Genomic DNA, 53,500 nt, shown 5'->3' on the forward strand with positions numbered 1-53,500 from the left:
GCACCGGGCTCGGCCGGGCCATCGCGCTCGCCTTCGCCGCCGAGGGCGCGAAGGTCGTGGGGGGGGGGCGCCGCACCGCGGCCCCCCCCGACAAGGGGGGCCCGGTAGGGGGCGCCCGCGGCCCCCCCGCCCCCCCCCGGGGCCGGGGCGGCCCCACGGCAGCCCTGCGCGGGCACCGGTCCATTCGCTCGCGCAGGGTCGGCATCCCCTTGGCCCGAATCTCCGAGTCAGCGGGTGTCGCCCTCCCAGTCCCAGTGCACGGCGTCGCCCTCGCGCGGCCCGTAGCGGGCGTGGCCGCCCGGGCCGTAGGAGCCGATCTCCGTGGCCAGGGCGGCCCCCTCCTCGAGCTGTCGCGTGGTCCATCCGGTGACGTCGAGCAGGAGGCCGTCCAGGGGGCCCGCCACCAGCTCGCGGTAGACGTGCCCGGGTCGGGGGCCGGGATCGGGATCGTCATGGTCGGCGCCGTAGACACGGCCTCTCATCAGCTCGTCCATACCCGGCAGCATCGCACCCGGCACTGACACTCGCCCGGTCACGCGGGTGCGGTCAGGCCGCAGGGGCGATGTTCTGGTTGGAGCGGAAGACGTTGCCGGGGTCGTACTCCGTCTTGAGGAGGCGCAGCCGGCGGAGCTTGTCGGCCCCGTACGCCTGCTCGACGCGCGCCTCTCCCTCATCCATGAGGAAGTTGACGTAGACACCGGCGTGGTACGGCTCCAGAGCCGACCACCATGAGCGCGCCCAGGCGCGCTCCACGTCGAAGCCCTCGGCATCGACGCAGTTGCCGTTGACGTTGAAGGTGTGGCCCACGCTCCGCCCGCTGCACGCGGTCTCGTCCTCACCCACGCGTGCGACCGCACCACCCAGGTGGAAGATGTTGCACGTCGAGAGCGGGGACGTGATCTGCAGGGCGTGGGCCGCGCTGATGCCGATGACCTCGTCGTCGAGCCGCTCGATGTCGCACGAGCGGACGTAGTACCACCAGCCGGGGCGGAACGACGGGTCGAACATGGACTGGTGCTGCAGGAAGGGCTTGGGCGCGCACAGGTCGAGCAGCGGCGTCCCGAACTTCCGCAGTGGACGAAGAACCTTCTCGCCCGTCTCGATGTCCCCGGCGTAGCAGCTGATCACCGCGATGACGGGTCTGCCGTGCAGTTCGGGCGGGATCGAGGGGAGGGGCGGGGCCTTGCGGTGGACGACGATGGTGGTCAGCTCGTCGGGGACGTCGGTGATCCAGTCGCGGTAGAAGGCGAGCACGTGCGGTGCCTCTTCCAGCGGCCACAGGATCGGTCCGGCGAGGACCGTGGGGCCCACGGGGTTGAGCCGGAACTCGAACTCGGTGACGACTCCGAAGTTGGTGCCCGCGCCGCGCAGGCCCCAGAAGAGTTCGGGCTCGTGGCTCTCACTCGCCGTGACGAAGCTGCCGTCGGCGGTGACCATGTCGGCGGAGAGCAGCTGGTCGACGGTGAGCCCGTACTTGCGCATCAGCCAGCCGATCCCGCCACCGAGGGTGAGCCCGGCGAGTCCGGTGTGCGTCACGATCCCGGCGGGGACGGCCATCCCGAAGTGCTGTGTCTCGCGGTCCAGGGCCCCGAGCAGGACTCCGGCCTGGGCCCTGACCGTGCGGTTCACCGGATCGACGCGGATGCCGTTCATGGCCGACAGATCGATGACGATTCCGCCGTCGCACAGCGACTGGCCGGGGAAGCTGTGGCCCCCGCTCCTTACCGCGACCGGCAGACCGCTGCGCGTCGCGCTCGCCAGCGCGGCGGCGACGTCGGCGACACCCGTGCAGTACGCGATGAGGGCGGGGAACTTGCTGATGGACCCGTTCCAGATGCGCCGGGCCTCGTCGTACACGGGCTCGTCGGAGCGGACGAGCCTGCCGGAGAAGGATCGCTCCAGCTCCTGGAAGGCTGCCTCGTCCACGCGCGCCGCTGCGGGGGCTGCGCCCATCGTCACTCCTCGGCCGATCGGCCCCTACTGTCAGGCTCCCACCGGCTGGGACCCGGTGCCAGCCCGGGCCGGACGCTCCCGCAGGAGCAGGACGCCCGTCAGCGCGACCAGGGCGGTGGTGAGCCCGTGGATGCCGTAGGCGGTCGACGCCGGGCCACCGTGGTGCGGCGGCGATCGCCGCGCCGGCGTCGCTCGAGCTCCGGACGTTCCGTCGACGGCGCCTTGGAGCCGTTCAGGCGCCGACGGTTCCGTCGACGCCCTCGCGCAGGAAGTCCGCGTGCCCGTTGTGGCGGCCGTACTCGAGCAGGACGTGCACCATCACCATCCGCAGGGACACGTCCTCGCCCCAGCGCGGCTGGTGTCCGGTGAGGTCCAGGGACGCGGCCTCGAGCTCGATCCGGCGGGAGTTCTCGACCTCGGTCTCCCAGGCGGCGAAGGCCTCGGCGCGGGTCGACCGGCTCGCGTCGTAGGCAGCCTGGAAGTCGATCGTGTCCGACCAGACCATCGGCGCCTCGCCGTCCTCGAAGACCCGGCGGAACCAGGCGCGTTCCACCTCGGCCATGTGCCGGACGAGGCCGAGCAGCGACAGCGTGGACGGCGGCATCGACTTCTCCCGCAGCTGCTCGTCGCCGAGCCCCTCGCACTTCATGGCGAGCGTCGCGCGCTGGTGGTCGAGGAAGGCGCGGAGGGTTTCGCGTTCGCTGCCGGCGTGCGGCGGTCCGATGCGGTGGTCGGTGGTCACTGGCGTTGCTCCTCGTCACGATCCGGTGCGGGTACCGAACCTAGTGACGCGTGGCCCGCGCCTCCACCGACTTACGCCCGGGCCGGCGCTCACTCGTCGGGCGGGCGCCGCTCCGCCGTCAGGGAGGCGACGAGAATCCCGGCCAGGACCGCCCACACCGCGACCTCGGCGCCCCCGACGGTCGCCCAGCCCACGGCGCCGAGCGCCAGCGCCGCCCCCAGCCCGGCGCCCAGCGCCCGCCGGTCGGTGGCGAAGGCAAAGGCGCGACGGCCCGCACCGGGCGTACGCATCTCCAGCACCGCGGCGCGGCAGACCAGCGCCGCGGCGGCGACCACCGCGGTCAGCACGGACGGCTCCATGGCACCTGCCTCTCGCCGTCCATGCTCGCGCAACCCGGTCGGGCGCGCACCGGGCGCGACGTCGAGTCGTGCGGCTCAGCCGGCGAGGAAGTCCTCGATCGCCGCGGCCAGCGCCTGCGGGGTCTCCTCCGGGGCGTAGTGCCCCGCCTCCGCGAGGACCTCCAGGCGGGCGTTCGGGTACCACCGGAGCCAGCCGGCCGCCATCGCCTCGGCGCCCAGCGCCGGATCGTGGGCGCCGACGACCAGCAGGACCGGGGCCGGGTTGTCCTTGACGCGGTGGTGGAAGTCGGTGCGGGACCAGGAGTCGAGATAGGCGCGGAACGCTCTGGCCGAGGAACGTTCCACCGAACGCTTCACGAGCGGGTCCAGCCAGGCGGCGTCGTACCGGCCACCTGTGGTGGTGTCGATGATGACCCGTCGGTGGGCGGCGTCCTCCGCGGCCCCGGCGAACAGGTCCCAGCTCTCCCCGTCGAGCGGGAAACCGGCGGCGGACACCGGCGAGATGCCGATGAGGGAGCGGACCCGCGTGGGCGCGTCGAGCAGCATCAACTGGGCCGCCTTGCCACCCATCGAGTGGCCGATCACGCTGAAGGAGTCCCAGCCCAGGTCGTCGGCGACGGCCAGCGCGTCCGCGGCGACCTCGTCCATGGTGAACGCGCCCTCGATGTCGATCGCCTCGCCGTAGCCGCGGCAGTCGAGGAACGCGTACGTTCCGGTGTCGCCGTTCAGATGGCCGCGCAGCGCGTCGAAGCTGGTGCGGTCGCCGAACCAGTTGTGCAGCACGAGGGCCCGCCGGGGCCCGCTTCCCTCGATGTCGTACGGAAGAACCTGGCCCGTCATCACGCCCCCTGGTCACGAGGTGGTGCCGTCGCGTCGTCGCGATCGCGCCGGTGCCGACGATCGAGTGTCGCGACCCGCGGCGGCCGGGTCAACGGTCCCGACCGGGGCGCACCGCGGCACACGGGGTTGACCGGGTGTGTCCGGGCCGGTGCGTGGCGCAACCGCTCCGAGATGCGATCCGCCAGGGCCCGGGAGCATGCTGACTGTGTGACGTCGCACGGCGTGGCCGGCCCTGCCCCGTCGGCCGGGACCGGGTACGTTCCCCGGAGCGCGGACGACGGGCAGCTGCTCGACGCCCTGCCTCTGGTCCTGGCCGAGGGCGCGCTCCGGACGATCGAGGCGGTCGGCGGTTACGCGGGCGGGGTCTATCTGCGGTCCGGAACACCGGACCTGCTCCGCATGGCGGTCCTCGCCGGGCTCCCCGGCCCGCTGTTCCGGCCCTGGTGGCGGATGCATGTGAACCGTCCTTTCCCGGTGGCGGAGGCCCACCGCTCCGGCCAGCCGGTCCACCTCGCCGACGTCGAGGAGGCCATGCGGCAGTTTCCCCAACTCGTGGCGAGCCTTCCCTTCCCCTTCGGATCCTTGTACGCGCCGGTTGTCAGCGGCCGGGAACGCTTCGGGGTGCTCGTGGTCCTGCGTGCGCCGAGCCCGGGCGTCCCGGTGAACACCCGGGACCGGATGCGGCTGGCGCGGGAGGCGCGCCGGCTCGGGGATGCCCTCGCGGATCTCTCCGACACCGGCGTCCTCGTCGAATGGCCCGGTGAGCCGGTGTGCGTCCAACTTCCCTCGGGCGGCACGAAGCCGGTCCGGATCGGCTATTTCGACTGGGATCTGACCACCGGAACCGTCACCGCCGACGCCGGGCTGCGGGCCATCATCGGCGAGGACGACAGCGACGCGTTCCCCGGGACCATGGAGGCGCTGACCGCGCGCCTCGCACCGGAGGACAGCGCCGCGCTGTGGACCATGGCCCGCCGCGCGGCCGAGTCGGGTGCCCAGGTGGCGCGCCGGATACGGCTCAAGGGCCCCGACGGCGGGCTCCATCTCCTGGAGATCTCAGCCCGCGCGGCGGGCGACCGCCCGGGGCGGCTCAAGGGCTCCCTGGTCGACCTCGGCACCGGCCTCGTCGGCTCCGACGCCACCGACCGGCTGCCACGGGCCATTCTCGCGATCGACCGCCTCGGCCGGATCACGTACGTGAACCACCTCACCGAGGCTCTTCTCGGCATCCCGCGTGCCTCACTCGCCGGGCTGACCTTGTGGGAGGCGCTGCCCTGGTTCGGGAATCCCGCGTACGAGGAACATCTGCGCGCCGCGCTGCTCTCCGAGGAGCCGGTGCACTTCCTGGCCCATACCCCCGAAGGGGAGTGGCTGTCGGTCTCGCTGTACCCCGGCCACGACGGCGTCACCATGGTGCTGCTCCCCGAGAGCGACCCCGCCTACACGCCCGGCTCCGTCGCCCACCCGGACACCGGTCTCGGCTCGCCGGCGGACCGGGCGTCGGCTCTGTACCGACCGGTGGCACTCGCCATCGCCCTGACCGAGGCGGTGACGGCGCGCCAGGTGTCGGCCGTCGTCACCGACGAGCTGCTGCCGGCGTTCGGCGGCCGACAGCTGGCGATCTACCTGCTGAGCGACCGTCATCTCTATCTGGCGTGGGAGACCGGGTTTCCGCCGGGGTTCCTGGAGCCGTTCGACGGTGTCGGGCTCGACGCCCATCTGCCGGGTGTCGAGTCGCTCACGACCGGCCGGCCGCTGTTCTTCGAGTCGATCGAGCAGATGAGCCGGGCCTATCCGGATCTCCCTCTGGACGCGCTCTCGGGTGCCCGGGCCTTTCTGCCGCTGATCGCGTCGGGCCGGCCCGTCGGTTCGTGCATCCTCGGCTTCGACCGGCCGCGCGGCTTCAGCCCGGAGGAGCGCACGGTGCTCACCGCCCTCGCCGGGCTGATCGCGCAGGCGTTGGAGCGGGCCCGGCGGTACGACAGCGAATCCGCCCTCGCCCGCGGGTTGCAGGACGCGCTGCTTCCCGCCCGGCTGCCGGTTCGCGAGCAGGTCGACACGGTGGCGCGTTATCTGCCCGGTACGCAGGGCATGGAGGTGGGCGGCGACTGGTACGACGTGCTCGAGACGGGGGAGGGGCTGCTGGCGCTGGTGGTCGGCGACGTCCAGGGCCACGGCGTCGCCGCCGCGGCCACGATGGGGCAACTGCGCAGCGCGGTCCGGGCCTTCGCGCTCGGCGGTCATCCGCCGCAGCAGGTGATGCAGGGCACCAACCGGCTGCTGATCGACCTCGATCCGGGACAGTTCGCGAGCTGTTGCTATGTCGTCCTCGATCCGGCGACCGGCGCCACGCAGGCCGTCCGGGCCGGGCATCCGCAGCCGCTGCTGCGGCGGCCCGACGGCACGGCGGAGGTGCTGGAGCTGCCGGGCGGGCTGGTCCTGGGAATCGACGGCGACGCCACCTACCCGGTCACCGAGCTGCAGCTGGAGCGCGGGGCGGTCCTCGCGCTGTACACGGACGGCCTGGTGGAGCGTCCGGGCACCGATATCGACGAAGGGGTCGAGTGGCTGCGCCGCACGTTCTCCGTGACCGGGTCGATTCCGCTCACGGAGACCGCGGACCGGCTGATCCGCGACGCCCGTCAGGCCACCGACCGGCCCGACGACATCGCCCTGCTCCTCGCCGCCCGCTGGGCCCATCCCCACCCCTAGGAAGCGCCTAGCGGCGGCGGTAGCTGTCTGTCTGCGTCGGCGGCGCGTTGTGCGCCGAGAAGGACGAGAACGACGTGCGGTCGTCGCGCGCCTGGTGGCGCCGCGCCTGCTCGATGAGAAGGCCGTCGGCGTTCTCGGTGCGGCCGCTGCCCCGGCGCATCAGCTTCACGATGAGCAGCACGGCGACCGCGCCCAGCACACCGAAGAAAACAAGAACCGTGGTCATGACGGGCTCCCCCCACGTCGTCGAGCCGTCGTCCACCCGGGCGCCGGCGTCCCCAACAGGGTAGCCCGGAAATGATCACGGCGGAACGGCTGGGAAGCGGACCCGTGTCCTCACCCGGTCGGCCCCGCGGCGCTGGTCGGCCGGGCCGGTCCCGGCGAGGCTGGGCCCATCAGCAGGCAGCCCGAGGAGGAACAGTGCAGCAGGACAAGCAGCCGGAGTACGGCCCGGTGGTCTTCCGCGACCGCTCCGCCGGGTTCGCCTTCCTGACCCGGTCCACGGCGACCAGCGAGGAGACCATCGAGTGGGACGACGGCCACACCTACCCGGTGGTCGACGTCGAGATCTCCTCCGAGAGCCACCCGTTCTACACGGGCAAGGCGCGCACGGTGGACTCGGAGGGCCGTATCGCGAAGTTCGAGCGCCGCTTCGGCGAGGGCGGCGAGGAGTCCTGATCCGGCGGTGTCCGTGCCGCCCCGTAGGGTGACGGCGTCGGTTCGAGGCAGGACGGTACGGGGGTCGGCCATGCGGGAGTTGTTCCTGACGGACGTGCGGGCGCACATCAGGTGGATCGAGTTGCCCGGGGAGGGGCCCCTGCGGGTCTTCCTGCACGGCCTCGGGTGCACGGGCGCGTCCGACTTCGCCCACATCGCGACGCATCCGGCGCTGGGCGGCGGCCCCGCGCTCCTCGTCGACCTGCTCGGCTTCGGACTGAGCGACCGTCCCCGGGACTTCGGATACGGCATGCCGGCGCAGGCCGCCGCCGTGGCGCGGATCCTGGAGCACCGCGGGGCGGCGGGCGTGGAGTTGATCGGACACTCGATGGGCGGGGCGGTCGCCGTCCGGCTGACGGCCGCCCGGCCCGATCTGATCGCCCGGCTCGTGGTGGCGGAGCCGAACCTGTACCCCGGCGGCGGCGCGTTCAGCACACCGGTCGCCGCCCAGGACGAGGAGTCCTTCGTCCGGGACGGCTTCGGGCGGATGCTGGCCTCCGTCGACCGGCCCGACTACGCGGCGCGGCTGCGGCTCGCCGATCCGCTCGCGGTGCACCGGAGCGCCGTCGCGCTGGTGGAGGGGGCCTCGCCCTCGGAGGGCGAGCTGTTGGCCGGGCTCGACCGGCCGCGCGCGTTCCTGGTCGGCGAGTACAGCCTCCCGGACGCCGACACCGAGCGGATGCGCGCGGTCGGTGTCCCGGTGTTCGAGGTCCCGAAGGCCGGGCACAATTTGATGCTCGACAACGCGGACGGGTTCGCGGAGGCGCTGGCGCGGGCCCTGGTGGTCGAGCGCCGCTGACCCTCCGCGAACCCGGCTCTCACCTCAACGGACCGAAGAAGGCGCGCAGTTCGGCGGCGACCTGCTCGGGTTCCTCATGGGCCATGAAGTGGCCGCCACGGCGCGGGGTGCTCCAGTGCCGCAGATCGTGGAAGGTGCGCTCGGCGAGGCTCCGGGGGAAGTCCGCGTAGGCCGGTTCATGGCTGAGGGTGACCGCGGCGGGAACCTCGACCGGCGGGACCGCCCGGTTGTGGTGGTAGTCGTAGTACTGCCGGAACGACGAACCGATGGTGCCGGTGGCCCAGTAGAGGGTGGCGACCGTCAGCAGGGTGTCCCTGTCCCAGCGGGACTCGAGGTCGCCTGCGCAGTCGCTCCAGTCGCGGTACTTGTCGGCGATCCAGGCGAGGAGTCCTGCCGGTGAGTCCCGTAGGGCGGCGGCGATGGTGTCGGGCCGGCTGCACATGATCTCGCTGTAGCCCTGGTCTCCTTCGTCGTAGGCGGCGAGGGCGTCGAGGTAGGTGCGTTCCTCGGGCGTGGGCGGTTGCGCCTCGAAGTCGCCGGTGACGACGGCCGAGGTGATGTGGACTCCGGTGACCTCGGCGGGGTACAGGGCGCCGAGCCACTGCGTCACGCCTCCGCCGATGTCCCCGCCGAAGGCGCCGAAGCGCGCGTACCCGAGGTTCCGGGTCATCAGCGTGTGCCAGGTCTCGGCGACTCCGCGGCGGGTGAACGGACCGGCCGGCAGGGCCGACCAGAGGAAGCCGGGCAGCGAGGGGACGACGACGTCGAAGGCGTCGGCGGGGTCGCCGCCGTGGGCGGCCGGATCGGCGAGCAGGTCGGCCACACGCAGCATCTCCACGAAGCTGCTCGGCCAGCCGTGGGAGAGGATCAGCGGCAGCGGCTCCGGGCCGCCCTCGGTGCGGCGGGCGCGCAGATGGACGTAGTGCACCGGTTGCCCCGCCACCTGGGCGAGATGGTGCGGATAGGTGTTGAGAACCGTCTCCGCCTTCGCCCAGTCGAAGCCGTCCGCCCAGTAGGAGACGAGTTCGCGCAGATGTCCGGGATCGGCGCCGGCCGCCCAGTACGTGGAGTCGGACGGTTCGGTGAAGAGGGTGCGGTTCAGACGGTGCCGCAGGTCGTGCAGGACGTCGTCGGACACGGAGATCCGGAAAGGTGTGACGCTCATGGTTCCTTCGCTCAGGAGTGCTCGGCCGGCGGGCGCTCCCGGTGCGGGTCAGACAGACGCGACGAGGAGGGCCCGTTCACAGTGCGGGGTGTCGTACATGCGGGCTCACCTCCTGGTTCGGCGTGTCCTCCGACCGTAGCGGCAGCGCCGGAGCGGCGCATCCCGATAAACGACGTCCGGCCGTCCCCGCGAGATGGTGCGCGGTGACGGCCGGACGAAAGGTCCCCTCACGGGGGTGGTACATGAACCGGTACTGGTCAGGCCTCGACGACGCCGGACGCGGCGACGGCGATCTTGGCGCTGGTCGCGCCGGAGCGGGAGCCGAGGGACTCGATCTTCCGGACCAGGTCCTGACCCTCGACGACCTCGCCGAAGACGACGTGCTTGCCGTCGAGCCAGTCGGTCACGATGGTGGTGATGAAGAACTGGGAGCCGTTGGTGTTGCGGCCCGCGTTCGCCATCGACAGCAGGAACGGCCGGTCGTGCTTCAGGGTGAAGTTCTCGTCCGCGAACTTCTCGCCGTAGATGCTCTTGCCACCGGTGCCGTTGCCGTTGGTGAAGTCGCCGCCCTGGAGCATGAAGTCCGGGATGACGCGGTGGAACGGCGAGCCGGCGTAACCGAAGCCGTGCTCGCCGGTGGCGAGCTCACGGAAGTTCTTGGCCGTCTTCGGGACGACGTCGTCGAACAGCGTGAAGACGATCCGGCCCGCGGGCTCGTCGTTGATCGTGATGTCGAAGTAAACGTTGTTGCTCATGGGGACATCCTGTCATTCCCGCTCACGCTACGCGCGCACGGGCTGCCCATCGGAGGGTCACGGCTGTCCCCCGGCGCCGGAGGGCAGGTGAACGCCGTCGTCCACGAGCGGGGTGGCGTCCTCCAGGAGAGGGGCGACCGGACTGTCGGTCTGCAGGAGACCGGTGACACCGGTCGCGCCGTGGTCGGCCGCGGAGGCGTGCGGCGGCGGGGTGACCAGGGCCGTGACGACACCGGCGGCGAGGGAGGCGATGGCGAGCATGCTGCGCTTCTTCATGCCCGGGTCAACTGTCGAGCGGCCCAGGGGTTACGGCCTGCGTCCCAGGCGGAACAGAACGCGACGTTCAATTCACCCTGATTCCCCATAAAACATCTGCAACCGTATGGTTGTGGTGGATGTCTTTCCCAGTGACACCACTGTCCCCGTAGCAGCAGGAATTGGGGGACGTCATGCTTAACCGTCAGAGCCTCGCGGCCGTCGCCGCCGGCATTCTTCTGGCCGCCGGGATCGGTGCCACGATCCCCGCCGGCGCCTCCACGGATCGGTCCCGGGCGACGACACCGCCCTCGACCTCCCTGGTGGTCAACGCCCGCTGGGGCGGGCACCCCTCCTTCGACCGGCTCGTCTTCGACGTCCGGGGCGCGATGCCCCCGGTCACCGTGACCCCGGTCGGCGCATTGCACTACGACGGCTCGGGCGAGCGGGTTCCGCTCAAGGGGAAGTACTTCCTGGAGATCCGGTTCTCCCCCGCCGCCGCGCACGACGAGTCCGGCCGGTCCGTCTACCAGGGCCCCCGGCTCCTGAAGATCTCCTTGCCCATGCTCAAGGGCGTCGCCCTGACCGGCGACTTCGAGGGTGTGGTGACCATCGGGGCGGCCTTCGACACCAAGCCCACCTACAAGACCTTCACGCTCCACTCCCCCGAGCGCTTCGTGCTCGACATCAACCACCCGGTCGGCTGCCGGGCCTGAAGGAAGGCGCGTGGCGGGGCCGTCATATGACGTGCCCCGCCGCGCTGCTCAGAGGTCGGCGCACGTCTCCACGTACACGGTCCTGCCGGAACGGCGGGCGCGATCGATCTCGACGAGCCGGGCGAAGCTCGCGGACGTCATCTCCCGCCGCCACTCGGCCAGGGTGCCCAGGCGGAACTCGCTGTGCTCGTCGGGGTCGAGGACGACGCCGGCCAGCTGCTCGTCCGTCAGGACGCCTCCGTCGAAGATGAATCCGATGTGGTTGGCCGGCCACTCCTCGCCGCGGTCCGACACGAAGTGGGTGCCGAGGAGCCGCGGCTCGCCCTCGAAGACGATTCCGGTCTCCTCGTGGCACTCGCGTACGGCGGTCTCCCACGGGGTCTCGCCCGGGTCCATGTTGCCGCCCGGCCACTGCCACAGCTCGGTGCGGTAGGTGGCGCGCAACTGGAACGGCCGGCCGCCGGTGTCGGTGAAGTACAGGCAGGCGTACGCCGTCGCCCTCGGCAGCGTCGCGACGTACTCGGCGGGCGGCAGCCAGGTGTTCGCCATGGGGCAGCTCTCTTTCGACGGGCGGATGGATCATGTCCATCCAACCGGCCGCGAGCGCCCGATTCCGGTGAGCCGCGAGTGCGTCACCGGATGGTGTGATCACGGAGTCACGAGGCCTGCCTCGTACGCGATGATGACGAGCTGGACCCGGTCGCGGGCGTCGAGTTTGGCGAGCAGTCGGGTCACGTAGGTCTTGGCGGTGGCGATGCTGATGACGAGCTGTTCGGCGATCTCGCTGTTGGACAGTCCGCCGCCGATGAGGGTCAGGACCTCTCGTTCCCGCTCGGTGATGGAGTCCAGTGCGCGCCGTCGCGGCGGCCCGGACGCGGGGCGGCCCGCGAACTCCTCGATGAGACGGCGGGTCACGCTCGGCGCTATGAGGGCATCCCCGGCGGCGACGACGCGGATCGCGGCGAGGATGTCGTCCAGGCCCATGTCCTTCACGAGGAAGCCGCTCGCCCCGGCGCGCAGCGCACCGTGGACGTAGTCGTCGTCGTCGAACGTCGTGAGGACGAGGACGCGCGTGGATGCCTGGTCCGCCATGATCCTGCGGGTGGCCTCGACGCCGTCCATCCCGGGCATACGGAGGTCCATCACGATCACGTCGGGGCGGAGGGTCTCGGCGAGCTCGACCGCCTCCGCTCCGTCGCTGGCCTCCCCCACGACGTCGAGGTCGGGCGCCTCGGCGATGACCATCCGCAGAGCGGTGCGGACGAGGGGCTGGTCGTCGGTGAGGACGACACGAACGACGCCTTCGGCGGGGGCGGTCATCGGACTCCTGTCGGTACGGGGAGACGGGCGGTGACCCGGAAGCCGCCTTCCGGGCGTGGTGCGGCGGAGAACTCGCCGTGGAGCAGGGCGACGCGCTCGCGCATGCCGACGAGACCGAACCCCGGCCCTGCGCCGGGGTCCTCGCCCCGTCCGTCGTCGACGACCTCGATGAGCAGCTCGTCCTCCTGGGAGTCGACGGTCACCCGGCAGCGGTCGGCGGCCGCGTGGCGCACCACGTTGGTGACGGACTCCTGGATGATGCGGAACGCCGAGAGGTCGATGTCCGGGGGCAGCGGGCGCCGTTCGCCGCGCCACCGCACGTCCACCCGGACGCCGGCGGCCGTGGTGGTGGCGGCGAGCGCCTCGACGTCGGCGAGTCCGGCGGTGGGCTTCAGCCCGGAACCATCGGGCTGTTCGTGCTCGCGCAGGGCCCCGAGCATCCGCCGGAGGCCGGACAGTGTCTCCCGTCCGGCGTTCTCCACGGCGATCATCGCCTCCCGTGCCGCGGCCGGCTGGGTGTCCACGACCCGCGCCGCGGCGCCGGCCTGGAGGGCGATGACGCCTATGGAGTGGGCGACCATGTCGTGCATCTCGCGGGCGATCCGCAGCCGCTCGTCGGTGACCGCCTTCACGGCGGCCTGTGCGGCCGCGTCGTCGCGCGCGGCGCGGGCCTGGTACGCCGAGCGCCCGAGAAGCCAGGCGACGAAGGCCGTGAGGGCCACCGCGATCTCCGCCGATGTGCCGACGCTCCAGCCCTTCGCCAGGCGGAAGCCGAGGAACGCGGCGAGCACGCCGAGCGCGAGGACGAGCGCGATGATCCCGGTACGGCGTGGCCGGCCGGCGGCGACGACGTACAACGCCACCTCGACGGCGAGGAACTGGGCGAGGGGGATCTCTCCGACGCTCAGCGGGATCGTCGCCATCACCGAGGCGAGGAGCAGCAGTCCGAGCGCGGCCAGCGGACGGCCTCGCAGCAGTCGGGCACCGGTGAGCACCAGGGCGGTGGCGACCGCCAGGAACAGGAGGCCGTCCCAGCGGAGATACAGGACGCCGGCGCGTACGGCGGGTTCGTCCTCCCCGGGCAGTTCCCAGCGGATGAGGAAGGTGAAGACCGCGCCCGCGCACCAGGCGACGACCGTCCAGACGGCGGGTGGTACGCGTTTGACCAGGGGCAGGGGCGCGGTGGCGGGCATGATCACGATCCTAGGCGCGGGGCGCGCCGAGGGCATCGGACCTGGGGTGTACATCCCAGGTCGACAGGTGTCGGCGCACACTGTCGGCTCCGGTCCGACGACGCGCGAGGGCCGTCACCGGCACCGTGGGCACCGTGATCGAAGTCAACGAACTCACCAAGCGCTACGGCGCCACGGCCGCCGTGAACGGGCTGACGTTCACCGTCCGCCCCGGTCGCGTCACCGGCTTCCTGGGCCCCAACGGCGCGGGCAAGAGCACCACGTTGCGGATGGTCCTGGGCCTGCACGCGCCGACGAGCGGCTCCGTCACCGTCGACGGACGGCCGTTCAGCGACCTGCCGCGCGGACTGCGGCACGTCGGTGCGCTGCTCGACGCCGGTGACGTGCACGGCGGCCGGACCGCGCGGGCCCATCTGTCCCTGCTCGCCCGGAGCAACCGCATCTCACTCTTCCGGGTCGACGAGGTCCTGGAGGAGGTGGGCCTCACCGGCGCGGCCGGGCGCCGGATCGGCGGGTTCTCCCTCGGAATGCGCCAACGGCTCGGCATCGCGTCCGCACTGCTCGGCGATCCGCCGGTGCTCCTGTTCGACGAGCCGCTCAACGGGCTCGATCCGGAGGGCGTGAAGTGGGTGCGTGGGCTGTTCCGGCGGCTGGCCGGCGAGGGCCGCACGGTCTTCGTCTCGAGCCATCTGATGTCGGAGATGGAGAACACGGCCGACGATCTGGTGGTCGTGGGCCGGGGTGAGCTGATCGCGGCGGAGAGCCTGGCCGCGTTCTCGACCCGTGGTGCGCGCCTGAGCGTGACGGTCGTGAGCCCGGACTCCGCCGCGCTGAGGGACGTGCTGCTCGCCGAGGGCGTGCAGGTCGAGGCTCAGGGCGGCGACCTGCTGACCGTGACCGGGCTGCCGGCGGCCCGGATCGGGGAACTGGCCCTCCGGCACCGCCTCCTGCTGCACGAGCTGACCACCCGTACCGCCTCATTGGAGGAGGCGTTCATGGAACTCACCGCCGACAGCGTCGAATACCTCGCAGGAGACTCCCGATGACCGCGCTCGCCTCCGTCCGTACGTCCGCCGAGCGCGCGCTCGTGGCACCGCCGGCTCGCTTCCGGGATCTGCTCGCCGCCGAGTGGATCAAGCTGTGGTCACTGCGGTCGACGCCGTGGTCCCTGCTCGGGGCCGAGCTGGTCGTCATCGCGTTCAACGTGGGCTACGCGTGGGACCACTACCGCTACTGGCCGACGTTCGACCGGGAGCACCAGGCGCAGTTCGTCGAGCAGAAGATGGCGCTGTGGGACGCGTTCACCACGAACGCCGGCATGGTCCTGATGCTCTGCTTCAGCGCCATCGGTGCCCTTACGGTCGTCGGCGAGTACAGCACCGGAATGATCCGTACGACGTTCGCGGCCGTCCCGGCCCGCAGGTCGGTGATGGCGGCCAAGGTGCTCGTCGTCGCGGCAGTGACGACGGTCTGCGGCGCGATCGTCTCGGCTGCCTCCTTCGCGCTGACCCAGGCGATCCTGGGCGCGCGGGGGGCCGGTGTCTCGATCGGTGAGCCGGGCGCGGTGCGGCTCGTGGTGGCGTCCGCGCTGCTCGCGCCGGTGTCGGCGCTCGTGGGCATGGCGATCGGCACACTGCTGCGGCACAGTGCGTCGACGATCGTGGCGAGCGTGGTGGTGCTGCTGGTGCTTCCCATGGTCGTCAGTGACCAGCGGCACTGGACGGCCGTCCTCGCCCACACGTTGCCGTTCAAGGCGTGGATGCGCCTGGTGCAGGCCGGTCAGTACGAGACCCTCTACCCCTGGTCGATCGGTGGGGCGTGGTTCGTCTACGGGGCGTGGGCGCTGGTCGCCGCCGTGATCACGGTGACGGCGGTGCACCGACGGGACCAGTGAGGGCACCGGCGTCACCGAGGCTCGTCCTCCGGCAGCTCGCCCGGCAAGTGGTCGATCCGGCGCAGGACCAGGTGCTCGTGGATCAGGCGCCCGACGAGGGCGGCGCCGTAGACGACGAAGCCCACGCCGACCAGCCAGGACTGCAGCACGAGGACCGTACCGAACTGACCGTAGGTCACCGCGTTGGAGGCGATCAGCGGGGAGAACACGAACTGGGAAAAGATCCGCAGCCCGAACAGCCCCAGAGCCGTGCACACGGCTCCTGGGGCGAGCGCGCGCCAGCGGATGCGGCCGCACAGCAGGAAGCGCTGGGACCACCAGAAGAAGAGGAAGGCGCCGATGATGTCGCCGACGGCGACGAAGACGGTGACGGTCCTGGAGTTCTGCTCGGGGGCCTCGACGAAGAGCAGGAGGGCGGCGATGAGGACGGCCAGCCAGACGACGTGGCGCCACATGGTGTGCCAGCGGGCGGTGGGCAGGTCCCAGACCCGTTCGTAACCGGTCTGCACCGCGGATCCGAAGGTCACACCGAACGCGGCGAGTGCGGCGAGACCGAAGGCCGTGGTGCGCTGCAGTGCCGCTCCCGGCTTGCCGAACAGCTGCTCGACCTCCTCCTGCGACACCTCGGAGACGCCGAGGCCCTGGACGAGCCAGCGGGCGAAGCCCTGGCCGCTGGCGAGGTCGGCGGCGGCGACGACGATGAGCAGGGGGACGAGGGTGAGGAGGCTGAGCGCCGCGAAGCCCATCGCGCGGTGCATGAGCTCCACGTCGCGCCCACGGTTCCAGGCGAGCCCGACGACCGAGGTCATGACGGACCTATGGAGCCGGTGGAACCAGTGACCGTGCTCGGTGGGGGCACCGTCGTGGGGCGCACCGGGAGAGGGGGGCATGTCACGGGGAGTACCCGCCGGGCGCCGTGACCCCTCCGTCATGCCGCCGAACGGGGGGTACGCGAGGGTGGGCGGTTCAGCGGGTGAGCGGCCGGGCGCCCGGGCCGGGGCGGACGGAGACGTCGCGCGGGCCGAGGGTGACGTGCTCCTCGCCCTGGCACTCGACGACGACGCGGACGGGCGCGCCGCAGCCGGCGTGCCGGATGTCGAGGGAGGGTCCTTCCGGGTCGGCGGCGTGGGTGTCGCCCCACTGCTTGAGTGCGAGCAGGACGGGCCACAGATCGCGCCCCTTGGGTGTGAGCCGGTACTCGGAGCGGGTGCGGGTCCCCGGCTCCCGGTAGGGCTCGGCGCGTAGGATGCCGGCGGCGGTCAGCTTGCGCAGCCGGTCGGCGAGGACGGCCTCGGACAGGCCTATGTGGCGGCGGAACTCCTCGTAACGGCGTACGCCGTTGAAGGCGTCCCGGACGATGAGCAGGGACCACTTCTCGCCGACGACGTCGAGCGTACGGCCGACCGAGCAGTTCGCGGTGTCCGTCTCCAGCCACTTCATCGCCACACTCTAACCAGCTGGCTTCGTCGTTGACAGTCAGCCGACGGCAGGTCTAGCTTCGATCTTCGCAGCCAGGTGGTGCGGTCGGACGACGGAATGGAACGGAACGGGCATGAAGCGGTCACGCACGGTCGAGTGGGAGGACGCCGCGGCCACCGCGAGCGCGGCGGGGACGATGGCGGGCCTGGACTTCCTGCGGGAGATCGCGGCCGGCCGGCTCCCGGGCGCTCCCCTCGGGGCCCTGTTGGGCTTCTCCCTGGAGGAGGTGGAGCACGGCCGAGCGGTGTTCGGCTTCGAGCCGGCCGAGGAGCACTACAACCCGATCGGCAGTGTGCACGGGGGCGTGTACGCGACGCTCCTGGACTCGGCCGCGGGGTGCGCCGTGCACTCGACGCTCCCCCAGGGCATGGCGTACACCTCGCTGGACCTGTCGACCCGGTTCCTGCGCCCGATCACCATGGACACGGGGAAGATCCGCGCGATCGGCACGGTGATGAGCCAGGGCCGCCGCACGGCGCTCGCGGAGGCAGGTCTCTACGACTCCGCCGACCGCCTCCTCGGCCATGCCACGAGCACGTGCATGCTGTTCCCGACGGGGTGACGCGGGCGACCCTCCCGGAGGCGGTGCGGTCAGCGCGGCCCTGAGGTGAGGCAGGTGCGGGTACGGGTGCAGCCGTCGGGTGCGCTGTCCGGGACCCGGGTGGAGGCCTGCAGCGCGGCGCTCACCAGCGTCGTCAGCAGGTCGATGTCGGAGCCCATGTCCAGACGGACCGTCACCCAGCCCGATCCGGCGCGCAGTCGGACGGCGCTGGAGCCCAGCAGGGCGGGGCGGAGTTTCGCGATCATGGCTCGGGTGAGATGGACGTCGGCCTCGTGCTCGCCGTGGAAGTGCACGATGTCCTGTGTCGGGGTGCGCAGACCGAGTTCGGCGCCGCACTGGGCGCGACCGGGGACCAGCGAGGGCCAGCTCATCAGACGTTCACCGGCGTGCCGGGCTGTGTTCATACCCAGGAGCGTGCCGGGGCGAAGGGTCCTGCACAAGCGTCCGGCGGAAAGAATCCCGCCGAGGCGTGAAACCGATACATCCCTGGTGACGCAGGGCGCGCAGGGGCTCACAAAGCGCCTCGTACCGAGGGCTGTTCGGGAGCCCCGCGCGGTCCGCGACGGAGATCGGGCGGAGGACGTCGTGGCGCGATTCGGACGCCGGCCGTGACGCGCGCCGGGTGGCCGTGACGGGGGCCGGACGGCGGCCTTGTCGGGTCCGGACGGCGGCCGTGACGCGGTCGGGTGGCCCTGACGCGGTCCGGACGGCGGCCCGAGGGGCCCGAGGGACCCAAGGGGGCGGCGTGGGCCCGCGGGGGCGCGGTCATGGGAGCGACCCGAGCGGCCGCATCCGCGGTCAGGACGGCGGGGTGACGCCGGCGAAGACCACCTCGAACTCCTCGATGCTCCGCGTGATCACGCGCGCCTGCGCGCCGGCCTCGCCCCGGAGCGCCGCGACGCCGGCACGGGAGGCCGCCAGCGCGTCGCGGTCGCTCCAGACGACGCCCACGCTCGCCCGGCCCTTGGCACGGTCGACGAGCAGGGATCCACCGACGAAGCCGGGCAGGGCGTCGAGTCGGGGCAGTGCCACCTCCCGGAAGAAGTTCGCGAGGAGGTCCGTGTCAGCGGGGTCGAACTCCAGCCGTGCCAGCCGGAACCACGCTCCGGGTCCGACCGACCGCGGGGGCTTGGCGACCACAGCCTCCCAGTTGTCGACGGCCGCGGTCTGTGCGAACGGCGCGAGCTCCGTCGCCCGTCGCTCGCGCAGCTGCTCGTCGCTGTCCTGCCGGGACTTCTCGTCGTCCCACCAGGTGGCCGTCAGAAGCTTTCCGAGCTCTCGGTCGACGAAGAGCCCCATCCCCCGGAATCCCGGTAGCTCCGACACCAGGGCGCGGCCTTCGGAGGCGGTCGCGTCGACCGCGGCGTCGAGCTTGGCCGGATCTCCTGTCGCATACAGCGTGCGCACGTACACAGCGGTCCCTTCGTCCTGCCCGGCGCGGCGCCCGCGAGGGCTCGCCGGCCATGGGCGAGCCCGGGTGGACCCGCCTCCCTGCTCCATGCGACGACGTGGACCGCCGGGGCGCATCCGGGCCGGGGCGTCCGGGTGATCGGCGCCGCAGCGACCTGTCGGCGTCGCGGCCCCGGCGGTGCCCGCCGGACCCCTACGACGCGTGGCGTTCGCGGAGGCGGGCCGCGAGGACGGCGACGTCGTCCTCGGCGTGGCGGGCGTCGAGCCGCTGGAGGACCTCCTCCACGAGCTCCTCGGGCCCGGAACCGGGGCGCAGCCGGAGGGAGGACAGCCGGGCGAGCGAGACGTCGATGTCCTCGCCGCGCCGCTCGACCAGGCCGTCGGTGAAGAGGACGAGCGTGTCGGAGGGGGCGAGGGCGCGAGTGACGGGTTCGTAGCCACCGACGCCTGTGCCCAGCGGCGGTCCGACGGGGAGCTCGACGAGGTCGGCGGAGCCGTCGGCGGCGAAGATCACGGGTGGCAGGTGCCCGGCGCTCGCGAAGGTCGCCGCGCCGCGCGCCGGGTCGACCTGGACCATCAGGCAGGTCGCGGGCCGCAGCCCGCCGTCGTCCGCGACGACGGAGTCGAGCTGGCGCAGCACCCGATGGGGCGGGAGGTCCGTGGAGGCCACGTCCCGCAGCGCCGAGCGGTACGCGTTCATGTCGACGGCCGCGTCGAGACCGTGCCCCATCACGTCGCCGACGACGAGGAGGCTGCGGCCGAAGTGGAGCCGTACGGTCTCGAACCAGTCGCCGCCCACCAGCGTCCTGGCGCCGACCGGCAGATAGCGCCCGGCGACCTCCAGATTGGGGTGGGGCCGGCCCGGCTCCGCGACGAGCGCCTGCTGGAGGTGGAAGGCGGTCCGCTCGGTGGCGCCGAGCCGCCGGGCGTGGCCGAGATGGACGGCGGCGAGCCGTGCCGCGTCGTGGACGGTGGCCGTCTCGTGCTCGGTCGGAGCGGCGGCCCGCGCGCTGACGGCGCTCACGCACCCGATGACTCTGCCCTGCCACTCCAGGGGGGCCGACACGACCTGTACGGCGACGCCGCCGGGAGCCACGACTTCGAACGTACGAGGCGTCCTCTCGTCGTGCCGCGGCTCCACGCGGTCGACCAGCTTCGGGTCCCCGGCCACGGCGGCGCGCGCCCAGCCGGGCCCTTCCTCGGGCCGGACGTCCACGGCCGCCGCCTCGTACCCGTGCCGGCAGAGGAACGCGGCCAACTCCTCACAGACACCCTGCTCGTCGGGGCGCGAGCCGATCGCTCCGATCGCGTCCGTCGTGGCCCTCAGCCGGACCAGGACCGCCGCGTGTTCCTCGACCAGGGAGGCCTGTTCCCCCGCTCGTTCCGACAAGACACCTCCACCGTCGGCACGGCCCCGAGCAGCGCACACATCCATTGGACCAGCGGGGCGTCGTGCCCGCGCGCCGCACCGGCCGGACCAGGAGTCCATCACATTCCGTGACCCCACAACCAGAGCTTCCCGCGGCCACGGTACGCCGTGCCGGCGATCTCGTCCGACCATCACCACATTCTCCCCAGCACGCACCGCCGTCGCCTTGCGCGGCACCCTTCCCGTAACACCCGTAACCCCCGTATCACCCGTAACGTCGGTGACCTTGGCCGCACTTGCGGTCCGCGCGGTTGTGGAGTCCGGCGGAAGCTGATCGAGTGGGTTCCTGGCTACCGGCCAGTACAAGACGTCCGCGGCTCCGGGGAGAACCACCGATGACGACCGGGTACTTCACCTCCGTCGACGATGTCGCCGAGCGGCTCGCCGCCACCGGCTATCTGGCCTCGCCCGCCGTCGCCACCACCGTCTTCCTCGCCGACCGGCTCGGCAAGCCGCTCCTCGTCGAGGGCCCGGCGGGGGTCGGCAAGACCGAGCTGGCCAAGGCGGTCGCCCGGATCGCGGACGCCCGCCTCGTCCGGCTCCAGTGCTACGAAGGCGTCGACGAGTCCCGCGCCCTCTACGAGTGGAACCACGCGAAGCAGCTGCTGCGCATCACGGCCGGCCGCGAAGAGTCCTGGGACGAGACCCGTACGGACATCTTCAGCGAGGAGTTCCTGCTCCCCCGCCCCCTCCTAACCGCCATCCGCTCCGCCGATCCGACGGTGCTCCTCATCGACGAGACCGACAAGGCCGACATCGAGGTCGAGGGGCTGCTCCTCGAGGTGCTCAGCGACTTCCAGATCACCGTCCCCGAACTCGGCACGATCACCGCCACCCGGCGCCCCTTCGTCGTCCTCACCTCCAACGCGGGCCGCGAGCTCTCCGAGGCGCTGCGCCGCCGCTGTCTCTTCCTCCACATCGGCTTCCCCGAGGAGGAGCTGGAACGCCGGATCGTCACGACGAAGGTGCCGGGGCTCGACCAGGCGCTGGCCACCTCCGTGGTGCGGGTCGTCGGCGCGCTGCGCGCGATGGACCTGCGGAAGGCGCCGTCGGTCGCCGAGACGATCGACTGGGCCCGCACCCTGCTCGCCCTGGGCGCCGACACGCTCGACGAGACGGTGGTCCGCGACAGCCTGGGCGTGATCCTCAAGCATCAGGACGACATCCAGAAGGCGGCGGCCAAGCTCGACCTGGACGCGGTGTGAGCACCCCGCCGACGGCCGTGCCGGAGCGGCTCACCGGTCTGGTGCACGCTCTGCGGGCCCACGGCCTCTCCATCGGTACGGGCGAGAGTGTGGACGCGGGCCGTGCCCTGGAGGTGATCGGCTTCACCGACCGGGACCGGATGCGGGAGGCGCTCGCCGCCACCCTGCTCCACAAGGAGACGCACCGCACTCTCTTCGACCGCGTCTTCGACCTGTACTTCCCCCTGACCGCCGGCCCGGACGAGAAGGGCGCCGCAGAGGCGTTCGACACGGCCGCGCTACGGGAGCGCCTGGCGGCCGCGCTGGCCGCCGACGACCGGCCGGCCCTGACGCAGCTCGCGGGCGAGGCGGTGGGCGGCCTCGGCGGGTTCGGTTCCGCACCGGACTCCGACGGCTGGTCCTCGTACCAGACCCTCGCCCGACTCCGCCCCGAGACGCTGCTCGCGCGCGTGCGGGCCATGCTCCGGGAAGCCGCGGCGGACGGCCCCGACTTCACCGACCGGCTGACGGACGACGAGATCCGGCGGCGCATCGAGGCCTTCCGTGAACGGGTGCGGACCGAGGCCCGGCGGCGGGTCGCCGAGCGCCAGGGCCGGGACCGGGTCGCGCGGCGGGCCGTCGCCGGCACGGCGGACAGTGTCGACTTCCTGCTCGCGGGCCGCGCCCAGCTGGACGAACTGCGCACGACCGTACGGCCCTTGGCGCGGAAGCTGGCCACCCGTCTCGCGGCCCGGCGGCGCCGCGCCGCCCGGGGACAGATCGATCTGCGGCGTACGCTGCGCGGCTCGCTGTCGACGGGGGGCGTTCCGATGCGGCCGGTGCTGCGGCGCCGCCGTCCCGGGCGGCCGGAGCTCGTCCTGCTCTGCGATGTGTCCGGATCCGTCGCCGGGTTCGCGAACTTCACGATGTTGCTGGTCCAGGCCCTGCACGACCAGTTCAGCAGGGTCCGGGTCTTCGCCTTCGTCAACCGGGTCGACGAGGTGACCGATCTGATCGCGCGGGGCGCGGCGGATCCGGCGGGTCTCGGCGCGCGCATCCTCGAAGAGGCCGAACTGACGGGCTGGCACGGTCAGAGCGACTACGGCACGGCGCTGGGCGAGTTCACCGAGCGGTACGCCGACGCCATCGGCCCGCGCACCGCCGTGTTCGTCCTCGGGGACGCCCGGACGAACATGAGCGACCCGAACCTGCCGGCGCTGAAGTTGATCGCGGACCGGGCCCGCCGGATCCACTGGCTCAACCCCGAGCAGCCCTCGCTCTGGTCGACGGGCGACTCCGTTGCACTCACCTACGCCGAGCTGGTGGAGATGCACCCGTGCCGCAACGCGCGGCAGCTGGGCGAACTGATCGGGCGGCTGCTGCCGATCTGACGGCCGTCGTGGCACCATCGCGGCATGACGAAGCCGAACGAGTCACCGGGCACGGATCTTCCGCGCGGCATCGGAGCACCCGCCACACGAGCCTTCACCGCTGCCGGTTACACCATGCTCGAGCAGTTCGCCGGAGTATCCAGGGCCGAACTCCTGGCACTGCACGGCGTGGGCCCCAAGGCGCTTCGTGTGATCCAGGAGCGCCTGGAGGAGCGCGGACTGTCGCTCGGCTGATCCTCAACCGCCGCGCTTCCGCTCCTCTTCGTCGTCGACGATCTCGGCGTCCACCACCTCGTCGTCGACCGTGGCCTCGCCCTGCGGGGCGTCGCCGCCGGCGGCCTGGCCTGCCTGCGCGCCGGCGTACATCGCCTGGCCGAGCTTCTGTGAGACGGCTGCGAGCTTCTCCGTGGCGGTACGGATCTCCTCCGCGCTGTCGCCCTCTCCGGACGCGCCCTTGAGCTTCTCCTTCAGCTCGGCGACGGCGGCCTCGACCTCGGTCCTGACTTCACCGGGGACCTTGTCCTCGTTGTCCTTGAGGAACCTCTCCGTCTGGTAGACGAGCTGCTCGCCCTGGTTACGGGACTCGGCGGCCTCGCGACGACGGTGATCCTCGTCCGCGTACTTCTCGGCCTCCTGGCGCATCCGGTCGACCTCGTCCTTCGGCAGCGAGGAGCCACCGGTGACGGTCATCTTCTGCTCCTTGCCCGTGCCCAGGTCCTTCGCGGTCACGTGCATGATGCCGTTGGCGTCGATGTCGAACGCGACCTCGATCTGCGGGACACCACGCGGGGCCGGCGGCAGACCGGTCAGCTCGAACATCCCGAGCTTCTTGTTGTACGCCGCGATCTCGCGCTCACCCTGGAACACCTGGATCTGCACCGACGGCTGGTTGTCCTCCGCCGTCGTGAAGACCTCCGAACGCTTGGTCGGGATCGTGGTGTTGCGCTCGATGAGCTTGGTCATGATGCCGCCCTTGGTCTCGATACCGAGCGACAGCGGGGTCACATCCAGGAGCAGGACGTCCTTGACCTCACCCTTGAGCACACCGGCCTGCAGGGCGGCGCCGATGGCGACGACCTCGTCCGGGTTCACACCCTTGTGCGGGTCCTTGCCCGTCAACTCCCGCACCAGCTCGGTCACCGCGGGCATCCGGGTCGAACCGCCCACGAGGATCACATGGTCGACGTCGGACACCTCGACCCTGGCGTCCTCGACCGCCTGATGGAACGGGGTCTTGCACCGCTCGAGCAGATCGGCGGTCAGCTGCTCGAACTCGGCCCGGGTGAGCTTCTCCTCCAGGTGCAGCGGACCGTCGGCCGAAGCGCTCACGTACGGCAGGTTGATCGACGTCTCCGTCGCCGCCGACAGCTCGATCTTCGCCTTCTCGGCAGCCTCCCGAAGACGCTGCAGCGCCATCTTGTCCTTGGCCAGGTCCACCCCGTACGCGTTCTTGAACCGCTTCACCAGATGGTCGACGACCCGCTGGTCCCAGTCGTCGCCGCCCAGGTGCGTGTCACCGTTGGTCGCCTTCACCTCGACCAGGCCCTCGCCGATCTCCAGGAGCGACACGTCGAAGGTGCCGCCACCGAGGTCGAAGACGAGGATCGTCTGGTCGCTCTCCTTGTCGAGGCCGTAGGCCAGCGCCGCGGACGTCGGCTCGTTGATGATCCGCAGGACGTTGAGGCCCGCGATCTCACCGGCCTCCTTCGTCGCGGTGCGCTGGCTGTCGTTGAAGTACGCCGGCACGGTGACGACGGCGTCCGTCACGTCCTCGCCCAGATACGCCTCGGCGTCCCGCTTCAGCTTCTGCAGCACGCGCGCCGAGATCTCCTGCGCCGTGTAGCGCCTGCCGTCGATCTCACCGCTCTCCGGGAAGCGCCACTTCGCTTCTCCGACGTGCCGTTTGATCGACCGGGCGGTGCGCTCCACGTTGGTCACGGCCTGCCGTTTGGCGACCTCACCGACCAGCACCTCGCCGTTCTTCGCGAAGGCGACCACGGACGGCGTGGTCCGCGCGCCCTCGGTGTTCGTGACGACCGCGGGCTCGCCGCCCTCCAGGACGGACACGACGGAGTTCGTCGTTCCGAGGTCGATACCGACTGCGCGTGACATCGCCCTCTCCTCCGCCCGGCCCCGTCTGGCAGCTACCCACAAGCGGCCCGATCATGGAAGGAAGATGTGTGGTGACGGGCGGCGGTGAGGCGTGATGGCTCGGGTGACGGTCGAAGGCACCGACATCGTCGTCCGGCTGTCCCTGCGCGAGACCCTGGCCGCGCGCCGCAGGCAGGTCCGGGTGCCGCTGACCGCTCTGCGTGAGGTGCGCGTCGAGCCGGACTGGTGGCGGGCCCTGCGCGGGCTGCGCGGCCCAGGGCTGTGGATCCCCGACCGTCTGTGCGTGGGGACCCGCGTCCTGCCCGACGGCAAGGACTTCGCCGTGGTCGTACCGGGCAGGCCGGTGCTCTGCCTCGAACTGCGCCGCGGTGCCCCGTACGGTCGCCTTGCCGTCTCCGACCCCGATCCGGAGCGAGCCGTACGAGAGCTGCGGCCGTACGTCCCCACGGACCGGCTGGGCTGACGACGGACCGGCCGCCCGACGACGGAGCCGCCCGGAGCCGGGCGCGGGCCACGCGGTTTGGCGTCGGGGACGACGGGCACCCGCGAGGTGCGGGGCGGCGGCAGGGAGAGTTCGCTTCGCCATCACGCTCCGCATCCGGGCGGACACGCCGGGCCCACGGCCGCGCGCCCGTCGCATCCACGCGTCTGGGGGACGTCATGGAACTCGCCTTCCTCAAACCGCTCTTCGCCCGCCCGGGCCCCTGGGCCTCGGTCTACATCGAGACCACCCGCGCCACGGAGGACGCGGCGAAGATCCAGCAGCTGCGTGAGCGCGCCATCGCGGGACAGCTCATCGACGCGGGCGCCGACGGATACACGACGAGGGCGGTGATGGAGCGGCTGGCGCACGAGCCCGTCGCCGGGACACCACCCGGCCGGGCGCTGTTCGCCTCCGGCGCCGAGGTCGTCCTCGACGTGCCGCTCACCCTCCCCCCGCCCGCCGGCGAGGCGACCTGGTCCCTGCTGCCCCATGTGTCACCGCTGGCCGCCCTGCGCGGCGACGCGCCGGCCTGCCTGGTGGCGTACATCGACCGCATGGGCGCCGATCTGGAGCTGCGTGAAGGCCACGACCGTACGACCGTGGGCGAGGCCCGAGGAACGGAGTGGCAGGGCCGTGGACACCGCGGCGTCCCCACCGACCGGTACGAATGGCACTACCGCAACAAGGTCGAGAACAGCTGGAACGAGACCGCCGACATCATCGTGGCCGAGATCGTCCGGCAATGGCCGGTGAGCGGAGCCGAGCTGCTGGTTCTGGCCGGTGAAGCCCGGGAGCGCCGGGCCGTGCACAACCGGCTGCCGGAGCGGGTGCGGGAGGCCACCGTCGAGGCGGAGAGCGGCGGCCGGTCCCCCGGCTCCGCCATGACGGCGCTCGACCGTGAGATCGAGCGGGCCTGCGAGACGTATGCCCGGGACCGGCTCCACCGGACGCTCGAACGCTTCCACCGGGGCCGGGGCAAGCCCGGCGAGCATCGCGAAGCCTCGGTGGACACCGGCCCCGGGGAGGCGGCGGAGGGGATCCCGGCGGTCGTGGACGCCGCCCGCAACCATCAGGTGGCCACCCTGCTGCTCACCCCGGAGGCCGCCGACGCGGGCCGCCAGGTCTGGATCGGCCCGGGCGTCGACGAGGTGGCCGTGCAGCGCGGCGAGGCCCGTGCGATGGGGGTTCCCCGGCCCGAGCAGGCGCGGGCGGACGACGCGGTGCTGCGAGCGGCCGCGGCCGCCGACTGCGACGTGCTCGTGGTCCCCGAGGGGATGCGTGGCCCGGCGGGCGGGCTGGGGGCGGTACTGCGCTGGAGTATGTGACTCCGCTTCGTCGGGCCGGAGCGCGATGCTTCGGCGCGGCGGGGTGCTTCAGTACCGCTGCATCAGTGCCGGTACATCACCGCCACTGCTTCACTGCCGGGGCTTCAGCCTGCGGTGACGTTCTCCGCCTGGGGTCCCTTCGGTCCCTGGACGACGTCGAACTCGACCTTCTGTCCCTCCTGGAGTTCGCGGTATCCGGTGCTGGCGATGGCCGAGTAGTGGACGAAGACGTCCGGGCCACCACCGTCCTGGGCTATGAAGCCGAAGCCCTTCTCCGCGTTGAACCACTTCACTGTTCCGGTTGCCATGGTGATCTCCTTGGCGAATGCGGACACCTCCATCGTCCCTCGGCGCGGCCGGGAAGTCCCGGCGGGTAGCGTGGGCGCATGGAACTCATCGGAGAGATCACGGCCGACCGGCCCCTGCTCGTCCTGGCAGTCAAGGAGGAGGCGCAGTTCCTCGACACCGATCTGCCGATCCTCCTGACCGGTATGGGCAAGGTGAACGCGGCGACCGCGCTGGCGACCGCGCTGGGCCGGGGCACCCGCCCGTCGGGGGTCGTCAATCTGGGGACCGCGGGGGCGCTGCGTCCGGGATGGGCCGGCACGCACGTCGTCGGCACGGTGATCCAGCACGATCTCGACGGCGAGCTGCTCGCGACGCTGACCGGGGAGACCTTCGGGGAGCCGCTGGCCCTCCCGGACGGCGGTGATGTGGTCCTGGCGACCGGCGACGCCTTCATCTCCGACGAGGCCGCCCGTGCCCGGCTGGCCGAGCGGGCGCCGCTGGTCGACATGGAGGGCTACGCCCTGGCGGTCGCGGCGGGCCTGGCCGGGGTACCGATCCGGATCGTCAAGCACGTGAGCGACGAGGCGGGCGACGGCGCGGCCAGGACCTGGCGGGAGTCGGTCGCGGACTGTGCACGGGCGCTCGCGGAGTGGGCCGAGGCCCACACCCCGTACCGCTCCTGAGGTTCCCGGTCAGCCGGCTGCCGGGCCGAAGCGTCGGCGGTACGCGGACGGGGAGAGCCCTGTCTCGCGGTTCATCAGGGCCCGGAGATTGGCTGCCGTACCCAGGCCGCTGGCGCGGGCGACGACGTCGAAGCGGGACTCGCCCCGCTCGATCAGGCGGCAGGCCAGCGCCACCCGCTCGCCGGTGAGCCAGGCCAGCGGGGTCGTACCGAGCTGGGCCCGGAACCGGCGGTGCAGCGTCGCGGGGCTGACGGCCGCGCGGGTGGCGAGACCGGCGACGGTCAGCGGGGAGCCGAGGCGTTCCTGGGCCCACGCGAGCAGTGGGGCGAGGGACTCGTCGGGCAGGTCGGGGACCGGTCGCTCCACGAACTGCCGCTGTCCGCCGTCACGGTGGGCCGCGAAGACAAGGCGGCGACTGACCGAGTTGGCGACCTCCGCGCCGTGGTCGCGGCGGACCACGTGGAGTCCGAGATCGAGGGCGGCGGCGCTGCCCGCGGCCGTGAGGATGTCGCCGTCGTCCACGAACAGGACGTCCGGTTCGAGGTGTACGGAGGGGAATCGGGCGCGGAAGGAGTCCGCCCACTGCCAGTGGGCGGTGGCGCGTCGGCCGTCGAGGACTCCGGCCTCGGCGAGGGTGAAGGCACCGCTGCAGAAGCCGACGAGGCGTGCGCCGCGCGCGTGGGCGCGCCGGATCGCGTCGAGCACGGCCGGCCGACGGGGCACCTCGACGTCGGGGCGGTTGGGGACGATCAGGGTGTCGGCGGTGTCGGCCGCCTCGAGCCCGGCGACGCCCGTGAGGGTGAAGAAGCCGTCCCTCATGAGGGTGCGGGGCTCGGGCGAGCAGAGCCGGAAGTCGTAGAGCTCGCGGCCGAGTTCGGGGCGGCGCAGACCGAAGACCTCGGTGGCGCAACCCAGCTCGAAGGGGTTGGAGTTGGCGTCGACGATCACGACGACGCGGTGCGGCGACGCGTGCGAGGATCCTTGCGGCATATGCTCTTTCTAGCACTCACGCCGGGCGGCGGTCAGGGCGCAGGATGGCCGTATGAGCCAGAAGACCTCTGTGAACAGTGACCCCATCGCCCTCTCGGCGGCGCTCGCCTCCTTCGACGACCTGTGGAGTCCGCGCATCGTGACGCAGGTGAACGACTACGACGTGCGCGTCGCGAAGGTGGCGGGCGAGCATGTGTGGCACGCGCACGACGACACCGACGAGTTCTTCCTCGTGATCGAGGGAGAGCTGCACATCTCGCTGCGCGAGGAGGGCGTGGAGCGCACGGTGACGCTGCCGCGCGGCTCGGTCTTCACCGTCCCCCGGGGCGTCGAGCACCGCCCGTACGCCCCGTCCGGCGCGTCGATCCTGCTCTTCGAACCGACGGGCACGCTGTCGGTCGGTGACCGCCACGACGAGATCCCGGACCATGTCGACGCGACGACGGGCCACGCGCTCGGCGGCTGAGCCACGCATCGAGAGCACCCGGCTCGACGGGTTCACACCGGGAACGCCGCCTGGAAGGCGAGTCGCTGATCCGCGCCGTCGCCGATCCGACCCAGCAGATCGTCCAGCGCGAGGTACTCCTCCCAGGCCTGCCCGCCGGTCGCCTCGGCCAGCCGGGCGACGACGAGGTCCTCCAGCTCCGGGACGCGCTTGTTCTTCCACACCTTGTCGGCCGTGCTCACCAGCAGGTCCTCGAACGCGACCGCGGGATCCGTCCAGGAGGCGTGGGTGGCGGCGAAGCGGGCGAGATCCGGCGGGAAGCCGTGAGCCTCCAGCAGCGCACGGCCCGACTCCTCGTGCGAGGAGCCGGGCCCGGACAGCTCGTCGGTGTGGACCGTCTTGCCGATGTCGTGGGTGGCGGCGCCGAAGAGGACCGCGTCGCGGTCGACGGCGAGGTCCGGGCAGCGCCGCTCCACCCAGTCGACGAGTTCGGCGGCCACGTCGTGGACGGCACGCAGGTGGGCGGCGAGGCGGGGCGGGGCTTCGAGTGCCTCGAGGAGAGCGGCGACGGACGGTGGGAGCGGGCGGAGCGGCGGGTCGGCGGGGGTGTGCAGGGCTCGCAGCAGGGTGTCGGAGGAGGGCACCCGGTCAGCCTAACGAGCCGTCCCCGCGGCGTATTTCGCACCCCACCGCACCGGACGACGAACGTTCTTGACAGCCCGGAAGGTCGCCTGCCTAAGCTGAAGCGTTCCCTTCCGGATCTGTGGAGGCAGCTGTGCGGACACCGACTGCGACGCCCCGTGGTGGCGCGCGGGCCGGTGCACGGCTGTGCTGCCGTCGGCATGTCGACTTCTGCCGTACGTCCTCCGCCATCTGTCCTTCCACGCACGTCTGATCACCTCCTCTCCCCGGTCGCGTCCTCGACGCGTCCGCGGTTTCACGTGTGCCCTCGGAAGGACTCCCATGCCCCATCCAGCCCTGCATCTCGCCGTGGAGATCGACGGCGACGGCGCCCATCCGGCCGCTTGGCGCCGGGCCGCCCACACCCCCGGCGAGTTGCTGACGCCGCGGCGCCTCGCGCGGGTCGCGGCCTTCGCCGAGAACGCCGGCTTCACCTTCGTCACCCTGGACGACAGCCTCCTCCCGCCCGGATCGGGTGCCGATACCGTGGGACGCGTCGGCGCGGTGGAGCGCGCCGCGTTCATCGCCGCCTCGACCGAAACGCTCGGCATCGCCCCGGCCGTCGCCACCACCTATGCCGAGCCGTTCCACGTCTCCTCGCAGCTCGCCACCCTCGATCACGTCTCCACCGGACGCGCCGCCTGGCTGGTGACCACCGAGGAGAGCGCCGAGGCCGCCCGCGCCTGGGGGCGGCCTCGGGTGGAGGGCGCCGAAGCCCTCGCGCGGGAGGCCCATGACGCGGTCCGCGTGGTGCGCGACCTGTGGGATTCCTGGGAGGACGACGCGGTCGTCCGCTCCGTCGCCACGAGCCGCTACCTCGACCGGGACCGGCTGCATTCCATCGACTTCGCGGGCGAGACGTACACGGTCAAGGGCCCCGCGATCGTGCCGCGACCGCCCCAGGGCCGGCCTGTGGTGATCGCCCGTACCGGGCTCGTACCACCCGAGCTCATCGACATCGCCCTGGTCGACGGCGCCACCCCGGCCGAAGCGGGCGAGGCCGCGGCCGGTGCCGGCGCGCCGCTCGCTTTCGCCGAGGTCGAGGTCGCCCTGGACACCGCGCGGGAGTCGGCCCGGGAGCGGATCGCGGATCTGGAGCGCCACTCACCGTGGGAGCCGCCCTCTCCACGCGACCGGGACCGGCTGCGCTACACCGGATCCGCGTCCGGACTCGTCGTGTTCCTCGAGGAGTTGGGCCGTCACGTCGACGGTGTACGGCTGCATCCGCTCGTCCTGGACGAGGATCTGGCCGTGCTTTCCCGCCTGGTCCTGCCGGAACTCTTCGCCCGGAGGATCGGCGCCCGCCCGCTGCCGGGCGCCACGCTCCGCACCGCGCTGGGCCTCCCCCGCCCCGCGAGCCGTTTCGCCGAGGAGGCCGCACGATGACCCGCACCGACCTCGCCGATGTACCCCGTCCGGACGCCCGGTTGCACTTCGGTGTGTTCTTCCAGGGGGTCAACCACTGGACGATCTGGTCCGATCCGGCAAGCGGCTCGCAGATCGCCCCGGCCTCCTTCCGGCGGGTCGCGCAGACAGCCGAACGGGGCCTCTTCGACGCCTTCTTCCTCGGCGACGGCCTACGCCTGCGTGAGGTGGACGGCCGCATCCACGAACTCGACGTCGCCGGACGCCCCGACTCGATCACCCAGTTGTCCGCGCTCGCCGCGGTGACGGACCGGATCGGTCTGGTCAGCACCTCGAACACCACCTTCAACGAGCCGGGCGACCTCGCGCGGCGCCTCTCGGGGCTCGATCTCCTCTCGCGGGGCCGGGCCGGCTGGAACGTCGTCACCACCGACAACGCCTGGACCGGCGCCAACTTCCGGCGGGGCGGCTTCCTCGACCACGCCGACCGCTACCGGCGCGCCGAGGAGTTCCTGACCACCGCCCGGGCGATCTGGGACGGCTGGGCGGACGGCGCGGTCGCCGGCACGGCCGACGTCCGGTCCTGGTCGGTGCCCGGCGCGGTGAGCCGTGTGCGGCACAGCGGGGCGCAGTTCGATCTCGACCTCGTCCCCACGCTGCCGCGCAGCGCGCAGGGCCATCCGGTGATCTTCCAGGCGGGCGACTCCGCGGACGGCCGCGCCTTCGCCGCCCGGCACGCGGACGTCATCTTCTCCGCCCACGGTACGGAGTTCGACGACGCACTCGCCTTCGCCGAGGACATCCGGCGTCGCCTGCGGGCGGCGGGGCGGCCGGAGGACGATCTGCGGATCCTGCCCGGTACGGAGATCATCATCGGAGCCACCGAGAAGGAGGCGGAGGAGAAGGCGCGCTGGGTGCGGCTCGAACAGGTCACGCCCGCCACCGCGTTGGGCATCGCCGGGCTGCTGTGGGGCATCGACCTGTCGGAGCGCGACGCCGAAGGACCACTCCCCGCCGAGGACCCCGTGGTCGTGGAGAACACGGGCGCGTTCGGCGCGCGCAGGATCGCCGATCCGCGGGCCGTGGTGGCCGAGTGGCGTGCCAAGGCGGAGGCGAACGGCTGGTCCCTGCGCGAGACGGTCATCGAGCTGGGGCCGCAGCGCGGGCATGTGGGCACGCCCGCCGGTCTCGCCGAGAAGTTCATCCGGTTCGCGCGGCACGGTGCGATCGACGGCTTCAACATCTCGCCGTATCTGATTCCCGACGGGCTCGACGACATCGTGGACCTGCTCGTGCCGGAGCTCCAGGAACGAGGGGCGTACCGGAGCGCCTACACCGGTACGACGCTGAGGGAGCATCTCGGCCTGCGCGAGGCCCGACGGCCGCAGGCACGGGAGAGCTAGCGGGTGCGGGGCGGGGTCCGCGGACCCCGCCCCGCCGTGCGCCACGACAGCGGCAGGTCGAGGAAGGACAGGGCGCCCTCGGGTGAGCCGCTCACGGTCTGTGTCCGGGAGACGGACGCTGCCGGCCGGCACCACGACGAGTGGGTGGGAGCCGGGAGCGAGCCGGACCGTTCGCCGATCGTCCGCTGAGCGGACGGCCCGGCCGAACGCATGACGGACAGAGGCGTCGGAGAGCGCATGAACAGCGCGCGAGGCACTGAGGCCGGGCACGAGCGACACCGAATGCCCGGAACTCCGCGTTTGGGACGGATGCGGCCCGGAGCGCCCGCGCGTGCCGGATCGTCTCCCTCGTGCGGTCGGCCGAAGGCGAGACCATCCTGGAGGGGTGGGCCCCGCCCGGGAGCCGCCCCACGGTACGGGTGGAGTTCTTCTGCGCCCCCGATGCGGACGTGAGCGCAGGGCCGCGTTCCGAGCAGGATGCCCACCGGATGCGGTGCCTGTGGCGCGAGGCGCGTACGGGGCGGGTGCCGCCGGTTCGAGGGAGGCGGGACGGATGAGCGGGTCCGGATCTGGTGCGGGCGGCAAGGCGCGGTTCGAGGACATCTACGACCAGCCCGACCCACGGGCGTACTTCCGGCGCCTCGCGCCGCTGGAGTACGAGATACCGCAACAGGCCCAGGGCGCGTTCCGGCGCGCGGCGGCCCAGCGGGGCGGCGGGACGGTGCTCGACCTGTGCTGCTCGTACGGGATCAACGCCGCGCTCCTGAACCACGACGTCACCCTGGCCGAGCTGTACGCGCGCTACACCGATCCGGCGGTCGGCGGGCTGACCTCCGCCGAACTCGCCGTACAGGACAAGGAGTTCTACGCCGCCCGACGCCGCTCGGACACCGCGCCGGTCATCGGGCTCGACGTCGCAGGACACGCGCTGCGGTACGCCCGCGAGGTCGGGCTCCTCGACGACTCCTTCGCGGAGAACCTGGAGGAGGGCGCGCCACCGAGCCCCCGGCTGCGGGCCGCGATGTCCGACGTCGGTCTGATCACGCTGACGGGCGGTGGCAGCTATCTCACCCGGCGTACCTTCGCCGCCCTCCTCGAATGGGCCGGGCGACCGGTGCGGGTGAGCGCGTTCGTCCTGCGTACGGTCTCGTACCGGCCGATCGCCGAGTGCCTGGCGGCATACGGTCTGCGGACGGTCGCCGATCCGTCGCGAACGTATCCGCAGCGCCTGTTCACCGACGCCGGTGAGCAGCGCTTCGCCGTGGAGGCGGTCCGTGCGCTGGGTGCGGACCCGGCGGGGCGCGAGTCGGAGGGCCGCTTCCACACGGTGCTGTACGAGTCGGTGCCGACGGACACTGCTCAGGAGGCGGGGGCCGGATCCCTGCAGGCCGGGCCCGCCCTCTAGGGGCGTCGTTCGACGAGGACTGCGGCCACGTCGTCGTCGAGGGCGCCCGAGCCGTAGTCGGCCAGGTCCTCGTGGAGCAGGGAGGGGAGGCGCTCGCCCGGCTCCGCCACCCACCGGGACATCCGCTCCTCCAGGGGGTAGAAGGTGCCGACGCGGTCGCGGGTCTCGCTGACCCCGTCGGTGAACAGCAGCAGCCGGTCCCCCGGCACGAAGGGAACCTCCTCCACCCGGTGGTGGGCGGGGAGCAGTACGGCCAGGTTGACCGGCAGGGACGGGTCGGCGAACTCGACGGGCCGTACGCGGTCGCCGTGCTGGAGCAGGGGGGCGGGATGGCCGCAGCTGAGGAGGCGCGCGACGTCGCCGTCGTCGGGGATCTCGAGGAGGACGACGGTGGCGAAGCGTTCGGCCGCGTCGGAGTCGGGGTCCCAGGCGCCGTAGCGGTCGAGGCCCTCCTCCAGCCGGGCGGCGAGGGCGGACAGGTCCGGGGCGTCGTAGACCGCCGCGCGGAAGGAGCCGAGCAGCACGGACGCGGTCTCGACCGCGCCGAGCCCTTTGCCCTGGACGTCGCCGAGCATCAGCCGTACAGCGCCGGGCACCTGGACGGCTTCGTAGAAGTCGCCGCCGATCCGGGCCTTGGCGGCGGCGGCGACGTACAGCAGATGGAGGTCGACGGTGCCGAGCCTGGGTGGAAGCGGGCGGAGCACCACCCGTTGGACGACATCGGCGATGGCGGTGACCTCACGCAGGGTCCGCTCGTAGCGCACCCTGGCCCGGCTCACCCAGACGGCGACCGCGGTCACCGCTGCCAGAGCCAGTTCGCTGGCCAGGATGACGGGGTAGAACGGCTCACCGCTGTCCGCCGCGAGCACCCAGCCGACCACCATGGCGACCAGACCGATGAGGGCGGTACCCCGGACGCTCCAGGTGACGGCGGCGAGGGCGGGCGCGGCGGCGAGGAGCCGGTCGTAGCGTTCCGCGTCGGCGGTGAGGGAGTCGGCCAGCACCGTCAGGATCATGACCAGGACGGGGAGCGCCCGGCCGATGTTGATCTGCGTACGCGACCGGGAGAGGGAGCGGCCGCGGTGATCACCTGAGGGCATTTCGTGATCGTACGCAGTGAGGGCGGCGGGGGCCGGGCTCCGGGACCGGGCGTGTCCGCAGCGCACCCGGCGCGCGCACGCGGCGTGTCCGCGCCGGGCAGGGAGCGGGCACGCGGCGTGTCCGCGCCGGGCAGGGAGCGTGGCCGGTCAGGACGGGGACACGGGTCCGGCCACCTCCGGCGCCTTCGCGGGTGCGGCGCGACCGGGCAGCCCGAGTGCGGCCGCCGCGCCGAGCGTCGCGACGGCGGCCAGGGCCAGGAACGTGGTCTGCATCGCGGGCACGAAGCCGGCGCGCGCGTCGAGCGTCATCAGCAGGGTCGCGGTGGCGACGCCGAGCGCCGGACCGATGTTCATGGCGGTCTGCTGGAGTCCGCCGGCGACTCCGGCCTCGGCCACCGGCGCCCGGTGTACGACGACGGCGGTCGCGGTGGCCATGACCGTGCCGAACCCGGCGCCCAGCAGGGCGAAGCAGGTACCGGTCGGCAACGCCGTCGCCGATGCGTCGAGCCGGGAGAGGAGCAGCACGCCGAGGGCGAGCAGCGCTCCCCCGCCGACCGTCGTACGGCGGGCGCCGAACCGGCGTTGCAGCACGGCCGCGGTCGGTGCGCCGACCACCATCATGACGGCGAGGGGCAGCACCCACAGCGAGCTCGACAGCGGGTCGAGTCCGCGGACGTCCTGAAGGAAGTACGTCGCCACGAAGAGCGAGCCGAAGAGGGTGGCCGACACGGCCAGGAGAGTGACGAGCCCCGCGACGACGGGCCGGGACCGCAGGAGGGCCGACGGCACGAGCGGACGGGCGGTGCGCCGTTCGTGTCGGGCGAAGGCCGCTCCGGCCGCGACGGCGGCGCCGAGCGTGAGCGTGGTCATCGCGGTCCAGCCGGACTCCGGCGCCGCCACGAGCACCTGCACCAGACAGCCCAGGGTGACGGCCAGCAGCACGGCGCCGGGCAGGTCGAGCGAGCCGGGGGAGCCGCCGCTCGGACGCTGCGCGGGTTGAACCGACGCGGGGGCCGCGGCCGGGGCGGGGACCGCGAGGGCCAGGACTCCGATCACGACGGCCGGGATCGCGGTGAGTACGAACACGGACCGCCAGCCGTGACCGGTGACCAGCGCACCGCCGATGAGCGGCCCCGCCGCCGCGGCGAGACCGATCGCGCTGGTGCGCAGGGCGATCGGCATGGCCAGCCGGTCGGGAGGGAAGGCGGCGCGCAGCATTCCCAGCGTGGCAGGTTGCAGGAGCGCCCCGCACACCCCCTGGAGCACGCGAAGGCCGATCACCCAGCCGATCCCCGGGGCGAGGGCGATGCCCGCGGACGCGGCGGCGAAGCCGAGCGTCCCGAGAGCGAAGAGCCGTCGGTGGCCGTAGCGGTCGCCGAGCCGGCCCGCGAAGACGAGCAGGCTCGCGACGGCGACGAGATAGCCGGTGCTGGTCCACTGGACCTGGGCGAAGCTCGCGCCGAGGTCGTGCTGGAGGGCCGGCTGCGCGAGGGTGAGCACGGTGCCGTCGAGGGCGACGACGGCGGCGCCGACGACGCTGCAGGCGAGGGTCAGCTGCCGTTGTCCTATCACCGCGCACCTCCCTCGGGGCCGAGGTGGGCGTCGAGTACGGCCCGGAGCAGCGGCTCAACGTCGTCCGTACGGGCGGCCAGCTGGAGGCTGCCCCAGCCCCAGAGCTGGGCGATGCCGTGCAGGTTCGCCCAGAGCGCGGCGGCCACCACGGCGGGTTCGAGGGCCGGGCCGGGCTCCGGGCGGGCGCGGGCGACGAGCCGGGCGAGAAGGTCGAAGAGCGGCAGGCTGGTCTCGCGCAGCCCGAGCCGCCCGCTTTCCAGCAGGTCGTGGCGGAACATCAGCTCGTACATGCCGCGGCGGCCCAGCGCGAAGTCGAGGTAGACGCGGGCGAGGACGTCCAGTTCGGCACGGGGGCCCTCAGGCGCATCGGGTCCTGCCGCGAGCGCGGCGGTGACGCGGTCCGCGAGCTCGACGAAGCCCTCATGGGCGATGGCCGACAGCAGGTCGAGGTGGGTCGGGAAGTACCGGCGGGGCGCCCCGTGGGAGACGCCGGCGCGACGGGCGATCTCCCGGAGGGACAGCGCCTGCGCCCCTTCCGCGTGCACCAGCTCGACGCCGGCGTCGATCAGTCGGCCGCGCAGCCCGGCCTCGGTCTCTTCAGTCATAGACACTGTCTACCAGGCTGCGTAGACAGTGTCTACCAAGATCGACTGCAATGCGACGGCCGACCGTCGATCAAGCGCGAGGGGGGCCTCCGCTACACTGTTCAACAGCGAAGGGGAGTAGCCCTGCGAACCGGTCGTCGACACACTGGAACCCTCGGGTTCCCGGTGACCGGGTCCATGCGGAAGCGCGGACGGGCGAGACCTTCGGCCAGGCATTCACCATGTCCGCATCCTGTGGGCGTGGTCCGTCATGCCGGGCCGAGTGGTTCTTCCCGTCGCCCACCGTGGTGCCGTGCGAATCCCGGGCCCGGATCGAGCAGAGAGCCCCCGGTATGCACCTCGACCCCTTGGCGATCCTCACCGCCTTCGGGCTGATCTTCCTCGCCGAGCTTCCCGACAAGACGATGTTCGCGTCCCTCGCCATGGGCACGCGGATGCGTCCGTTGTACGTCTGGTTCGGCACCTCGACCGCGTTCATCGTGCACGTCGCCATCGCCGTGGGCGCCGGCAGCCTCATCGGCCTGCTGCCCGACTGGATCGTCAAGCTCATCTCGGCCCTGTTGTTCGGCTTCGGCGCGTTCATGCTGCTGCGCAGCGGGGGCGACGACGAGGAGGGCGACGCGGGCGGCAGGACGGTGACCGGCTTCTGGCCCGTCTACTCCACCGCGTTCATGGCCGTCTTCATCAGCGAGTGGGGCGACCTGACGCAGATCACCACGGCCAACCTCGCCGCCACGAACGGCACCTGGTCGACGGCGATCGGCTCCGCCGCCGCCCTGATGAGCGTCTCGGCCCTCGCCCTGGTCGCGGGCCGCTTCATCGCGAAGCGCGTGCCGTTGAAGACGGTTCAGCGCATCGGCGGTGTGTGCATGGCGGGCCTGGCGATCTGGTCGCTGACCGAGATCTTCGTCGGCTGACCCGGTGACGGGCCGTCCCGCTCACCCACTCATCCGCTGACGCGCGCCCCGGCCGGCCGACCGCCGACCGGGGCGTGTGACTCACTCGAAGCTCCGGAAGACCCTCTCCGGATCGTGGTGCGCCTCTGCGGCGAACTCCTCGAAGCCCATGTTGCCGATGGACAGGTTGGCGTGGATGGAGTGGACTCCCGCCGGAACCGTACGGAACCGGCTGCCGAACTCGGTCAGCCAGGCGTACTCCTCGTCGTCCTCGCACTCCTCCCGGGTGACCATGGTCACCGCGAGCAGGCCGCGGTGGGCGGACGTCATCGTCGTCGCGTCGGCGAGGAAGACCACGCTCAGGTCCTTGTCGCCCGCCACTGCCGCCACGACCTCGTCCGCGTCCGCCCCGGACCACGCCGGATCGTCGACCACGAGTGCGGTGAGTTCGACGTCGTCGGTCAGGGCCGCCCGCACCTCCTGCCACGCGCTCTCGTCCTCGTAGTCGGTACGGACGACGAGTGCGTCGAACTCCCCACGGCCGGTCACGGCGGGGCGGGCCCGTGGTGCAAGGACGCGGGGGCGGGCGAAGTCCGTGTTGTCGATGAGGACGTCCATCCTCGGCAGCGGGTCGACCTCGGCGAGGTAGATGCGCTCCGCCACCAGATAGCGGTCCCGGTGAATCGCCTCCGCGTCCGAACCCGCCCAGTTCTGGTCCCGCACCGCACCGCGCCGTACCGAGAGTTCGGGGTCCACGTCGAGCCAGACGCGGTAGTCCCAGTAGTCGTCGATCTCGGGCCGGAAGGCGAAGACCCCGTCCACGACGAGCACGGCGTCCGGGGCGAGCGGGGTGCGGTGCGCGGAGTGGTCGACCTGGGTGAGCGGGTCGATGCCGCACAGGGCGCAGGAGTCCGCCTCGGGTGACCGGGCGGGGTCCAGGAGCAGACTCCTGACCCGCTCGTAGTCGTACGCGTTGCGGTAGTAGCCCTCGCCGGACTCCCGGTCGTAGAGGTGCCGGTCCTTCCAAGGCTTCTTGAAGTCGTCGAGCGTCGCCCGGAGCACCGGCCGTCCCGCGCCCGCGATCCAATCGGCCAGCTCGTGCCCGAAGCTCGTCTTGCCGGCCGCGGTGAGCCCGTCGATCCCGACGAGCAGGCGTCCGTGCCCACGCGCCAGGATCGCCGTCGCCATCTCCTCGACCAGCGCGGCCCGTTCGGCCGAGGCCGGCGCGGGGACCGGCTGCTGCCAGGTCGATGGTGAGTGGTGGACGTCGGCTCGCTGCGCAGTCATGGGCCGAACCTATCGACCGGGTCCGCACGGCGGACATCCGGGTGGCGCCGTCGTCGTAACTCCCCGGTGAGGCACCGAACCACAGTGACGCCGACCGCAGAACGGCATGCGCGGGCCAGGGCATCGCCCCGGTCGACGACCGGCGCCGCATGCGGACGGACCCCACACCACGCCGTCACCACTCCCGGGCGGCCACCAGCTCCTCCGTGTCTGCATCGGCGAATCCATAGGCCGTGGCGACGAACCAGAAGTTCTCGGCGATCTCCTCACGGGCGACGGTCTCGATCTCGCTCCCGGCCTCCAGGAAGTCCGCCTCCAGGGCGTTGAACTCCTCGGTGGCCACCTCCGTGAGCGCGTACAGCGCCGTCAGATCGGCCGGCTGCTCGGCCTCGATCCGCTCGCAGAGCCGTTGCAGGATCGCCTTCCCCTTGTCGACGACGCTGTCCGGGTAGTACCCGTCCTCGTACAGCGCGCGCAGAAACGCGTACTCCGCCACCTGCTGGTTCGTGATGGACATGCGATCCCCTTCACCTCTCGATCACCGACGGGTCCATCGTTCCCCACACCACTGACAACGGCCTCCGCTCAGAGTTCCTTCGGTCCGTAGAGGGCGGCGGACGCGCCCGTCGCGAGGGCCCAGTAGCGGTCACCGTACGACCAGTGCCACCACTCGGTGGGGTAGTTGACGAGCCCGGCACCGGCGAGCGCGGTGCCGAGGATCTCCCGGTTCCGCCGGGCCTCGGCGGTGATCCCGGGGGCGTCCGTGTAGCACGCCCCGGCGCTCTCCTCCGGGCTCGCGTTCATCCGGGTGCCCAGGTCCAGTTCCCGCCCGTCGTGATCGGCGAGGGTCAGATCGACGGCCGATCCCGCGCTGTGCGGCGCGAGCTCGGGCGGGGAGACATAGCGGCTGGCCGCGGTGTGGACGTCCTGTGCGGGCCAGTCGGGGTGGGCGGCGCGCAGTTCGTCGCCGTACTCCGTGAAGTACCGCCGCTGCAGGGACAGCGGGCGGTAGCCCTCCACGTACAGCAGTCGCAGTCCGTCGGGCAGCCGTGTCTGGGCCTGGAGCAGCCGGTCGAGGACACCCGCCCGCAGATGGGCGAAGGCGCCCGCGTCGTCCCGCTTGCGCGGGTCGACGAGCAGGGAGCCCTCCTCGCGTACGTCCACGAGCCGTTCGCCGCACTCCTCGACGGGGACGGCGGCGACCTTGGGGTCCGACATCAGGGTGATCTCACTCATGGACCCGATCATGCCCCCACCCGCCGGGGTCCGATGACGACGGGTCAGTCCGGTCGCTTGCGCAGGGCTCCCAGGTAGACCCCGATGAGGATGAGCGGGGTGCCGATGAGCAGCGAGGCCGTGAGGGGTTCGTCGTCCAGCCAGGCCGACACCAGGATGGTGACGACGGGGATGACGACGAAGACGTACGCGGCCCGTGACGCGTCCCAGCGGTGGACCACGAACAGGAAGAGGACGAAGGTCAGCACGGAACCGGCGACGACCAGATAGGCCAGTGCCCACCAGGTAGCCGCGCGGTCGGGGAGCCGCCAGGTGTCGCCGGCGGCGAGCGAGGCGGCGAACAGCAGGACGGAAGCAGCGGTCATGCCCACCGCGTTCATCGTGACCGCGTGGACCTTCGGCAGCCGTCGTACGAGCACGGTGGCCTGCGCGAACGCCAGCATGCTGCCCAGGATCGCGAGGAGGGACAGCACGGGCACGCCGCCCTCCAGGGATCCGTGCGAGATGACCGCGACTCCGGCGGTGGCGAAGACGGTGCCGACGGCCGCCATGAGGCGGAAGCGTTCGAGGCGCTGTGCCACGGCGAGCAGCAGGGTCGCGAGCGGGACCAGGGACAGGATGGTCTGGCCGAGTCCGGCGTGGATGCGGACCAGCGCGTAGTACGCGAGCGCGAAGGTCACACCGAAGTTGAGGACGCCGAAGAGGATCGCCCCGGCGAGTGCTCGGCCGCGCGGGAACTCCAGTCGGCGTACGGCCATCACGGCCAGAAGGAGCAGCGAGGCGGCGCCGAACCGCACGGCCGCGCCCCACAGCGGATCGAGTTCACGGTTGCTGAATCGGACGCCGACCGCGTTTCCGCCCGCGAGGACCGCCACGGCCAGGAACACGGCGAGCGTCACGCGGTCTGAGGCACGCTGCACCGGCCCACCGTAGCGGCGGCGCTTCCCCCGCCCCGCACGGGACACACCGCCCCTCGGGCCTCCTTCAACCCTGTGCGGCGACCGTCTCGACGAAAGCTCTGATCAGCGCGTTCTCGGCGGCCGTCGGCCAGACGAGGCCGTACTCGATGGGCGGCGCGTCGCGCAGGGGTACGTAGGACACGCCCGGGCGCGGGTGGTAGCGGGCGCCCCGGGCCGAGCCCGGGGAGACTCCGCGGCCGGCGCTCACATAGGAGAGGACCTCCTGCCAGGAGGCGGCCACCGGACCGCGGGGGATGACCGCCCCGGAGGGGGTGCGGGCGGGGTAGTGGGCCTCCAGCCAGGAGCGGGAGTTGGCGCCCGCCGGGGTGATCAGTGGCACGCCGGCGAGGTCGTCGAGCGAGACGGATTCCCGGCGGGCGAGAGGATGGGCGGCCGGGACGAGGAGGACCCGGGGCTCGCTGGAGAGGACGGGGCCGGTCGTGAGCCCGGGTTCACGGGCCGGGAAGGCGGTGAGCAGGACGTCGAGTTCGGCGTCCTGGAGCGGCCGGACCCCGCCGTCGAGCGGCACCTCCCTGATCTGGATCTCGCAGCCGGGGTGGCTCGCGAGGAAGGCGTCGGCGGCCGTGGCGAGCAGTTCGCCGCTCCAGGGAGCGCCGAAGCCGGCCCGGAGCGTGCCGTGGACACCGCGGCCGGCGGCCGTGGCGCGTTCCAGGGCGGCGAGGATCTGCCGATGGGCGGGGCGCAGGTCGTCGTCGAGGCGGCGGCCGACCGGGGTGAGGCGGACGCTGCGGCTGGTGCGCTCGAACAGCGGCGTGCCCACCCGGCGCTCCAGTTTCTTGACGGTCTGGCTGATCCTGCCGGTGGAGACGCCCAGGCGTTCCGCCGTGCGGCCGAAGTGCAGCTCTTCGGCGAGCGTCAGGAACGCCTCCAGTTCGTGCCGTTCGAGCATCGCCCCGACCCCCATCGTTGAGTTTCACTAAACGCCGCTTGCATTGTTGCACCTTGATCGGCCCGGTCGGCGGACCGCAGCCTGGGGTCATGAATCCGCTGACCGACGCGGCGCCTAGGGCCACCGCCGCCCGCCCCGTCAACCGCCCCGTCACCCGGCCGAACGTCCTGGTGATGGCGGTGGCGGGGGCGGTCACCGTCGCCAACATCTACTTCCCCCAACCGCTGCTCGACGCCATCGCCCGGGGTCTGGGCGTCTCCCAGCACACCGCGGGCCTGGTCTCCTCCGCCGCCCAGCTCGGGTACGCGCTCGGTCTGCTGCTCATCGTCCCTCTCGCCGACACCGCCCGGCTCCGCCGCCTCACCACCGTGCTGCTCGCGCTGACGAGCGGCGGGCTCCTGGTGGCCGCGGCGGCGCCGAACGCACTGACCCTCACGGTCGCGACGCTCGCCGTCTCCACCACCACCGTCCTGCCGCAGGTCCTCACCCCGGTCGCCGCCTCCCTCGCCGAACCCGGCGACCGCGGGCGGGTCGTGGGGCTCATCGGCCTGGGGCTCACGCTGGGATCGACCCTCTCCCGTACCGTCTCGGGCGCGGCCTCGGACGCCGGCGACAGCTGGCGTACCGCCTACCTGTTGGCCGCTGCGGCGACGGCGGCCCTGCTCTTCGTCGTGCCCCGCGCCCTCCCCGAACGCGCCGGGCCCACGACGGACCGACTGCCGTACCCGCGACTTCTTGCGAGCCTGCCCCGGCTCTTCGTCGAGCACCGGGCGGTGCGGGCCTCGGCACTGACCGGCGCCGCGGTCTTCGCCGCGTTCAGCGTCTTCTGGGCGACGCTCGCCTTCCATCTGGCGGCCCCGCCGCTGGGACTCGGCCCGGGGGTGGCGGGGCTCTTCGGGCTCCTGAGCCTGCCCGGGGCGTTGCTCTCGGCGTACGCGGGACGGCTCACCGACCGCCACGGAACGGGGGTGGTGAACGCATGGTCGCTGCTCTGTGTGGCGGTCTCCTTCCTCGTCGTCGGGATCGGGGCGTTCTCCCTCGCGGCACTGGTGATCGGGGCGAATCTGCTGATCCTGGGAACCAGCGCCTGTCAGGTGGCCAATCAGGCGCGGATCTTCGGCCTCGGCACCGAGGTCGCGGCCCGAGTGAACACCGTCTTCATGCTGTCCACGTTCACCGGCGGCGCGATCGGCTCGTTCACCGCGGTGTGGCTGTACGGGGCGTACGGCTGGACGGTGACGATCATTGCCGCGGCCGGGTTCACGGCCCTGGCCGCCGTCGCGGTCGCCGCGACACGCCGTGCCGCCCCGAGTTGCGCACCGGGCAACACGCGCGAGGCTGGGAATCACGACCCGCGCACCCTCGCAGGGAGAGACGATGCATGATCTCGCGGCCCTCGCCGACGAACACCTGGCCAACGCGCGCACCGCCGCGCACGGCCGGAGCGCCCATGTGGTGGTGCACGACGGGGTGCTCCGGCAGAGCGTGATCGCGCTGGTGTCGGGCACGGCGCTCGACGAGCACAACGCACCACCGGCGGCGAGTCTGCAGGTGCTGCGGGGGCGGGTGCGGCTGACGGCGGCCGGATGGTCCGAGGAGCTGTCGGCGGGCGCGCTCCAGATGATCCCGAAGGAGCGACACGGGCTCACCGCCCTGGAGGACGCCGTGGTGCTGCTGACCGCCGTCAACGACTAGCGAGGCCTGTCGGATCAGGCCGGATCAGCTGCGGGCCCCCTCGGCTCAGCCGGCCACCCGAGCGCCGGTCGATTCCGCGACGCGGGCGGCGGTGTCCTCCGGCAGTACGGGCGGTTCGCCCGTGGTCCAGACGGCCCGCACGGACATCCGGCTGACGCGCCAGCCCTTGTCGGTACGTCGGACCTCCCCCTCGTAGACGCCTCCGACCGTGAAGAGGGGATCGGCGCCCTCGCCGCGTGCCTGAAGGGTGGCGTCCAGATGGACATGGGTCATATGGGCGTTCCAGCGGACGTGGGCCGTCCGCGCGCCCGGTTCGGCCCTGACGACTACGTCGGAGGAGGCGTGCAGGGTGGCCGCGAACCGGCCGATGGCCTCCTCGACGTGGTGTACGGCGTCGGCTCCCTCGGCCACACCGAGCGGCGTCGTCGTCCGCAGGTCGTCGGTGAAGTAGGCGTCGGCCCATCCCTTCTCGAACCGCCGCTCGTCCATGGCGCGGAAGAAGCCGCTGATGAGAGTGGCGATCTCGAACTGGTCCCGAAGATTCGTCGTGCTGCTCAGCTCGCTCATGCCTCGATCATTCGACCTCGACCACGCTTGAGGTCAAGGGAATCCCGCACCCTTCTGCCTCGTCGCGCTCACACGGTCTCGTTCAAGTCCCGCGCGTAGTACTCGATGGCCCGCCGGTATCGGTGAACGCCCGGATCGCCGCTGGTGGTCGCCAGCAGATTCAGCAGCAGCTGTGCGGACTCGTGGTGTTCGCCGGTGTTGAACAGCGCCATCGCGAGGAAGGTGCGCAGCGCGCCGTCGTCCGGGAACTCCTCCACCGCGCCGCGCAGGGTGGCGACGGCCTCCTCGTACCGGCCGAGAACGCGGAAGGTGCTGCCGAGACCGAGGAGCGCGCCCCTGCGGTCCCCCTGCGAAAGCCCGGCGCCGGGCGACTTCAACGCACGCTGGTAGAAGGGGACGGCCTCGGCCTCCAGACCGAGCACGTCGTGGGCCCAGGCGGTCTGGTACGCGACCTCGGCGTCGTCGGGGTACCGCGCGGCGAGCTCCACAAGGCGGTCCCTGGCCTCTTCCTGCCGGCCCTGCTCGCGCAGTCCTACCGCCTCGGCCAGCCGTCCGTTCCGCTCGTCATCGCTCATGGAGTCATCGTCGCAGGTCGTGCGGGACTGGCTCGCGGCGGCTGCCAGATGACGGATCGCCATACTCCACCCCGGTGGTTGTGGCGGCCGGGCCCATAGAAGGCCCGCGCGGCCCGCGCCTAACCTCCCGGCCATCGACCCGACTTGAACGAGCCGCCCGGGAGACCCCATGCGTCCATTCCGTCCGCTCCGCCCACGCGGGCCGCGCCGGCTGACAGCCCTGCTGCTGTTCGCCGCCGCGACCCTCTTCCCCGTCGCGACACCGGCGGCCGCCGCCCCCGCCGCGGCCCCCGTCCCCGTGCCGGGCACCCTCCAGCCGTACACGATCGACGCCGTCCACAGCTCCGGGGTGTCGTCGGGCGGCTACATGGCCACCCAGCTCCATGTGGCGTACTCCGGTACGTTCAGCGGCTCGGCGGCCTTCGCCTCGGGGCCGTACAACTGCGCCCAGAACACGCTGAACCTCGCCCTCTACGCCTGCATGGACACCATGCAGAACCTTCAGCTCGCGACGTTGGAGCAGACCACCCGGGACTGGTCGGCCCAGGGACTCGTCGACCCGGTGGCGAACCTGGCGGGCGACCCGGTCTACGTCTTCAGCGGCTCGAACGACACGACGGTCAAGCGGCCGGTGGCGGACGCGCTGGCCGACTACTACGGACGGTTCGGAGCCCGCGTCCAGTACAACCGGAGCACTGCGGCCGGGCACGCCTGGATCAGCCCGCTCGGCCCCAACTCCTGTACGGTCACGCAGACTCCGTGGATCAACAACTGCGGCATCGACGCCGAGCGGGACCTGCTCGGCCATCTGCTGGGCTCCGTGGCCGCGCCCAGCCCGACCCCCGGCGGAAGCCTGATCCAGTTCGACCAGAACGCCTACGCACCCGGTGGCGCGGCGGCGCCGCTCTCGCTGGACGACAAGGGCTTCGTCTATGTGCCGACGTCCTGCGCCGGGGGCGCGACGTGCTCCTTGATGGTGGCACTGCACGGCTGCAAGCAGGGGTACGGATATCAGGGCTTCGGAACCAGGTTCATCGACAACGCGTACCTCAACGAGTACGCCGACACCAACGACATGATCGTGCTGTACCCGCAGGCCGTCCCGACGGCGACGCTGGAGAACCCCAACGGCTGCTGGAACTGGTGGGGTTACCTCGGTGACTCGTCGTACGCGCGGCACGGCGGCGAGCAGATCGAGGCCATCATGGGGATGGTCCGTGCGCTGCGCGGCTCCACTCCCCCGCCCGTGACCGACCGGGTGACGTTGTCGAGCGTGGACGCGCAGGACGGCTATGTGAAGGCCGCGGCCGACGGATCGGGTCCGGTGGTGGGCACCCTGGAGGACTCCTCCGGCCTGGCGCTCGGCCGTGGCACCGACGGCAAGCTGAACCGCACGCTGCTCTCCTTCGACACCTCGAAGATCCCTGCGGGCAAGGAGATCACCCGGGCCTATCTGACGGTGAACCGCAGCAGCGGCTCGGGCGATCCCTGGGCCTCCCCGGCGGGCAACAAGCTGCTCGTGGACGTCACGACGGGCTGCTTCGGGGCGTGCACCGTCGAGCCCGCGGACTGGTCGGCCGCGGCCACGACGGCGGGCGGGGCGCAGATCGCCTCGTTCTCCTCGGGCTCCGCCTCCTCCACGGATCTGTCGGCGGCGGCGCTCGCGGCCATCGACCGCTCCGGCACGACCCAGGTCCGCCTCCGCTTCGAATCGGCCCAGGCGGCGACGGCGTATCTCTTCGTCAACCAGTCCACTCCGGTGACGCTGACGGTCGAGTACCGCTGACCCCGACCCGCCGGACGGGCGCCCCGCGGGGCATCACCCGTCCGGCGGACAGCTCGGGGGCCACTTCGCACTCCCCGACAGCCGCCGAGCGCCGCATGACCGCGCGGGCGGCGTCCGTCGCGGCCACGATCCGTCACGGACACCGGCGGGTGGGAAGCGCCGGCTGCTGTTCCAGTGAAGGGAGTACTGCCCGGACGTCGACGCACCTGGACGGCACCTGATGACGATGTCTCCCCTCGGTTCCTTCGGTGGACCGGACCCGTTCAACGAGCTCCTCAACCGCTTCTTCGGGATGTCGCCGGCGGCCTCTCCCCCGGCCGTCCAGCGGGTGCCGATCGGCAGGCTGCTGACGGATTCGGCGCGTCAGCTGCTGGACCGGGCCACCACCCGTGCCGCCGACGACGGCAGCGCCGACCTCGACACCGAGCACCTGCTCTGGGCCTGCACCCAGATCGACCCCGCCCGCAGCCTGCTCGCCCAGGCGGGCGCCGATCCCGACGAGTTGGGCAAGGCGATCGCGGAGGTCCTTCCGGCCGAGAGCAGCGTTCCGTCCGCGGAGCCGGGGCTCACCCCGGCCGCCAAGCGGGTCCTCCTGCGGGCCTACGAGCGCTCGCAGGTGTCGGGGGTCTCGTACATCGGCCCCGAGCACATCCTCGGCGCGCTCCTCGACGACCCGAACGGGGCGGCTGTGAAGGTGCTGAGCGGATACGGCACGGATGTCGACGGACTGCGGTCCACGGCCGACCGGACGGCGCGGCCGGAGGGCGCCCCGGCGGCCAGGCCGGAGAGCAGGACGCCCACGCTCGACGAGTACGGCCGGGATCTGACCGAGGAGGCGCGGGCGGGGAAGCTCGACCCGGTGGTGGGGCGGGCGGAGGAGATCGAGCAGACCGTCGAGATCCTCTCCCGCCGCTCGAAGAACAACCCGGTCCTCATCGGCGAGCCGGGCGTCGGCAAGACCGCGATCGTGGAGGGGCTCGCCCAGCGGATCGTGGCGGGCGAGGTGCCGAAGACCCTGGAGGGCAAGCGGGTCATCGCCCTGGACCTGTCCGGGCTCGTCGCCGGGGCGCAGTACCGCGGCCAGTTCGAGGAGCGGCTGAAGAACGTCATCGACGAGGTGAAGGCGGACGCGGACTCGACGGTGCTGTTCATCGACGAGCTGCACACGGTGGTGGGTGCGGGCGCGACCGGCGAGGGCTCGATGGACGCGGGAAACATGCTCAAGCCGGCGCTGGCCCGCGGCGAGCTGCATGTGGTGGGCGCGACGACGATCGACGAGTACCGGCGGTACGTGGAGAAGGACGCGGCGCTGGAGCGGCGCTTCCAGCCCGTGATGATCCCGGAGCCCTCGGTGGAGGAGACGGTCCTGATCCTGGAGGGTCTGCGGGACTCCTACGAGGCCCACCACCAGGTCCGCTACAGCGATGCCGCGCTCGTGGCGGCCGCCGAGCTGTCCGACCGCTATGTCTCCGACCGGTTCCTGCCCGACAAGGCCATCGACCTGCTGGACCAGACGGGTGCCCGGGTGCGGCTGCGTTCGCTGGGCAAGTCGACGGAGGTGGTCGGCCGCGAGGACCGGCTGGCGAAGCTGCGCCGCGAGAAGGACGAGGCCGTCGGCGCCGAGGACTTCGAGAAGGCGAACGAACTCAAGCAGGAGATCGCCCGCCTGGAGGGCGAGCTGGCCGGGGTCGAGGAGCGGCGCGAGGGTGTGATGGAGGTGACCGCCGACGACATCGCGGAGGTGCTGTCCCGGCGTACCGGCATCCCCGTGGCGCAGATGACACAGAGCGAGAAGGAGAAGCTCCTCAAGCTGGAGGACGCCCTGCACAGCCGGGTGGTGGGTCAGGACGAGGCGGTCACCGCCATCGCCCAGGCCGTGCGCCGCAACCGGGCGGGCATGGGCGACCCGAACCGTCCGGTGGGCTCGTTCCTCTTCCTCGGCCCGACCGGTGTCGGCAAGACCGAACTGGCCAAGGCACTGGCGGAGTTGCTGTTCGGCGACGAGAGCGGCATGGTCCGCTTCGACATGAGCGAGTTCCAGGAGAAGCACACGGTCTCCCGGCTCGTCGGCGCCCCGCCCGGGTACGTCGGTCACGAGGAGGCGGGTCAGCTCACGGAGAAGGTGCGCCGCCAGCCGTACAGCGTGCTGCTCTTCGACGAGGTGGAGAAGGCGCACCCCGATGTCTTCCACACCCTGCTGCAGGTGCTCGACGACGGGCGTCTGACGGACTCCCAGGGGCGAACGGTCGACTTCCGCCACTGCGTGGTCATCATGACGTCGAACATCGGCGCCCAGCGGATCCTGGCCCATCACGGCGACGTCTCGGAGATCCGGGAGGACCTGAAGAAGGATCTGCGGGCCTACTTCGCGCCCGAGTTCCTCAACCGCATCGACGAGACGATCATCTTCCACGGTCTCGCCGCGGACGATCTCACCCGGATCCTCGACATGCTGCTGCGGCAGAGCGAACGCCGGGTCCGGGCCCAGGGCCTGGAGCTGGAGGTGACGGAGGCGGCGAAGAAGCTGCTCGTCGCCCACGGCCACCAGCCGGAGTTCGGCGCCCGGCCGCTGCGCCGCACGATCCAGGCGGAGCTCGACAACAGGATCGCGGACCTGCTCCTCGGCGGTGAGGCCGACCCCGGCGACACGATCGTGGCGGACGTCGTGAACGACGCCCTGGTGTGCCGGGTGAGCAAGCAGGAGGCCGGCTCGGCGGCCGCGTGACCCCCTCAGCCCGCGGGGCACGGAAGTGACATCTCCCCTTCCGGCCCCGCGGCCCATGCCGTCGACCCTTCCGGCCCGCGGCCCCATGCTGTCGCCCCTTCCCGGCCTGCGACCCCAAGCCGTCGCCTTCCAGCCCGCGGCCCCATGCCGTCTCCGTGCTCACTCGCCGCGCAGCGCCTCCGAGATGGTGAGGCGCGCGGCACGGCGGGCGGGGATCAGGGCACCGAGGACGGCGAGCGTGACGCCGGCCAGGCCGAGCAGGGCGAGGGTCGGGGCGGCCCAGACGTCGAGGACCGAGTTCGGGAGCGTCACCAGCGCCGCCTCGGCCACGAGCGGTACCACCACCCGGTGGGCGACCATGCCGAGCGGCACGCCGATCAGGCCGCCGAGCGCCCCGAGCGCCGCCATCGACGTCACCACCATGGCGATCACCTGACGCGGGGTCATCCCGATCGACTTGAGCATCCCCATGTCCCTGCGTCGCTCCCTGGTGTTGAGGACGACGGTGTTGAAGACGCCGAGCGCCGCGACCGTGCCGAGCATCAGGGACAGGGCCGTGGAGAGGCTGATGACGGCGACCGTGAAGGAAGCGGGTTCGTTGAGGATGGGGTACAGGCCGGGGCCCGCCGCCTTGTCCACCGCGACCGCGTACTTCTCCGCCGTGGTCCCGGGGTCGAGCTTGACGTGGTAGCGGTACTGGTGGGTCTGCGGCCGGTGGTTCGCGTCGAGCCGGGACAGTGTCCCCCGGTCGAGCAACAGCCGGTTCGGCTCATGGTTCATCAGTGAGCCGACGACGGTCACCTCGGTCCTCTTCCCTTCCAGGACCAGGGTCAGCCGGTCGCCCACCTTCCCGCCGGTCTGCTTCAGGAACTCCGAGGCCACGACGGTCTCCCCGGGGCCGTTCAGCCACCGCCCGTCGACGAGCTGCTTGTCGTATCCGAGCTTCGCGTGGTCGCCGCGGAGGAAGAACCCCTCTACGGCGTCCGCGCGTCCGGCCAGGGTGAGGTCGACGATGAGGTCGGGCGTGACCTCGGCCGCGCCCGGCACGGAGCGCAGCAGCGCCTCCATCTCGGCGTCGCTCCGTTGCTTCGCCGTCTCCTCACCGAAGAAGGGGTTCGCCGGCCTCATGGTGAGATCGACGTCCTCCTGCGAAGCCTCCGTCACCTTCACGACGGTGTCGGCGAGGCCGCTCGCGAAGGTCACCGTCAGCACACCGAGCACGATCGCGGAGAGCGTCAGTACGGTGCGACCGGGCCTGGCCAACGGGAGACCGAGGCCCAGGCTGACCGCTCGCGGCAGCCGCGTCCCGCTCAGCAGGCGCTGGATCCGCAGCCCGTGACCGGTCCGACGCGGGGCGCTGCCGGCGCTGATGGCCTCGGTCGCGGAGAGCCTACGGGCCCGCAGCGCCGGGACGAGCGCGGCGAGGAGCACCACGAGCGGCATCCCGATCAGGGCGGCGAGCTCCACCCGGAGGCTGATCCCCTCGATGCGCAGACCGGTTCCCTGGAAGGCGCCGGACAGCAGTGGGCGGGCGGCGAGGTCGCCAAGGGCGGTGCCGAGCAGACAGCCGACCACGGCCGGTACGGACACCATCAGCAGGTAGACGGCCGTGACCTGACTGGGCGTGAAACCCAGTGCCTTGAGCACACCGATGTGCCGGAAGCCGGAGACCACGGCGCCGCTCACCACGTTCGCCACGATCAGTACGGCGACCGCGAGGCCGAGGAGTCCGAAGACCAGGAGGAAGGGCACGTACGAGCCGGGGCCGGACGCCACGTCCCGCTGGATGGTGAGGTACGAGTGCGAGGCGAGCAGGGAGTCGGACGGGAGGCCGGCACCGACCGCGGCGAGCCCTGCCGCCACGTCGGCGTCCGTCGCGTGGTCGGTGAAGCGGTAGAGCATCTCGCTCATGGTGGGGCCGAGCGCGTCGATCTGGTCCGGTGAGACCCAGCCGTCGGCGCTGTTGCTCAAGCTGTGCGCGTAGCCGACGACGGTGAGGGCCGGCAGGCCGGGCACCTTGATCGTGTCGCCGAGCGGGAAGCCGGGGTGCTCCGCCTCGAAGGGCAGCAGGGCGGCCGCGGGCCGCGAGTCGTTGACGACGATCTCACCGGGAGCGGTGGCCCAGCGGCCCTTCCACAGGTCGACGCGGTCCACGTCCCCGCCGGGCCCGGAGCGGCCGACCACGTTGAAGGGGCCCACGTAGCGGGGCTGGTTTCCTGCGGGGACCTGGAGGACGGCCAGCGGGTACGGGCCGGCTGCCGCCTCTACGCCGGGTGCCTCGGACGCCTCGGTCAGCCGCGCGTCCGTGACCTCGGCCGCGTCGTAGGCGGCGACGGCGTGTGCCCCGCGCTGCTGGGCGAAGCCCTTGTCGAAGGGTCCCGAGGCCGCATCGAGGAGGCCGAGGGCCACCACGATCGTGGCGGTGGAGAAGAGGACGACGAGGCCGATGACGAAGGTCTGCAGTCGGCGGCGCCGGACGGCCGCGCGCGAGGCGCGCCACACCGCGCTCATGCCGTGCGCTCCACGCTGCGCTCGCCGGCCACCCGGCCGTCGACCATGTCGACGATCCGGCCGGCGCAGCGCGCCGCCATCCGCTCGTCGTGGGTGACCATGAGCAGGGTCTGCCCGATCTGGTTGAGGTCGAGGAGCAGATCCATGATCTGTTCGCCCGCCCGGGTGTCGACGGCACCGGTCGGCTCGTCCGCGAGGAGCAGCGCGGGCCGGTTCATCAGGGCGCGGGCGACCGCGACACGCTGGCGTTCGCCGCCGCTGAGCACCGCCGGGTAGGCGCCCCGGCGGTCGGCGATACCGAGTTCGTCGAGGAGTTCCAGGGCACGGCGGCGGGCCTGCGCGGCCGGCGTGCCGGTGAGCTGCGCGGCAAGGGCCACGTTGTCGAGGGCCGGCAGGTCGTCGAGCAGGTTGAAGAACTGGAAGACCATGCCGATGCGGCGCCGCCGGAAGAGGGCCAGTTGTTTCTCGTTCATGCCGGTGAGCTCGTCGCCGTGGACGAACACGCTCCCGGAGGTGGGCCGGTCGAGTCCGGCGACCATGTTGAGCAGGGTGGACTTGCCGCACCCCGAGGGCCCCATGACGGCGACGGCCTCGCCGCTGCGGATCTCCAGCGAGACGCCGTCCAGGGCGGTGGTCTCCCCGAACTCCTTGCGTACGCCGTCGAGTCGCACGACGATCTGGTCGGTCCGGCCGGTGCCGGTCTCTATGTCCGTGGTCATGGCAGGAAAGCTACGGTCCGGGTCTCGGGTGGGGCATCACTCCCCCGAGGTATCCGCGGAGCCGTGTCATCCTGGGGATGTATGCGGCTGCATCCCCGTACTGATGCGGATGACCTGGCGTTCTGCGAGGGTGAACCCCGTGGGTGGATCATGGATGGGGTGGTGGGCGGCCGGTGCGGTGGCGGCGCTCGGGGCCGTCGCGGGATGGCTGGCGGTGGCGTTGGTACGGGCCCGGCGGCTGCAGCGCAGGACGCTGGAGGAGCGGAGACGGCTGCTCGAACGGGAGCGGGAGAGCGCGGCC

General features: G+C 72.1%; 56 protein-coding genes (1 of these 56 cut by a window edge). 23 read left to right on the forward strand and 33 right to left on the reverse strand.

From position 1 onward, the window contains the following. Positions 1-227: 227 nt before the first annotated feature. The 5 genes from ACFC0D_RS12400 to ACFC0D_RS12420 all read right to left on the reverse strand — a co-directional run bounded on the left by ACFC0D_RS12400 (position 228) and on the right by ACFC0D_RS12420 (position 3,894). Positions 228-494 carry a hypothetical protein gene (locus tag ACFC0D_RS12400; protein ID WP_376433940.1) on the reverse strand — a complete coding sequence of 89 codons (267 nt, stop codon included), beginning with the start codon at positions 492-494 and terminating at the stop codon, positions 228-230. Between the two features lie 52 nt (positions 495-546). After that, entirely contained in the window at positions 547-1,953 is a 1,407-nt protein-coding gene (locus tag ACFC0D_RS12405) for an FAD-binding oxidoreductase (protein WP_376433942.1), read from the reverse strand. Between the two features lie 232 nt (positions 1,954-2,185). Continuing rightward, positions 2,186-2,695: a DinB family protein gene (locus ACFC0D_RS12410; RefSeq protein WP_376433944.1), complete on the reverse strand. Its 510-nt coding sequence runs from the start codon at positions 2,693-2,695 to the stop codon at positions 2,186-2,188. An 89-nt stretch (positions 2,696-2,784) separates the two neighbouring features. Continuing rightward, a complete protein-coding gene (locus ACFC0D_RS12415; RefSeq protein WP_376433946.1) occupies positions 2,785-3,054 on the reverse strand; it encodes a hypothetical protein in 270 nt (89 codons plus the stop codon). A gap of 75 nt (positions 3,055-3,129) precedes the next feature. Then, complete coding sequence (locus ACFC0D_RS12420) at positions 3,130-3,894, reverse strand: alpha/beta fold hydrolase (RefSeq protein ID WP_376433948.1); 765 nt, start codon at positions 3,892-3,894, stop codon at positions 3,130-3,132. Between the two features lie 207 nt (positions 3,895-4,101). On the opposite strand from ACFC0D_RS12420, the gene ACFC0D_RS12425 reads away from it, so the two are divergent. Then, complete coding sequence (locus ACFC0D_RS12425) at positions 4,102-6,606, forward strand: SpoIIE family protein phosphatase (RefSeq protein ID WP_376433950.1); 2,505 nt, start codon at positions 4,102-4,104, stop codon at positions 6,604-6,606. Between the two features lie 7 nt (positions 6,607-6,613). Here ACFC0D_RS12425 and ACFC0D_RS12430 read toward each other — a convergent pair whose 3' ends face one another. Then, positions 6,614-6,832: a hypothetical protein gene (locus tag ACFC0D_RS12430; protein WP_376433952.1), complete on the reverse strand. Its 219-nt coding sequence runs from the start codon at positions 6,830-6,832 to the stop codon at positions 6,614-6,616. 194 nt (positions 6,833-7,026) lie between these two features. Between ACFC0D_RS12430 and ACFC0D_RS12435 the strand changes: the two genes are divergently transcribed. Next, positions 7,027-7,284 (forward strand): type B 50S ribosomal protein L31, encoded by a 258-nt coding sequence (locus ACFC0D_RS12435; protein WP_376433954.1) that lies wholly within the window; start codon positions 7,027-7,029, stop codon positions 7,282-7,284. A gap of 70 nt (positions 7,285-7,354) precedes the next feature. After that, entirely contained in the window at positions 7,355-8,122 is a 768-nt protein-coding gene (locus tag ACFC0D_RS12440) for an alpha/beta fold hydrolase (protein ID WP_376433956.1), read from the forward strand. Between the two features lie 19 nt (positions 8,123-8,141). Here the strand turns inward: ACFC0D_RS12440 and ACFC0D_RS12445 are convergent, their stop codons facing one another. The 3 genes from ACFC0D_RS12445 to ACFC0D_RS12455 all read right to left on the reverse strand — a co-directional run bounded on the left by ACFC0D_RS12445 (position 8,142) and on the right by ACFC0D_RS12455 (position 10,318). Next, complete coding sequence (locus tag ACFC0D_RS12445; protein ID WP_376433958.1) at positions 8,142-9,287, reverse strand: epoxide hydrolase family protein; 1,146 nt, start codon at positions 9,285-9,287, stop codon at positions 8,142-8,144. Positions 9,288-9,544: 257 nt separating this feature from the next. Then, positions 9,545-10,042, reverse strand: coding sequence for a peptidylprolyl isomerase (locus ACFC0D_RS12450; RefSeq protein ID WP_376433960.1), 498 nt, complete (start codon positions 10,040-10,042; stop codon positions 9,545-9,547). Positions 10,043-10,099: 57 nt separating this feature from the next. Further along, positions 10,100-10,318 carry a hypothetical protein gene (locus tag ACFC0D_RS12455; RefSeq protein WP_376433962.1) on the reverse strand — a complete coding sequence of 73 codons (219 nt, stop codon included), beginning with the start codon at positions 10,316-10,318 and terminating at the stop codon, positions 10,100-10,102. Positions 10,319-10,491: 173 nt separating this feature from the next. On the opposite strand from ACFC0D_RS12455, the gene ACFC0D_RS12460 reads away from it, so the two are divergent. Next, a complete protein-coding gene (locus tag ACFC0D_RS12460; RefSeq protein ID WP_376433964.1) occupies positions 10,492-11,013 on the forward strand; it encodes a hypothetical protein in 522 nt (173 codons plus the stop codon). Positions 11,014-11,061: 48 nt separating this feature from the next. On the opposite strand, the gene ACFC0D_RS12465 is transcribed toward ACFC0D_RS12460, so the two are convergent. From ACFC0D_RS12465 to ACFC0D_RS12475, 3 genes are all read right to left on the reverse strand, one after another. Next, the gene (locus ACFC0D_RS12465) at positions 11,062-11,562 is read right to left on the reverse strand and encodes an NUDIX domain-containing protein (protein ID WP_376433966.1); all 501 of its coding nucleotides are present in this window, start codon (positions 11,560-11,562) and stop codon (positions 11,062-11,064) included. Between the two features lie 99 nt (positions 11,563-11,661). Next, positions 11,662-12,333: a response regulator gene (locus ACFC0D_RS12470; protein WP_376433968.1), complete on the reverse strand. Its 672-nt coding sequence runs from the start codon at positions 12,331-12,333 to the stop codon at positions 11,662-11,664. Continuing rightward, positions 12,330-13,526 carry a sensor histidine kinase gene (locus tag ACFC0D_RS12475; RefSeq protein WP_376433971.1) on the reverse strand — a complete coding sequence of 399 codons (1,197 nt, stop codon included), beginning with the start codon at positions 13,524-13,526 and terminating at the stop codon, positions 12,330-12,332. The genes ACFC0D_RS12470 and ACFC0D_RS12475 overlap by 4 nt, the downstream gene beginning before the upstream one ends. 134 nt (positions 13,527-13,660) lie before the next feature. On the opposite strand from ACFC0D_RS12475, the gene ACFC0D_RS12480 reads away from it, so the two are divergent. Both ACFC0D_RS12480 and ACFC0D_RS12485 read left to right on the forward strand, forming a co-directional pair. Next, positions 13,661-14,572 carry an ABC transporter ATP-binding protein gene (locus ACFC0D_RS12480; protein ID WP_376433973.1) on the forward strand — a complete coding sequence of 304 codons (912 nt, stop codon included), beginning with the start codon at positions 13,661-13,663 and terminating at the stop codon, positions 14,570-14,572. After that, positions 14,569-15,420 carry an ABC transporter permease gene (locus ACFC0D_RS12485; RefSeq protein ID WP_376433975.1) on the forward strand — a complete coding sequence of 284 codons (852 nt, stop codon included), beginning with the start codon at positions 14,569-14,571 and terminating at the stop codon, positions 15,418-15,420. The genes ACFC0D_RS12480 and ACFC0D_RS12485 overlap by 4 nt, the downstream gene beginning before the upstream one ends. Positions 15,421-15,431: 11 nt before the next feature. Here the strand turns inward: ACFC0D_RS12485 and ACFC0D_RS12490 are convergent, their stop codons facing one another. Continuing rightward, a complete protein-coding gene (locus tag ACFC0D_RS12490) occupies positions 15,432-16,310 on the reverse strand; it encodes a YhjD/YihY/BrkB family envelope integrity protein (RefSeq protein ID WP_376433977.1) in 879 nt (292 codons plus the stop codon). 76 nt (positions 16,311-16,386) lie between these two features. Further along, the gene (locus ACFC0D_RS12495; protein WP_376433980.1) at positions 16,387-16,860 is read right to left on the reverse strand and encodes a winged helix-turn-helix transcriptional regulator; all 474 of its coding nucleotides are present in this window, start codon (positions 16,858-16,860) and stop codon (positions 16,387-16,389) included. A 112-nt stretch (positions 16,861-16,972) separates the two neighbouring features. Here ACFC0D_RS12495 and ACFC0D_RS12500 point away from each other — a divergent pair, with 112 nt between their 5' ends. Further along, positions 16,973-17,461, forward strand: a complete 489-nt coding sequence (locus tag ACFC0D_RS12500) for a PaaI family thioesterase (RefSeq protein ID WP_376433982.1) — start codon at positions 16,973-16,975, stop codon at positions 17,459-17,461. 29 nt (positions 17,462-17,490) lie between these two features. Here the strand turns inward: ACFC0D_RS12500 and ACFC0D_RS12505 are convergent, their stop codons facing one another. From ACFC0D_RS12505 to ACFC0D_RS12515, 3 genes are all read right to left on the reverse strand, one after another. Next, the gene (locus tag ACFC0D_RS12505; RefSeq protein WP_376433984.1) at positions 17,491-17,865 is read right to left on the reverse strand and encodes a luciferase family protein; all 375 of its coding nucleotides are present in this window, start codon (positions 17,863-17,865) and stop codon (positions 17,491-17,493) included. Between the two features lie 394 nt (positions 17,866-18,259). Beyond that, on the reverse strand, positions 18,260-18,868 hold the full coding sequence (locus ACFC0D_RS12510; RefSeq protein ID WP_376433987.1) for a hypothetical protein: 609 nt from the start codon (positions 18,866-18,868) through the stop codon (positions 18,260-18,262). A 196-nt stretch (positions 18,869-19,064) separates the two neighbouring features. After that, entirely contained in the window at positions 19,065-20,261 is a 1,197-nt protein-coding gene (locus ACFC0D_RS12515; protein WP_376433989.1) for a PP2C family protein-serine/threonine phosphatase, read from the reverse strand. Positions 20,262-20,635: 374 nt separating this feature from the next. Here ACFC0D_RS12515 and ACFC0D_RS12520 point away from each other — a divergent pair, with 374 nt between their 5' ends. Genes ACFC0D_RS12520 through ACFC0D_RS12530 form a run of 3 tightly spaced genes read left to right on the forward strand, consistent with a single transcriptional unit; the run spans position 20,636 to position 23,109 of the window. After that, positions 20,636-21,505, forward strand: coding sequence for an AAA family ATPase (locus tag ACFC0D_RS12520; RefSeq protein WP_376433991.1), 870 nt, complete (start codon positions 20,636-20,638; stop codon positions 21,503-21,505). Next, positions 21,502-22,875 carry a VWA domain-containing protein gene (locus ACFC0D_RS12525; RefSeq protein WP_376433993.1) on the forward strand — a complete coding sequence of 458 codons (1,374 nt, stop codon included), beginning with the start codon at positions 21,502-21,504 and terminating at the stop codon, positions 22,873-22,875. The genes ACFC0D_RS12520 and ACFC0D_RS12525 overlap by 4 nt, the downstream gene beginning before the upstream one ends. A 24-nt stretch (positions 22,876-22,899) precedes the next feature. After that, positions 22,900-23,109 carry a DNA-binding protein gene (locus tag ACFC0D_RS12530; protein WP_376433995.1) on the forward strand — a complete coding sequence of 70 codons (210 nt, stop codon included), beginning with the start codon at positions 22,900-22,902 and terminating at the stop codon, positions 23,107-23,109. 3 nt (positions 23,110-23,112) lie between these two features. Here the strand turns inward: ACFC0D_RS12530 and dnaK are convergent, their stop codons facing one another. Next, positions 23,113-24,987: a molecular chaperone DnaK gene (dnaK, locus tag ACFC0D_RS12535; RefSeq protein ID WP_376433997.1), complete on the reverse strand. Its 1,875-nt coding sequence runs from the start codon at positions 24,985-24,987 to the stop codon at positions 23,113-23,115. Positions 24,988-25,081: 94 nt separating this feature from the next. Between dnaK and ACFC0D_RS12540 the strand changes: the two genes are divergently transcribed. Together ACFC0D_RS12540 and ACFC0D_RS12545 are read left to right on the forward strand one after the other, a co-directional pair. After that, positions 25,082-25,450, forward strand: coding sequence for a hypothetical protein (locus tag ACFC0D_RS12540; RefSeq protein WP_376433999.1), 369 nt, complete (start codon positions 25,082-25,084; stop codon positions 25,448-25,450). Positions 25,451-25,647: 197 nt separating this feature from the next. Beyond that, positions 25,648-26,796, forward strand: coding sequence for a hypothetical protein (locus ACFC0D_RS12545; RefSeq protein ID WP_376434001.1), 1,149 nt, complete (start codon positions 25,648-25,650; stop codon positions 26,794-26,796). 104 nt (positions 26,797-26,900) lie between these two features. On the opposite strand, the gene ACFC0D_RS12550 is transcribed toward ACFC0D_RS12545, so the two are convergent. Next, positions 26,901-27,104: a cold-shock protein gene (locus ACFC0D_RS12550; protein ID WP_329112575.1), complete on the reverse strand. Its 204-nt coding sequence runs from the start codon at positions 27,102-27,104 to the stop codon at positions 26,901-26,903. 78 nt (positions 27,105-27,182) lie between these two features. On the opposite strand from ACFC0D_RS12550, the gene ACFC0D_RS12555 reads away from it, so the two are divergent. Beyond that, positions 27,183-27,767, forward strand: coding sequence for a nucleosidase (locus ACFC0D_RS12555; RefSeq protein WP_376434004.1), 585 nt, complete (start codon positions 27,183-27,185; stop codon positions 27,765-27,767). Between the two features lie 9 nt (positions 27,768-27,776). Here ACFC0D_RS12555 and ACFC0D_RS12560 read toward each other — a convergent pair whose 3' ends face one another. After that, on the reverse strand, positions 27,777-28,757 hold the full coding sequence (locus ACFC0D_RS12560) for a helix-turn-helix domain-containing protein (protein ID WP_376434006.1): 981 nt from the start codon (positions 28,755-28,757) through the stop codon (positions 27,777-27,779). A 52-nt stretch (positions 28,758-28,809) separates the two neighbouring features. Here ACFC0D_RS12560 and ACFC0D_RS12565 point away from each other — a divergent pair, with 52 nt between their 5' ends. Beyond that, the gene (locus ACFC0D_RS12565) at positions 28,810-29,223 is read left to right on the forward strand and encodes a cupin domain-containing protein (RefSeq protein WP_376434008.1); all 414 of its coding nucleotides are present in this window, start codon (positions 28,810-28,812) and stop codon (positions 29,221-29,223) included. Between the two features lie 32 nt (positions 29,224-29,255). On the opposite strand, the gene ACFC0D_RS12570 is transcribed toward ACFC0D_RS12565, so the two are convergent. After that, the gene (locus tag ACFC0D_RS12570) at positions 29,256-29,846 is read right to left on the reverse strand and encodes an HDIG domain-containing metalloprotein (RefSeq protein ID WP_376434010.1); all 591 of its coding nucleotides are present in this window, start codon (positions 29,844-29,846) and stop codon (positions 29,256-29,258) included. Positions 29,847-30,165: 319 nt separating this feature from the next. On the opposite strand from ACFC0D_RS12570, the gene ACFC0D_RS12575 reads away from it, so the two are divergent. From ACFC0D_RS12575 to ACFC0D_RS12585, 3 genes are all read left to right on the forward strand, one after another. Further along, the gene (locus tag ACFC0D_RS12575; protein WP_376434012.1) at positions 30,166-31,269 is read left to right on the forward strand and encodes an LLM class flavin-dependent oxidoreductase; all 1,104 of its coding nucleotides are present in this window, start codon (positions 30,166-30,168) and stop codon (positions 31,267-31,269) included. Beyond that, positions 31,266-32,651, forward strand: a complete 1,386-nt coding sequence (locus ACFC0D_RS12580; RefSeq protein ID WP_376434014.1) for an NtaA/DmoA family FMN-dependent monooxygenase — start codon at positions 31,266-31,268, stop codon at positions 32,649-32,651. Before ACFC0D_RS12575 ends, ACFC0D_RS12580 begins: the two co-directional genes overlap by 4 nt. Positions 32,652-33,204: 553 nt before the next feature. Beyond that, positions 33,205-34,056: a hypothetical protein gene (locus tag ACFC0D_RS12585; protein WP_376434016.1), complete on the forward strand. Its 852-nt coding sequence runs from the start codon at positions 33,205-33,207 to the stop codon at positions 34,054-34,056. On the opposite strand, the gene ACFC0D_RS12590 is transcribed toward ACFC0D_RS12585, so the two are convergent. The 3 genes from ACFC0D_RS12590 to ACFC0D_RS12600 all read right to left on the reverse strand — a co-directional run bounded on the left by ACFC0D_RS12590 (position 34,053) and on the right by ACFC0D_RS12600 (position 37,333). Further along, the gene (locus ACFC0D_RS12590; RefSeq protein WP_376434018.1) at positions 34,053-35,156 is read right to left on the reverse strand and encodes a PP2C family protein-serine/threonine phosphatase; all 1,104 of its coding nucleotides are present in this window, start codon (positions 35,154-35,156) and stop codon (positions 34,053-34,055) included. The two genes, ACFC0D_RS12585 and ACFC0D_RS12590, sit on opposite strands and share 4 nt — an antisense overlap. A 147-nt stretch (positions 35,157-35,303) precedes the next feature. Further along, positions 35,304-36,728: an MFS transporter gene (locus ACFC0D_RS12595; protein ID WP_376434020.1), complete on the reverse strand. Its 1,425-nt coding sequence runs from the start codon at positions 36,726-36,728 to the stop codon at positions 35,304-35,306. After that, positions 36,725-37,333 carry a TetR/AcrR family transcriptional regulator gene (locus tag ACFC0D_RS12600; protein WP_376434022.1) on the reverse strand — a complete coding sequence of 203 codons (609 nt, stop codon included), beginning with the start codon at positions 37,331-37,333 and terminating at the stop codon, positions 36,725-36,727. The genes ACFC0D_RS12595 and ACFC0D_RS12600 overlap by 4 nt, the downstream gene beginning before the upstream one ends. Positions 37,334-37,665: 332 nt before the next feature. Between ACFC0D_RS12600 and ACFC0D_RS12605 the strand changes: the two genes are divergently transcribed. Then, positions 37,666-38,250 carry a TMEM165/GDT1 family protein gene (locus ACFC0D_RS12605; protein ID WP_376434024.1) on the forward strand — a complete coding sequence of 195 codons (585 nt, stop codon included), beginning with the start codon at positions 37,666-37,668 and terminating at the stop codon, positions 38,248-38,250. Between the two features lie 81 nt (positions 38,251-38,331). Here the strand turns inward: ACFC0D_RS12605 and ACFC0D_RS12610 are convergent, their stop codons facing one another. The 5 genes from ACFC0D_RS12610 to ACFC0D_RS12630 all read right to left on the reverse strand — a co-directional run bounded on the left by ACFC0D_RS12610 (position 38,332) and on the right by ACFC0D_RS12630 (position 42,621). Further along, positions 38,332-39,516: a DUF6924 domain-containing protein gene (locus ACFC0D_RS12610; protein ID WP_376434026.1), complete on the reverse strand. Its 1,185-nt coding sequence runs from the start codon at positions 39,514-39,516 to the stop codon at positions 38,332-38,334. Between the two features lie 175 nt (positions 39,517-39,691). Then, a complete protein-coding gene (locus ACFC0D_RS12615; protein ID WP_329112587.1) occupies positions 39,692-40,033 on the reverse strand; it encodes a DUF5713 family protein in 342 nt (113 codons plus the stop codon). 68 nt (positions 40,034-40,101) lie between these two features. After that, a complete protein-coding gene (locus tag ACFC0D_RS12620) occupies positions 40,102-40,752 on the reverse strand; it encodes a M15 family metallopeptidase (protein ID WP_376434029.1) in 651 nt (216 codons plus the stop codon). Between the two features lie 44 nt (positions 40,753-40,796). After that, entirely contained in the window at positions 40,797-41,672 is an 876-nt protein-coding gene (locus ACFC0D_RS12625; RefSeq protein WP_376434031.1) for a DMT family transporter, read from the reverse strand. Between the two features lie 64 nt (positions 41,673-41,736). Then, the gene (locus ACFC0D_RS12630) at positions 41,737-42,621 is read right to left on the reverse strand and encodes a LysR family transcriptional regulator (RefSeq protein WP_376434033.1); all 885 of its coding nucleotides are present in this window, start codon (positions 42,619-42,621) and stop codon (positions 41,737-41,739) included. A gap of 89 nt (positions 42,622-42,710) precedes the next feature. Between ACFC0D_RS12630 and ACFC0D_RS12635 the strand changes: the two genes are divergently transcribed. Together ACFC0D_RS12635 and ACFC0D_RS12640 are read left to right on the forward strand one after the other, a co-directional pair. Continuing rightward, positions 42,711-44,006 (forward strand): MFS transporter, encoded by a 1,296-nt coding sequence (locus ACFC0D_RS12635; RefSeq protein ID WP_376434035.1) that lies wholly within the window; start codon positions 42,711-42,713, stop codon positions 44,004-44,006. Next, positions 43,999-44,316: a cupin gene (locus ACFC0D_RS12640; RefSeq protein ID WP_376434037.1), complete on the forward strand. Its 318-nt coding sequence runs from the start codon at positions 43,999-44,001 to the stop codon at positions 44,314-44,316. Before ACFC0D_RS12635 ends, ACFC0D_RS12640 begins: the two co-directional genes overlap by 8 nt. A gap of 45 nt (positions 44,317-44,361) precedes the next feature. Here the strand turns inward: ACFC0D_RS12640 and ACFC0D_RS12645 are convergent, their stop codons facing one another. Both ACFC0D_RS12645 and ACFC0D_RS12650 read right to left on the reverse strand, forming a co-directional pair. Continuing rightward, positions 44,362-44,883 (reverse strand): nuclear transport factor 2 family protein, encoded by a 522-nt coding sequence (locus ACFC0D_RS12645; RefSeq protein WP_376434039.1) that lies wholly within the window; start codon positions 44,881-44,883, stop codon positions 44,362-44,364. Positions 44,884-44,951: 68 nt separating this feature from the next. Then, positions 44,952-45,458: a tetratricopeptide repeat protein gene (locus tag ACFC0D_RS12650; RefSeq protein ID WP_376434041.1), complete on the reverse strand. Its 507-nt coding sequence runs from the start codon at positions 45,456-45,458 to the stop codon at positions 44,952-44,954. A gap of 169 nt (positions 45,459-45,627) precedes the next feature. Here ACFC0D_RS12650 and ACFC0D_RS12655 point away from each other — a divergent pair, with 169 nt between their 5' ends. Next, positions 45,628-47,244, forward strand: a complete 1,617-nt coding sequence (locus ACFC0D_RS12655; protein WP_376434043.1) for a PHB depolymerase family esterase — start codon at positions 45,628-45,630, stop codon at positions 47,242-47,244. 220 nt (positions 47,245-47,464) lie between these two features. After that, a complete protein-coding gene (locus ACFC0D_RS12660; protein WP_376434045.1) occupies positions 47,465-49,969 on the forward strand; it encodes an ATP-dependent Clp protease ATP-binding subunit in 2,505 nt (834 codons plus the stop codon). Between the two features lie 159 nt (positions 49,970-50,128). Here the strand turns inward: ACFC0D_RS12660 and ACFC0D_RS12665 are convergent, their stop codons facing one another. After that, on the reverse strand, positions 50,129-52,480 hold the full coding sequence (locus ACFC0D_RS12665; RefSeq protein WP_376434047.1) for an FtsX-like permease family protein: 2,352 nt from the start codon (positions 52,478-52,480) through the stop codon (positions 50,129-50,131). Continuing rightward, positions 52,477-53,199, reverse strand: a complete 723-nt coding sequence (locus ACFC0D_RS12670; RefSeq protein WP_376434049.1) for an ABC transporter ATP-binding protein — start codon at positions 53,197-53,199, stop codon at positions 52,477-52,479. The genes ACFC0D_RS12665 and ACFC0D_RS12670 overlap by 4 nt, the downstream gene beginning before the upstream one ends. 139 nt (positions 53,200-53,338) lie before the next feature. Between ACFC0D_RS12670 and ACFC0D_RS12675 the strand changes: the two genes are divergently transcribed. Continuing rightward, a protein-coding gene (locus ACFC0D_RS12675; protein WP_376434052.1) for a sensor histidine kinase crosses the window boundary here: on the forward strand, positions 53,339-53,500 show its 5' portion. Its footprint extends 684 nt past the window's final position; only the first 162 of its 846 coding nucleotides appear in the window; the start codon lies at positions 53,339-53,341; its stop codon lies off the right edge, out of view.

Origin of the sequence: Streptomyces sp. NPDC056222, assembly GCF_042264065.1 — a bacterium.
GTDB lineage: Bacteria > Actinomycetota > Actinomycetes > Streptomycetales > Streptomycetaceae > Streptomyces.

Coding starts and splice junctions, on each gene's coding strand:
- ACFC0D_RS12645 (WP_376434039.1), bottom strand. CDS start 44,883: ATGAGCGAGCTGAGCAGCACGACGAATCTTCGGGACCAGTTCGAGATC.
- ACFC0D_RS12420 (WP_376433948.1), bottom strand. CDS start 3,894: ATGACGGGCCAGGTTCTTCCGTACGACATCGAGGGAAGCGGGCCCCGG.
- ACFC0D_RS12605 (WP_376434024.1), top strand. CDS start 37,666: ATGCACCTCGACCCCTTGGCGATCCTCACCGCCTTCGGGCTGATCTTC.
- ACFC0D_RS12635 (WP_376434035.1), top strand. CDS start 42,711: ATGAATCCGCTGACCGACGCGGCGCCTAGGGCCACCGCCGCCCGCCCC.
- ACFC0D_RS12455 (WP_376433962.1), bottom strand. CDS start 10,318: ATGAAGAAGCGCAGCATGCTCGCCATCGCCTCCCTCGCCGCCGGTGTC.
- ACFC0D_RS12445 (WP_376433958.1), bottom strand. CDS start 9,287: ATGAGCGTCACACCTTTCCGGATCTCCGTGTCCGACGACGTCCTGCAC.
- ACFC0D_RS12415 (WP_376433946.1), bottom strand. CDS start 3,054: ATGGAGCCGTCCGTGCTGACCGCGGTGGTCGCCGCCGCGGCGCTGGTC.
- ACFC0D_RS12530 (WP_376433995.1), top strand. CDS start 22,900: ATGACGAAGCCGAACGAGTCACCGGGCACGGATCTTCCGCGCGGCATC.
- ACFC0D_RS12670 (WP_376434049.1), bottom strand. CDS start 53,199: ATGACCACGGACATAGAGACCGGCACCGGCCGGACCGACCAGATCGTC.
- ACFC0D_RS12650 (WP_376434041.1), bottom strand. CDS start 45,458: ATGAGCGATGACGAGCGGAACGGACGGCTGGCCGAGGCGGTAGGACTG.
- ACFC0D_RS12550 (WP_329112575.1), bottom strand. CDS start 27,104: ATGGCAACCGGAACAGTGAAGTGGTTCAACGCGGAGAAGGGCTTCGGC.
- ACFC0D_RS12465 (WP_376433966.1), bottom strand. CDS start 11,562: ATGGCGAACACCTGGCTGCCGCCCGCCGAGTACGTCGCGACGCTGCCG.
- ACFC0D_RS12430 (WP_376433952.1), bottom strand. CDS start 6,832: ATGACCACGGTTCTTGTTTTCTTCGGTGTGCTGGGCGCGGTCGCCGTG.
- ACFC0D_RS12655 (WP_376434043.1), top strand. CDS start 45,628: ATGCGTCCATTCCGTCCGCTCCGCCCACGCGGGCCGCGCCGGCTGACA.
- ACFC0D_RS12545 (WP_376434001.1), top strand. CDS start 25,648: ATGGAACTCGCCTTCCTCAAACCGCTCTTCGCCCGCCCGGGCCCCTGG.
- ACFC0D_RS12585 (WP_376434016.1), top strand. CDS start 33,205: ATGAGCGGGTCCGGATCTGGTGCGGGCGGCAAGGCGCGGTTCGAGGAC.
- ACFC0D_RS12505 (WP_376433984.1), bottom strand. CDS start 17,865: ATGAACACAGCCCGGCACGCCGGTGAACGTCTGATGAGCTGGCCCTCG.
- ACFC0D_RS12475 (WP_376433971.1), bottom strand. CDS start 13,526: ATGCCCGCCACCGCGCCCCTGCCCCTGGTCAAACGCGTACCACCCGCC.
- ACFC0D_RS12495 (WP_376433980.1), bottom strand. CDS start 16,860: ATGAAGTGGCTGGAGACGGACACCGCGAACTGCTCGGTCGGCCGTACG.
- ACFC0D_RS12580 (WP_376434014.1), top strand. CDS start 31,266: ATGACCCGCACCGACCTCGCCGATGTACCCCGTCCGGACGCCCGGTTG.
- dnaK (WP_376433997.1), bottom strand. CDS start 24,987: ATGTCACGCGCAGTCGGTATCGACCTCGGAACGACGAACTCCGTCGTG.
- ACFC0D_RS12630 (WP_376434033.1), bottom strand. CDS start 42,621: ATGCTCGAACGGCACGAACTGGAGGCGTTCCTGACGCTCGCCGAAGAG.
- ACFC0D_RS12610 (WP_376434026.1), bottom strand. CDS start 39,516: ATGACTGCGCAGCGAGCCGACGTCCACCACTCACCATCGACCTGGCAG.
- ACFC0D_RS12450 (WP_376433960.1), bottom strand. CDS start 10,042: ATGAGCAACAACGTTTACTTCGACATCACGATCAACGACGAGCCCGCG.
- ACFC0D_RS12440 (WP_376433956.1), top strand. CDS start 7,355: ATGCGGGAGTTGTTCCTGACGGACGTGCGGGCGCACATCAGGTGGATC.
- ACFC0D_RS12600 (WP_376434022.1), bottom strand. CDS start 37,333: ATGACTGAAGAGACCGAGGCCGGGCTGCGCGGCCGACTGATCGACGCC.
- ACFC0D_RS12460 (WP_376433964.1), top strand. CDS start 10,492: ATGCTTAACCGTCAGAGCCTCGCGGCCGTCGCCGCCGGCATTCTTCTG.
- ACFC0D_RS12520 (WP_376433991.1), top strand. CDS start 20,636: ATGACGACCGGGTACTTCACCTCCGTCGACGATGTCGCCGAGCGGCTC.
- ACFC0D_RS12665 (WP_376434047.1), bottom strand. CDS start 52,480: ATGAGCGCGGTGTGGCGCGCCTCGCGCGCGGCCGTCCGGCGCCGCCGA.
- ACFC0D_RS12620 (WP_376434029.1), bottom strand. CDS start 40,752: ATGAGTGAGATCACCCTGATGTCGGACCCCAAGGTCGCCGCCGTCCCC.
- ACFC0D_RS12555 (WP_376434004.1), top strand. CDS start 27,183: ATGGAACTCATCGGAGAGATCACGGCCGACCGGCCCCTGCTCGTCCTG.
- ACFC0D_RS12560 (WP_376434006.1), bottom strand. CDS start 28,757: ATGCCGCAAGGATCCTCGCACGCGTCGCCGCACCGCGTCGTCGTGATC.
- ACFC0D_RS12400 (WP_376433940.1), bottom strand. CDS start 494: ATGGACGAGCTGATGAGAGGCCGTGTCTACGGCGCCGACCATGACGAT.
- ACFC0D_RS12660 (WP_376434045.1), top strand. CDS start 47,465: ATGACGATGTCTCCCCTCGGTTCCTTCGGTGGACCGGACCCGTTCAAC.
- ACFC0D_RS12565 (WP_376434008.1), top strand. CDS start 28,810: ATGAGCCAGAAGACCTCTGTGAACAGTGACCCCATCGCCCTCTCGGCG.
- ACFC0D_RS12575 (WP_376434012.1), top strand. CDS start 30,166: ATGCCCCATCCAGCCCTGCATCTCGCCGTGGAGATCGACGGCGACGGC.
- ACFC0D_RS12470 (WP_376433968.1), bottom strand. CDS start 12,333: ATGACCGCCCCCGCCGAAGGCGTCGTTCGTGTCGTCCTCACCGACGAC.
- ACFC0D_RS12490 (WP_376433977.1), bottom strand. CDS start 16,310: ATGCCCCCCTCTCCCGGTGCGCCCCACGACGGTGCCCCCACCGAGCAC.
- ACFC0D_RS12405 (WP_376433942.1), bottom strand. CDS start 1,953: ATGGGCGCAGCCCCCGCAGCGGCGCGCGTGGACGAGGCAGCCTTCCAG.
- ACFC0D_RS12485 (WP_376433975.1), top strand. CDS start 14,569: ATGACCGCGCTCGCCTCCGTCCGTACGTCCGCCGAGCGCGCGCTCGTG.
- ACFC0D_RS12500 (WP_376433982.1), top strand. CDS start 16,973: ATGAAGCGGTCACGCACGGTCGAGTGGGAGGACGCCGCGGCCACCGCG.
- ACFC0D_RS12540 (WP_376433999.1), top strand. CDS start 25,082: ATGGCTCGGGTGACGGTCGAAGGCACCGACATCGTCGTCCGGCTGTCC.
- ACFC0D_RS12640 (WP_376434037.1), top strand. CDS start 43,999: ATGCATGATCTCGCGGCCCTCGCCGACGAACACCTGGCCAACGCGCGC.
- ACFC0D_RS12615 (WP_329112587.1), bottom strand. CDS start 40,033: ATGTCCATCACGAACCAGCAGGTGGCGGAGTACGCGTTTCTGCGCGCG.
- ACFC0D_RS12590 (WP_376434018.1), bottom strand. CDS start 35,156: ATGCCCTCAGGTGATCACCGCGGCCGCTCCCTCTCCCGGTCGCGTACG.